General features: G+C 60.2%; 52 protein-coding genes and 1 pseudogene (1 of these 53 running past the window's edge). 41 read left to right on the plus strand and 12 right to left on the minus strand.

The genetic code is table 11. The features are described 5' to 3' along the window. Positions 1–1,034, plus strand: the 3' portion of a protein-coding gene (gene tal, locus DKK66_RS08690; protein WP_045845790.1) for a transaldolase. The gene continues 28 nt to the left of window position 1, outside the view; only the last 1,034 of its 1,062 coding nucleotides appear in the window; the start codon falls outside the window, past its left edge; its stop codon occupies positions 1,032–1,034. 259 nt (positions 1,035–1,293) lie between these two features. Here the strand turns inward: tal and DKK66_RS08695 are convergent, their stop codons facing one another. Further along, the gene (locus DKK66_RS08695; protein ID WP_131357178.1) at positions 1,294–1,824 is read right to left on the minus strand and encodes a hemerythrin domain-containing protein; all 531 of its coding nucleotides are present in this window, start codon (positions 1,822–1,824) and stop codon (positions 1,294–1,296) included. 350 nt (positions 1,825–2,174) lie between these two features. Here DKK66_RS08695 and DKK66_RS20460 point away from each other — a divergent pair. Both DKK66_RS20460 and ampD read left to right on the plus strand, forming a co-directional pair. Continuing rightward, positions 2,175–2,456 (plus strand): annotated as a pseudogene (locus DKK66_RS20460) (GNAT family N-acetyltransferase); the annotation flags it as partial. A gap of 9 nt (positions 2,457–2,465) precedes the next feature. Beyond that, a complete protein-coding gene (gene ampD, locus DKK66_RS20465) occupies positions 2,466–3,041 on the plus strand; it encodes a 1,6-anhydro-N-acetylmuramyl-L-alanine amidase AmpD (protein ID WP_239689623.1) in 576 nt (191 codons plus the stop codon). 246 nt (positions 3,042–3,287) lie between these two features. Here the strand turns inward: ampD and kup are convergent, their stop codons facing one another. After that, entirely contained in the window at positions 3,288–5,153 is a 1,866-nt protein-coding gene (gene kup, locus DKK66_RS08705) for a low affinity potassium transporter Kup (RefSeq protein WP_131357180.1), read from the minus strand. A gap of 297 nt (positions 5,154–5,450) precedes the next feature. On the opposite strand from kup, the gene DKK66_RS08710 reads away from it, so the two are divergent. The 3 genes from DKK66_RS08710 to DKK66_RS08720 are packed head-to-tail and all read left to right on the plus strand — an operon-like array spanning position 5,451 to position 9,157. Continuing rightward, positions 5,451–7,157, plus strand: a complete 1,707-nt coding sequence (locus DKK66_RS08710) for a proline--tRNA ligase (RefSeq protein ID WP_131357184.1) — start codon at positions 5,451–5,453, stop codon at positions 7,155–7,157. Continuing rightward, positions 7,157–7,795, plus strand: a complete 639-nt coding sequence (locus DKK66_RS08715) for a lytic transglycosylase domain-containing protein (protein WP_131357187.1) — start codon at positions 7,157–7,159, stop codon at positions 7,793–7,795. Before DKK66_RS08710 ends, DKK66_RS08715 begins: the two co-directional genes overlap by 1 nt. Before the next feature lie 54 nt (positions 7,796–7,849). Then, positions 7,850–9,157: an Nramp family divalent metal transporter gene (locus DKK66_RS08720; RefSeq protein WP_131357190.1), complete on the plus strand. Its 1,308-nt coding sequence runs from the start codon at positions 7,850–7,852 to the stop codon at positions 9,155–9,157. Positions 9,158–9,208: 51 nt separating this feature from the next. On the opposite strand, the gene DKK66_RS08725 is transcribed toward DKK66_RS08720, so the two are convergent. The 5 genes from DKK66_RS08725 to DKK66_RS08745 form a co-directional block, all read right to left on the minus strand. After that, complete coding sequence (locus DKK66_RS08725; protein ID WP_045845784.1) at positions 9,209–9,706, minus strand: MarR family winged helix-turn-helix transcriptional regulator; 498 nt, start codon at positions 9,704–9,706, stop codon at positions 9,209–9,211. Between the two features lie 226 nt (positions 9,707–9,932). Then, positions 9,933–10,472 carry an RDD family protein gene (locus DKK66_RS08730; protein ID WP_062790068.1) on the minus strand — a complete coding sequence of 180 codons (540 nt, stop codon included), beginning with the start codon at positions 10,470–10,472 and terminating at the stop codon, positions 9,933–9,935. 21 nt (positions 10,473–10,493) lie between these two features. After that, entirely contained in the window at positions 10,494–10,883 is a 390-nt protein-coding gene (locus tag DKK66_RS08735) for a DUF3106 domain-containing protein (RefSeq protein WP_165494136.1), read from the minus strand. Further along, positions 10,876–11,262 (minus strand): DUF3619 family protein, encoded by a 387-nt coding sequence (locus DKK66_RS08740; protein WP_131357196.1) that lies wholly within the window; start codon positions 11,260–11,262, stop codon positions 10,876–10,878. The genes DKK66_RS08735 and DKK66_RS08740 overlap by 8 nt, the downstream gene beginning before the upstream one ends. Next, positions 11,259–11,825, minus strand: coding sequence for an RNA polymerase sigma factor (locus tag DKK66_RS08745; RefSeq protein WP_062790077.1), 567 nt, complete (start codon positions 11,823–11,825; stop codon positions 11,259–11,261). Before DKK66_RS08745 ends, DKK66_RS08740 begins: the two co-directional genes overlap by 4 nt. Positions 11,826–12,050: 225 nt before the next feature. On the opposite strand from DKK66_RS08745, the gene ilvB reads away from it, so the two are divergent. The 6 genes from ilvB to bioD all read left to right on the plus strand — a co-directional run bounded on the left by ilvB (position 12,051) and on the right by bioD (position 19,440). Beyond that, positions 12,051–13,817, plus strand: a complete 1,767-nt coding sequence (gene ilvB / locus DKK66_RS08750; RefSeq protein WP_045845779.1) for a biosynthetic-type acetolactate synthase large subunit — start codon at positions 12,051–12,053, stop codon at positions 13,815–13,817. Positions 13,818–13,827: 10 nt separating this feature from the next. Next, on the plus strand, positions 13,828–14,319 hold the full coding sequence (gene ilvN, locus DKK66_RS08755; RefSeq protein WP_045845778.1) for an acetolactate synthase small subunit: 492 nt from the start codon (positions 13,828–13,830) through the stop codon (positions 14,317–14,319). Between the two features lie 64 nt (positions 14,320–14,383). After that, positions 14,384–15,400: a ketol-acid reductoisomerase gene (gene ilvC / locus DKK66_RS08760; RefSeq protein WP_045845777.1), complete on the plus strand. Its 1,017-nt coding sequence runs from the start codon at positions 14,384–14,386 to the stop codon at positions 15,398–15,400. Between the two features lie 231 nt (positions 15,401–15,631). Then, positions 15,632–16,381 (plus strand): CDP-diacylglycerol--serine O-phosphatidyltransferase, encoded by a 750-nt coding sequence (gene pssA, locus DKK66_RS08765; protein ID WP_370302999.1) that lies wholly within the window; start codon positions 15,632–15,634, stop codon positions 16,379–16,381. A 306-nt stretch (positions 16,382–16,687) separates the two neighbouring features. Then, positions 16,688–18,484 (plus strand): 2-isopropylmalate synthase, encoded by a 1,797-nt coding sequence (locus DKK66_RS08770; protein WP_131357201.1) that lies wholly within the window; start codon positions 16,688–16,690, stop codon positions 18,482–18,484. A gap of 314 nt (positions 18,485–18,798) precedes the next feature. After that, positions 18,799–19,440, plus strand: a complete 642-nt coding sequence (gene bioD / locus DKK66_RS08775; protein ID WP_131357204.1) for a dethiobiotin synthase — start codon at positions 18,799–18,801, stop codon at positions 19,438–19,440. Here the strand turns inward: bioD and DKK66_RS08780 are convergent. After that, positions 19,430–20,692 carry an HD-GYP domain-containing protein gene (locus DKK66_RS08780; RefSeq protein ID WP_131357207.1) on the minus strand — a complete coding sequence of 421 codons (1,263 nt, stop codon included), beginning with the start codon at positions 20,690–20,692 and terminating at the stop codon, positions 19,430–19,432. The genes bioD and DKK66_RS08780 overlap by 11 nt on opposite strands. Positions 20,693–20,935: 243 nt before the next feature. Between DKK66_RS08780 and coxB the strand changes: the two genes are divergently transcribed. The 5 genes from coxB to DKK66_RS08805 are packed head-to-tail and all read left to right on the plus strand — an operon-like array spanning position 20,936 to position 25,309. Beyond that, positions 20,936–22,069, plus strand: coding sequence for a cytochrome c oxidase subunit II (gene coxB, locus DKK66_RS08785; RefSeq protein WP_131357210.1), 1,134 nt, complete (start codon positions 20,936–20,938; stop codon positions 22,067–22,069). 9 nt (positions 22,070–22,078) lie between these two features. Then, positions 22,079–23,707, plus strand: a complete 1,629-nt coding sequence (gene ctaD / locus DKK66_RS08790) for a cytochrome c oxidase subunit I (RefSeq protein WP_131357213.1) — start codon at positions 22,079–22,081, stop codon at positions 23,705–23,707. Between the two features lie 12 nt (positions 23,708–23,719). Next, a complete protein-coding gene (locus DKK66_RS08795) occupies positions 23,720–24,262 on the plus strand; it encodes a cytochrome c oxidase assembly protein (protein WP_131357216.1) in 543 nt (180 codons plus the stop codon). Beyond that, on the plus strand, positions 24,259–24,435 hold the full coding sequence (locus DKK66_RS08800; RefSeq protein WP_082086336.1) for a DUF2970 domain-containing protein: 177 nt from the start codon (positions 24,259–24,261) through the stop codon (positions 24,433–24,435). The genes DKK66_RS08795 and DKK66_RS08800 overlap by 4 nt, the downstream gene beginning before the upstream one ends. Before the next feature lie 10 nt (positions 24,436–24,445). Continuing rightward, a complete protein-coding gene (locus tag DKK66_RS08805) occupies positions 24,446–25,309 on the plus strand; it encodes a cytochrome c oxidase subunit 3 (RefSeq protein ID WP_131357218.1) in 864 nt (287 codons plus the stop codon). 7 nt (positions 25,310–25,316) lie between these two features. On the opposite strand, the gene DKK66_RS08810 is transcribed toward DKK66_RS08805, so the two are convergent. After that, on the minus strand, positions 25,317–25,517 hold the full coding sequence (locus DKK66_RS08810) for a DUF2909 domain-containing protein (RefSeq protein ID WP_131357221.1): 201 nt from the start codon (positions 25,515–25,517) through the stop codon (positions 25,317–25,319). 88 nt (positions 25,518–25,605) lie between these two features. Here DKK66_RS08810 and DKK66_RS08815 point away from each other — a divergent pair, with 88 nt between their 5' ends. The 23 genes from DKK66_RS08815 to DKK66_RS08925 all read left to right on the plus strand — a co-directional run bounded on the left by DKK66_RS08815 (position 25,606) and on the right by DKK66_RS08925 (position 50,634). Further along, complete coding sequence (locus tag DKK66_RS08815; RefSeq protein WP_242673594.1) at positions 25,606–26,208, plus strand: SURF1 family cytochrome oxidase biogenesis protein; 603 nt, start codon at positions 25,606–25,608, stop codon at positions 26,206–26,208. Beyond that, positions 26,205–26,699, plus strand: coding sequence for a hypothetical protein (locus DKK66_RS08820; protein ID WP_131357227.1), 495 nt, complete (start codon positions 26,205–26,207; stop codon positions 26,697–26,699). Before DKK66_RS08815 ends, DKK66_RS08820 begins: the two co-directional genes overlap by 4 nt. Positions 26,700–26,748: 49 nt before the next feature. Beyond that, a complete protein-coding gene (locus DKK66_RS08825; RefSeq protein ID WP_242673595.1) occupies positions 26,749–27,780 on the plus strand; it encodes a heme A synthase in 1,032 nt (343 codons plus the stop codon). A 151-nt stretch (positions 27,781–27,931) separates the two neighbouring features. Next, positions 27,932–28,522: an SCO family protein gene (locus DKK66_RS08830; RefSeq protein ID WP_242673596.1), complete on the plus strand. Its 591-nt coding sequence runs from the start codon at positions 27,932–27,934 to the stop codon at positions 28,520–28,522. Between the two features lie 47 nt (positions 28,523–28,569). Further along, the gene (locus tag DKK66_RS08835; protein ID WP_231588817.1) at positions 28,570–29,334 is read left to right on the plus strand and encodes a flagellar brake protein; all 765 of its coding nucleotides are present in this window, start codon (positions 28,570–28,572) and stop codon (positions 29,332–29,334) included. A 40-nt stretch (positions 29,335–29,374) separates the two neighbouring features. Next, positions 29,375–30,016, plus strand: a complete 642-nt coding sequence (gene hisG, locus DKK66_RS08840; RefSeq protein WP_045845855.1) for an ATP phosphoribosyltransferase — start codon at positions 29,375–29,377, stop codon at positions 30,014–30,016. A 17-nt stretch (positions 30,017–30,033) separates the two neighbouring features. Beyond that, positions 30,034–31,326, plus strand: coding sequence for a histidinol dehydrogenase (gene hisD / locus DKK66_RS08845; RefSeq protein ID WP_131357230.1), 1,293 nt, complete (start codon positions 30,034–30,036; stop codon positions 31,324–31,326). Between the two features lie 251 nt (positions 31,327–31,577). After that, complete coding sequence (gene hisC / locus DKK66_RS08850) at positions 31,578–32,648, plus strand: histidinol-phosphate transaminase (RefSeq protein ID WP_131357233.1); 1,071 nt, start codon at positions 31,578–31,580, stop codon at positions 32,646–32,648. A gap of 4 nt (positions 32,649–32,652) precedes the next feature. Further along, on the plus strand, positions 32,653–33,246 hold the full coding sequence (hisB, locus tag DKK66_RS08855; protein WP_045845854.1) for an imidazoleglycerol-phosphate dehydratase HisB: 594 nt from the start codon (positions 32,653–32,655) through the stop codon (positions 33,244–33,246). A 37-nt stretch (positions 33,247–33,283) separates the two neighbouring features. Then, positions 33,284–33,925: an imidazole glycerol phosphate synthase subunit HisH gene (gene hisH / locus DKK66_RS08860; RefSeq protein ID WP_045845853.1), complete on the plus strand. Its 642-nt coding sequence runs from the start codon at positions 33,284–33,286 to the stop codon at positions 33,923–33,925. Positions 33,926–33,944: 19 nt separating this feature from the next. Then, entirely contained in the window at positions 33,945–34,688 is a 744-nt protein-coding gene (gene hisA, locus DKK66_RS08865; RefSeq protein ID WP_045845766.1) for a 1-(5-phosphoribosyl)-5-[(5-phosphoribosylamino)methylideneamino]imidazole-4-carboxamide isomerase, read from the plus strand. Between the two features lie 243 nt (positions 34,689–34,931). Beyond that, positions 34,932–35,699 carry an imidazole glycerol phosphate synthase subunit HisF gene (gene hisF, locus DKK66_RS08870; protein ID WP_045845852.1) on the plus strand — a complete coding sequence of 256 codons (768 nt, stop codon included), beginning with the start codon at positions 34,932–34,934 and terminating at the stop codon, positions 35,697–35,699. Beyond that, a complete protein-coding gene (hisI, locus tag DKK66_RS08875; protein ID WP_045845765.1) occupies positions 35,696–36,088 on the plus strand; it encodes a phosphoribosyl-AMP cyclohydrolase in 393 nt (130 codons plus the stop codon). The genes hisF and hisI overlap by 4 nt, the downstream gene beginning before the upstream one ends. 125 nt (positions 36,089–36,213) lie before the next feature. Then, positions 36,214–36,534, plus strand: a complete 321-nt coding sequence (locus DKK66_RS08880) for a phosphoribosyl-ATP diphosphatase (protein WP_082086335.1) — start codon at positions 36,214–36,216, stop codon at positions 36,532–36,534. A gap of 20 nt (positions 36,535–36,554) precedes the next feature. Further along, a complete protein-coding gene (locus DKK66_RS08885; RefSeq protein WP_045845763.1) occupies positions 36,555–36,878 on the plus strand; it encodes a histidine triad nucleotide-binding protein in 324 nt (107 codons plus the stop codon). Between the two features lie 58 nt (positions 36,879–36,936). Then, the gene (gene tatA, locus DKK66_RS08890; protein ID WP_045845762.1) at positions 36,937–37,140 is read left to right on the plus strand and encodes a Sec-independent protein translocase subunit TatA; all 204 of its coding nucleotides are present in this window, start codon (positions 36,937–36,939) and stop codon (positions 37,138–37,140) included. Between the two features lie 15 nt (positions 37,141–37,155). Beyond that, positions 37,156–37,665, plus strand: a complete 510-nt coding sequence (tatB, locus tag DKK66_RS20590; protein WP_045845761.1) for a Sec-independent protein translocase protein TatB — start codon at positions 37,156–37,158, stop codon at positions 37,663–37,665. Continuing rightward, complete coding sequence (gene tatC / locus DKK66_RS08900; protein WP_131357235.1) at positions 37,662–38,405, plus strand: twin-arginine translocase subunit TatC; 744 nt, start codon at positions 37,662–37,664, stop codon at positions 38,403–38,405. Before tatB ends, tatC begins: the two co-directional genes overlap by 4 nt. After that, entirely contained in the window at positions 38,402–38,749 is a 348-nt protein-coding gene (locus DKK66_RS08905) for a DUF2069 domain-containing protein (RefSeq protein WP_045845759.1), read from the plus strand. The genes tatC and DKK66_RS08905 overlap by 4 nt, the downstream gene beginning before the upstream one ends. Before the next feature lie 232 nt (positions 38,750–38,981). Beyond that, a complete protein-coding gene (locus DKK66_RS08910) occupies positions 38,982–41,150 on the plus strand; it encodes a type I secretion system permease/ATPase (protein WP_131357238.1) in 2,169 nt (722 codons plus the stop codon). Next, complete coding sequence (locus DKK66_RS08915) at positions 41,150–42,559, plus strand: HlyD family type I secretion periplasmic adaptor subunit (RefSeq protein ID WP_131357241.1); 1,410 nt, start codon at positions 41,150–41,152, stop codon at positions 42,557–42,559. The genes DKK66_RS08910 and DKK66_RS08915 overlap by 1 nt, the downstream gene beginning before the upstream one ends. After that, positions 42,556–43,164 carry a response regulator transcription factor gene (locus tag DKK66_RS08920; protein ID WP_131357244.1) on the plus strand — a complete coding sequence of 203 codons (609 nt, stop codon included), beginning with the start codon at positions 42,556–42,558 and terminating at the stop codon, positions 43,162–43,164. The genes DKK66_RS08915 and DKK66_RS08920 overlap by 4 nt, the downstream gene beginning before the upstream one ends. Before the next feature lie 177 nt (positions 43,165–43,341). Further along, positions 43,342–50,634, plus strand: a complete 7,293-nt coding sequence (locus DKK66_RS08925; RefSeq protein ID WP_131357247.1) for a retention module-containing protein — start codon at positions 43,342–43,344, stop codon at positions 50,632–50,634. Between the two features lie 98 nt (positions 50,635–50,732). Here the strand turns inward: DKK66_RS08925 and DKK66_RS08930 are convergent, their stop codons facing one another. After that, complete coding sequence (locus DKK66_RS08930; protein WP_131357250.1) at positions 50,733–52,646, minus strand: LapD/MoxY N-terminal periplasmic domain-containing protein; 1,914 nt, start codon at positions 52,644–52,646, stop codon at positions 50,733–50,735. 11 nt (positions 52,647–52,657) lie between these two features. Next, on the minus strand, positions 52,658–53,362 hold the full coding sequence (locus tag DKK66_RS08935) for a transglutaminase-like cysteine peptidase (protein ID WP_239689640.1): 705 nt from the start codon (positions 53,360–53,362) through the stop codon (positions 52,658–52,660). A 116-nt stretch (positions 53,363–53,478) separates the two neighbouring features. On the opposite strand from DKK66_RS08935, the gene DKK66_RS08940 reads away from it, so the two are divergent. Next, the gene (locus DKK66_RS08940) at positions 53,479–55,017 is read left to right on the plus strand and encodes a TolC family outer membrane protein (RefSeq protein WP_082696178.1); all 1,539 of its coding nucleotides are present in this window, start codon (positions 53,479–53,481) and stop codon (positions 55,015–55,017) included. An 86-nt stretch (positions 55,018–55,103) separates the two neighbouring features. Here the strand turns inward: DKK66_RS08940 and DKK66_RS08945 are convergent, their stop codons facing one another. After that, on the minus strand, positions 55,104–56,753 hold the full coding sequence (locus DKK66_RS08945; protein ID WP_131357253.1) for a methyl-accepting chemotaxis protein: 1,650 nt from the start codon (positions 56,751–56,753) through the stop codon (positions 55,104–55,106). Positions 56,754–56,841: the final 88 nt, after the last annotated feature.

Consider the following 56,841-nt stretch of genomic DNA (forward strand, 5'->3'; position numbering starts at 1 on the left):
TCGGCCAGCGCATCTGGCTGGACAATCTGTCCCGCGAGCTGCTGGCTTCGGGAGAACTGGCCCGTCTGCTGCAAGAAGACGGCATTGCCGGTGTGACTTCCAATCCGGCCATTTTCTACAAGGCCATCAGTACCGATGCCAGCTACCAGGCCGACCTGACCCGCTTGAAGGCCGAGCCGGGACTGGATGCCGAACAACGCTATGAAGCACTGGTGGTGCCTGACATCCAGGCCGCTTGCGATCTGCTGCAGGACCAATACCGCAGCAGTGCCGGCAACGACGGCTATGTCAGCCTGGAAGTGTCTCCGGCCCTGTCGCATGACGAAGCGGGCACGCTGGACGCGGCACGCCGCCTGTGGGCCGCCATCGACCGGCCCAATGCCATGATCAAGATTCCGGCTACCGCAGCGGGTATTCGCGCTTTCCAGACGCTGACCGCCGAGGGCATCAACGTCAACATCACCCTGCTGTTCAGCCTGCCGCAAGTGGAAGCCGTGTGGGATGCCTATATCGACGGCCTGAGTGCACGCCTGGCTGCGGGCAAGCCGGTGAGCGGCATCAAGGCGGTGGCCAGCTTCTTCCTGTCGCGGGTGGACAGCCTGCTGGACCCGCAACTGCCTGCCGCCTTGCAAGGCAAGGCGGCCATTGCGCTGTCCAAGGTGGCTTATGCCCGCTATCAGCAGCGTTTCCATGGCAGCGAGTTTGCCGCGCTGAAGGCCGCGGGTGCCTGGCCGCAATTCCTGCTGTGGGCTTCCACCGGTACCAAGAATGCGGCTTATTCCGACGTGTTGTACGTGGAAAGCCTGATTGGCGACGAAACGGTCAACACCGTTCCGGATGCCACCCTGGCCGCCTTCCGCGACCACGGCGTTGCTGCGCTGACCCTGCCACAGGATGCACAGCAGGCCCAGATCACCCTGCTGGACGTGGCTGAGGCCGATATCGACCTGGTGGCCGTGGGTGACAAGCTGCAACAGGACGGGCTCAAGCTGTTTGAAGATGCTTTTGCTGCCTTGTTGAAGCTGACTGCCTGAAGCTGATGTGTTGAAAGCAAAAAAAGGATGCCTCGTGGCATCCTTTCAGGCTGCTGATAGCGTGATCTGGTAGGTTTTTACTGGACCCGGCAAAGCCGGGCCTTCCAGTTAACTTATGGGCTCCGCAGCCTTCCCATTTATTCCCAATCCCCCCGCCCTTGCCCTGCAAGGGAGCCTCGCTTTCCTGCCGGAAAGCGAGAAGGAGTTTTGAAAGGATGCCCTATGGCATCCTTTTTTGGTTTATGACACCGGCTGTTGTTCAGCAGGCTTGCTGGCGGCGCTGGGCCATGCGCAAGCCTGCATTGCGCAGCTCGTCTGCGTTCAGCGTGGCGGCGGCAGTGGGAATCAGCCAGGACTCTTCGGAAGCTGCATGTTCCCGATATTGCCGAACGAATTCGGCCACCGCGTTTTCGCTGATGCTGTCCAGTTCGCCATTGCGCAGGGCGCGCAAGTCGTCGCGGATGGCATTCCAGCACGAGTGCAGATAGCCGTGCTCGGCTTCCAGTTGCTCGATGCGCGGGGCGGCCGTGGGGACGCGTTCCAGCAGGATGGGGAACAGCTCCTCCTCCTCGTCGATGTGGTGGGCCGGGCCGGCGACGTCAAAGTAACGGATCACACCATCGATGGTGTTTTTCACCGCCTCATTGACGCCATGTTCGGTGATATAGCCAGGCAGTTGGTCCAGTTGATCGCAAAAGCGGCGGATCTTGTCATGACAGGCCAGTAGCATGTCCAGCGGTTGTTCGAAACTGGCGCTGCTGGTGTTGCCAATATCATTCAGGGTAAGCATGGTGGGTGGCCTCAAGCTGGGAGAATGGTTCGAGTGTGCCGTGCTGCAATGCAAAAAACCATGATTCTGCTCAAATGCATCACACAGAATGGGCTACCGGCGTTCAGGCTGGCACAATGCCATATTGTGCGCCTGGCCTGCCGCTGACGGAAACATTCATGCAGGCCACGCCGCCATTGGCAATTCGAAAGGTGGAAATGGATATTCCCTTTGTCGTCAAGGATGTAACGCTGAGTGACCCGGCCTTGGCCGCGGAGGTATTGCGCATCCAGCTGCAAGCGCATCAGGTGGAGGCGCAGTGGCTGGATTATCCGGCCTTGCCCGTGCTGTGGCGGGATATCGACCAGGTCATGGTCTGCACCGACCGGGTGATCGGTGCATTCGAGGGCGAAACCTTGCGCGGCGTGCTGGTGGCAAGCAAGCGTCAGCAAGGCGGCTGGCATATCGAGCGCACCGTGGTGGATCCGGCCTGCTTTGCCTGCGGCTGGGGTTATCGCCTGCTCAATCATCTGCTGGCCGGTGCTGACGAAGTCAGCGTGGATACGGCTGAAGTCAATCAGGCTGCCATTGCCCTGTACCACAAGGCCGGTTTCGTCCTGCAACAACGCTGGACAGTGCCGGATGGCCTGGTGCTGTGGCGCATGTTGTACTGCGCCAACCGCTTGCAACCGGTGCTGCATCTTGAACCCAGCGGCTGGGTGCGTGAAGCCAGGCAGATTCCTTCGCCCAATTGTGATGCCCGCGAACATGGCCAGCCGGAGCTGCTGGTCATTCATAACATCAGCCTGCCGCCCTACCGTTATGGCAGTCAGGCCGTGGAGCAGTTGTTCACCAACAGCCTGAATCCGGACGAAGACCCGTTTTTCGCCAGCATTCACCAGCTGCGGGTATCGGCCCATTTCTTTATCCGGCGCAGTGGCCAGCTGGTGCAGTTTGTGCCGGTGCAGTCCCGGGCCTGGCATGCCGGGGTCTCCAGCTGGCAGGGCCGCGAGCGCTGTAATGATTTTTCCATCGGTGTCGAGATGGAAGGCTGCGATTTCGAACCCTTTGCCGATGCCCAGTACCAGATGTTGCTGGCGCTGATCGAGGAACTGCGACTACACCTGCCGTTACGGGCAATGACCGGGCATGAGGACATTGCTCCGGGGCGCAAGACGGATCCTGGCCCCTTCTTTGACTGGGCCCGTGTCCGTGCCCGGATTGACCTGCCGGCGTAGTGTTGCCACTACATAGTAAAATTTCATCCGTTTTGCATCATTTGGCCGCCTGCTTCGCAGCGGCCATTTTTGTTGCAAGTGGCCGCATCAAAACCTGATTGCAACCTGATTTTTGATATAAATACCTGATAAATAAAGAAAAAGCTGAATGCCGGATTGGATTTGTAAACGATTACATCGGGTGATTTTGCTTGGGCAAATAAAAAAGGCAGGCTAAAAAGCCTGCCTTTTGATGTAGTGACTTGACTACAGCTCGACCTGGGCACCTAGTTCCACCACACGGTTGGTGGGAATCTGGAAGAAGTCGGTTGCACGCAGTGCGTTCTTGCTCATCCACACGAACAGGCGTTCGCGCCAGCGTGCCATACCCGGCCGCTCGGTGGAAATGATGGTTTCGCGCGACAGGAAGAAGGACGTATCCATCAGTTCGAAGGCCAGGCCATCGCGCTCGCACAGCGACAGCACGTTCAGCACGCTCGGGTCTTCCTTGAAGCCGTAACGTGCCACCACACGCCAGAACGAGGGCGACAGCTGCACCACTTCCAGACGCGAATCCTCATTGATGTAAGGCACGTCCTCGGTGCGGATCGTCATCAGCACGATGCGCTCGTGCAGCACCTTGTTGTGCTTGAGGTTATGCAGCAGGGCATGCGGCACGCCGTGCAGGGTGCTGGTGAGGAACACCGCCGTGCCCTGTACGCGGGTGGGCGGGAAAGCTTCCAGGTTTTCGATGAAGCTGTCCAGCGGCAGTGCCTGTTCGCGCAGACGGTCGAACAGCAGCTTGCGACCCTGCTTCCAGGTGGTCATCAGCATGAAGATGATCATGCCCAATACCAGTGGCAGCCAGCCGCCGGAGAACAGCTTGAGCAGGTTGGCACTGAAGAAGGCGGTATCGATGATGCCGAAGAAGATGGTAATGCCCAGTGCCAGCGGCAGCGGCCAGCGCCAGTTGACACGGGCCACCACGAAAAACAGCAAGGTGGTGATCAGCATGGTGCCGGTGACGGCAATGCCGTAAGCCGAGGCCAGATTATCCGAGCTCTTGAAAATCACCACCACCACCAGCACCGCTACCAGTAAGGCCCAGTTGACGAAGGGCAGGTAGATCTGGCCGATTTCCTTTTCCGAGGTATGGGAAATCTCCATGCGCGGGCTGTAGCCCAGCTGGATGGCCTGGCGGGTAAGCGAATAGGCACCGGAAATCACGGCCTGCGAGGCAATCACCGTGGCCAGGGTGGCCAGGATGATCAAAGGCAGCAGTGCCCATTGCGGTGCCAGCAGGAAGAAGGGGTTCTTGATGGTTTCGGGCTTGAGCATCAGCAATGCGCCCTGGCCAAAGTAATTGAGTACCAGTGCGGGCAATACCAGGCCGTACCAGGCACGACGGATCGGCGTTTTGCCGAAGTGCCCCATGTCTGCATACAGGGCTTCGGCACCGGTCAGCGCCAGCACGACCGAACCCAGTGTCAGGTAGGCCCCAACGCCATGGTGGGCGACAAAATTGTAGGCATACCACGGATTGACGGCGGCCAGGATGCCGGGTGCCTGGACGATCTGCAGGATGCCCAGCAGGCCGAGGATGGAGAACCAGGCCAGCATCACCGGACCAAACAGCATGCCCACGCTGGCCGTGCCAAAGCGTTGCAGGGCAAACAGGCCAACCAGCACGGTAATGGCGATGGGCATGACGTAAGGTTGCATGCTGGGGCTGAGTACCTCCAGCCCTTCTGCCGCCGACAGTACCGACATGGCCGGGGTAATGATGGCATCGCCATAAAACAGTGAGGCACCGAATAGCCCCAGCAATACCACCTTCCAGCGTGCCGCATGGGTGACATAATGCCGTGCCAGCGCCATCAGCGCCATGATGCCGCCTTCGCCGTGGTTGTCGGCGCGCAGCACGAACACCACGTACTTGATGGAAACCACGAAGATCAGGGACCAGAAGATCAGCGACAGGATGCCGAAAATATTGTCAGGCGTAGTGGCAATGCCATGCCCGGTAAAACATTCGCGCAAGGTATACAGCGGGCTGGTACCAATATCCCCGTACACCACGCCCAGCGCAGCCAGCGTCAGGCCGGTCATGGCCTGTTTATTGTGAGCCTGCATGATTTGTGTGTGACTTCTATTGTGGGTTGAGCATGCAACTGCCATTCCTTCCCGTCTTGTTGCGCTGCGGAATTCGGTATGGCCTGTGAGCGCGAAGGTTACTACTGAGTCAGGACAGCGCCAAGCTAATGCTGCAATGCCCGCTGCTTTCCCTGTGGGCTTGTCGGCGGAAAGCCACAATGTCGTCACGATTGATCCGGACAGCTACGCTGTGGGCTTGCTCTGTCAGGATGCTTTCCCGTCAGCGGTGCAAAACGCTACAATCAATCCTATTTAGCCGAATACCAAGGACGCATCATGCGCGCATCGCAGTTTTTCATTTCCACCCTGAAAGAAGCCCCCGCCGACGCCGACATCACCAGCCAGAAGCTGATGATTCGTGCCGGCTTCATCCGCAAGGTTGCTGCCGGTATCTATTCCTGGATGCCGATGGGCCTGCGCGTGGTGCGCAAGGTGGAAAACATCGTGCGCGAAGAAATGAACCGTGCCGGTGCCATCGAAGTCTCGCTGCCGGTAGTGCAGCCGGCCGGCCTGTGGCAGGAGTCGGGCCGCTGGGACACCATGGGCGAGGAAATGCTGCGCTTCAAGGACCGTCACGAACGTGACTTTGCCCTGCAGCCGACTGCCGAAGAAGTGATTACCGACATTGCCCGCAGCGAACTGCGCAGCTATCGCGCCTTGCCGAAAAACTTCTACCAGATCCAGACCAAGTTCCGCGACGAGCGCCGCCCGCGCTTTGGCGTGATGCGTGGCCGCGAGTTCACCATGAAGGACGCCTACTCCTTCGACCGCAGCGCCGAAGCCGCCGGTGTGAGCTACGACAATATGTATGCCGCCTACGGCCGCATTTTTGATCGTCTGGGCCTGACTTACCGTGCAGTGGCTGCCGATACCGGCGCCATTGGTGGGGACCGCTCGCATGAATTCCAGGTGATTGCCGATACCGGCGAAGATGCCATCATCTACTGCCCGGATTCCGACTACGCCGCCAATATCGAACTGGCCGAGGCCGTGGCACCGGCCGGTGAGCGCCCGGCCGCCAGCGCTGCGCTGACCAAGGTACATACCCCCAAGGTAAAAACCATTGCCGAGCTGGTGGATTTCCTGTCCATCGACATCAAGAGCACCGTCAAGGCGCTGGTGGTGGAAGGCAGCGAAGGCGAAGCCGTGCTGATGCTGGTACGTGGCGATCACGAACTGAACGAAGTGAAGGCCGAAAAAGTGGCGGGTATCAAGAAGCCGCTGACCATGGCCTCGCCGGCCATCATCCGTGAGGCGTTTGGTGCCAATCCGGGTTCGCTGGGCCCGGTCGGCTTCAAGGGCCGCATCATTGCCGACCGCACGGTGGCCAAGATGGCCGACTTTGTCATCGGTGCCAACGAAGACGACCAGCATTACACCGGTGCCAACTTCGGTCGAGACTGTGCCGAGCCGGAAGTGGCCGACATCCGCAATGTGGTGGCTGGCGACCCCAGCCCGGACGGCAAGGGTTTGCTGGCCATTCAGCGCGGCATCGAAGTGGGCCATGTGTTCTACCTGGGCACCAAATACTCCGCCGCCATGAACGCCACCTTCCTGGATGAAGACGGCAAACCGAAACCGTTCGAGATGGGCTGCTACGGCATCGGTGTTACCCGTATCCTGGGTGCCGCCATCGAACAGAATCACGACGACAAGGGCATGATCTGGCCGGACAATATCGCCCCGTTCGCCGTGGTCATCTGCCCGGTTGGCTACGATCGTTCCGCCGAAGTGAAGGCCGCTGCCGACAGCCTGTATGCCAGCCTGCTGGCCAAGGGTGTGGACGTGATTCTGGATGACCGTGGCGAACGCCCGGGCGCCATGTTTGCCGACTGGGAGCTGATTGGCGCGCCGCATCGCGTCACCATCGGCGATCGTGGCCTGAAGGAAGGCAAGGTCGAGTACCAGCAGCGTCGTGATGCTGCGGCAACGCCCGTCGCTGCAGATGCTATTCTGGAACATCTGCTCGCCAAACTGTCCTGATGAAAATCCTCCTGCCGCTGCTTGCCCTGTCCACCATGCTGGCCTATTCGCCAGCACGGGCGGGTGCGCAGCGCGAGGAGGCACTGGCTGCCAATGTGGCATCGGCAATGAGCCGTACCATTGCCGATGTCAACGCACCACGGCTGGTGTTTGATACCCCGCAGGAAGGCCAGGCCTGGCTGGCCGAGATGTCGCGCCGCCTGCAAAAGCGTATTCCGGACAGCTGGATGCGCGAACACCTGCTCACTGCCATTCAATACGAGGCCACCCGCGCCGGGCTGGACCCGCAAATGGTGCTGGGCCTGATCCAGGTGGAAAGCGGTTTCAACAAATACGCCATTTCCCCTGCCGGTGCCCGTGGCCTGATGCAGGTGATGCCCTTCTGGGTAAGGCAAATCGGCAACCCGCAGCACAATCTGTTCGAACTCACGCTCAACTTGCGCTATGGCTGCACCATCCTGCGCCATTATCTGGACATGGAGCGTGGCAATCTCTATCGCGCACTGGGCCGTTACAACGGCAGCCTGGGTCGGCCGGAATATCCCAATCTGGTGATTGGTGCCTGGAAAAAACAATGGTCCTGGACTGCGCCAGTACCAGTCAAAGTGGCTGGTAGTAACCTGCCTTTAGGTCAGTAGACTTTGCACGCAAATAGCGTGCATTTTTCTTTCCTCTTCGCTTGAGGATCTTGCATGTTTTCCCTTCCCCGCACGGCAACCGCTCCGTTTTGTCCCGCTGAAGTACAAGGCAGCATCCGTATTGATGCCCGCGCGCCCTGGTGGCAGCGGCTGCGCCGTTTTGCCGGCCCTGGTTTGCTGGTGGCGGTGGGGTATATGGACCCGGGCAACTGGGCGACCGATATCGAAGCCGGTTCTCGCTTTGGCTATGGCCTGTTGTGGATTGTGGTGCTGTCCAGCCTGGTGGCGATGGTATTGCAACTGATGGCCGCCCGGCTTGGCCTGGTCACCGGGCAGGATCTGGCCCAGGCCAGCAGCGCCTATTACGGGCCCACCGGCAGGGTGGTGCAGTGGCTGAGCGCAGAAGTGTCGATTATTGCCTGCGATGTGGCCGAGGTACTGGGCTGCGCCCTGGCATTCAAATTGTTGTTTGGTATCCCGCTGGCCTGGGGGGTGGTGCTGACGGCATTTGATACCGTCATCGTGCTGGGCATGAAGGGCAAGGGTTTCCGGCAGATCGAGGCCGTGGTGCTGGGGCTGATTGCCACCATCGCACTGTGTTTTGCCATCCAGGTGTTCATGGTGGGGCCGGATTGGCCGGCAGTAGCACGTGGCTTGTTGCCTTCCAATCCGGGAGGTGATTTGCACCAGGCCGTGGTATTGGGCCTGGGCATTGTCGGTGCCACCATCATGCCGCACAACCTGTACCTGCACTCCTCGGTGGTGCAAACCCGCAAGGTGGAAAGCGGCAAACACAGCCTGCGCGATACGCTGGCGCTGTGCCGGGTGGACACGGTGGTGTCGCTGCTGCTGGCCATGCTGGTGAACGGGGCCATTCTGGTGCTGGCGGGCAGCGCCTTCCATGCGGTGGGCCAGCCGGTGGTGGACGATATCGAACAGGCTTACCGCTTGATTACCCCGCTGGCTGGCGGTGCGGCGGCCTTGCTGTTTGGCCTGGCCTTGCTGGCGTCCGGGCAAAGCTCCACGCTGACCGGCACGGTGGCCGGACAGGTGATCATGGACGGTTTCCTGCATATCCGCATTCCATGTTATCAACGCCGGTTGATTACCCGTGGCCTGGCCTTGCTGCCCGCCTTGTTAGGTGTATTGCTGCTGGGTGAGGGGGCGGTGGGACGCATGCTGGTGTGGAGCCAGGTGGTACTCAGCCTGCAATTGCCACTGGCGATGTGGCCCTTGCTGCGTTTGACCTCCAGCCGGCAGCACATGGGTGCGTTTGCCTTGTCTCCGCTGATGCAACTGGTGGGCTGGTTGTTGTTCACATTGATCTGCGGCGCCAATCTGCTACTGATCATTGGCCTGTAAGCAATAAAAAAGCCGCCATACGGCGGCTCTTTTATTGAGTGGGCGTGGTGTTCAGTCTTCCTGCGTTTGCAGCAGTTTCTTCAACAGGCCTGCTAGCTGTACTTTTTCGGCCTCATCCAGGTTTTCCATCAGTTCGGCCTCGGCCGCCAGATGGTTGACCACGGCCTCTTCGATCACGGCAAAGCCCTTGGCGCTCAAGGTGACAATCACGCCGCGGCGGTCTTCCGGGTCGGGCGAGCGGGTGACCAGGCCGGCTTCTTCCAGGCGGTTGATACGGTTGGTCAGCGCGCCGGAGGAAATCAGCACCATGCCTTGCAGCTGATTGGGCGACAGCTGGTAGGGCTCGCCACGGCGGCGCAAGGCGGCCAGCACGTCAAATTCACCGACATTCAGGTTGTAGCGGGCCAGATCCTGCAGGACACGGCGGGTAATGAAATACTCCATCCGCACGATGCGGCCAATCACGTGGGTGGACGAAGCGTCCAGCTCGGGGCGTACTTCATTCCAGAGGGCGACGATGCGGTCGATCTGATCAGGCTGTTGATGCATTCTGCGATATTCCAGGTAAGGGAGGGGCGTGGCTTTCCGTTCCGGGCGCAAAGCGTATCATGAGTTGTCGGTGAAGTATCTTTTCTTGAAGATATTTGCGGGCGATTGAATGGCCTGCTGCAGGGGCTGCCCGGCTGTCATGTCAGGCCAGGCGGGCCATTCGCCCGTTCAGCCTGATCGGGTGTCCATCAACAGCCTGTGGGCAAACTTGCCACAGGCCGGTGACTCAGGCCGCTTGCTTGCCTTTGCCCGGGTGCGGCGCCTTGGGCAAGGTGATCTGGCGGGTGCGGGCCAGCCTGTCGTGCAGGAACAGGCGTTCCTTGTCGTAAAAGGCTGCCAGGTAGGGCAGGGCACACCAGGCCAGTGAAATCAGCAGGGCCTCGCGGCCATGGCCCAGATTGCGCGACCAAGCCAGGTAGGAGATGGCCGGCATGCCGACAAACAGCAACAGGGCGATGACATAACGGAAACCGGCCTGACGCCAGTCAATCAGTTGATTGTCGTCCTGGCGTACCAGCTTGAGGCGCCACGCCTTCATGGCAACGGTCTGGCCGGACTTGACCCAGCTGCTGCCGAAATAACCAAACAGACTGCCGGCCAGAGCCAGCTGGGTCAGCAGGTCCAGCAGCAGCGAGCGGCCCAGCCAAGCCTGCAGGCCGGTCATCACGGCAGAAACGGTAAGCAACAGGGCGGCAATCAGCAGCAGCTCGTAAAACTGGCTGCACAGTCGGCGGCCAAAACTGGCATCGGGAAACAATGAAGGCATGAAATGGAAGCGAGTAGGGGGTTAACCGGAAGCTTGTGGTCTGGATGCGGCCTGTTTCAGCCGTTGGATGGCTTTTTCCCGCTCGGCCAGTGACAGGCCTTGCAGGGTTTTCCAGTTGTTGCGGATTTGCTGGCGTTGTTCCAGCGTCAGGTCCGACCAGATCTTCAGCTTGCTTTGCAGCCGCAGTTTACCGGCAGCATCCAGACTGCGGTACTCCGGCACGATGGCCAGCAGGTTTTTCTTTTTTTCCGGTGCGTAACGGTCCCATTCGCTGGCCAGCGGTGCCATCACGGTTTGTTGTTCGCTATCCAGCTGGTCCCAGCGCGGGTTATTCAGCGGACTGGCGCTCACCGGCATGGCCAGCAGGCTGCCCAGCAAGACAATTGGCAGGACATGGCGTGGCTTAGTCATGGAGATTGCCTGTGAAGTGCGGGTCCATGAACGCTTCCAGCGGCAGTTCGTGCGACAGGATGGCGGCATCAACGGCTTCTTCTTCCATCAGCAAGCCTTCAGCCAGCCATACGCCGGTGCTGGCTACCATGGCAAAGCCCAGGGCCAGCGCACTGCGGCGAAGTGCCTGGGTATGGCGCAGCACCCACAAGCCAAGTTGTTCTCCCAGCGATGGTGGCTGGGCAATGCGCTGGTCAAAGCGCGCCATTGCCTGTTCACGCGCCTGTTGCAGGCCCTGTCTGATCTTGGGGTCCACGTCCTGCGCGGGATGATTCAGGATGCGGTTGACGGAGCGGGTCAGCTTTTCTTCCCCGCCAAGTGGGTGGTTCGAAGGTTTCATAACACCACTCCTTTTTGCTGCAGGATGGCGGCCAGGGTATGCGTGGCGCGCGAACAATGGGTTTTGACGCTGCCTTCCGAACAGCCCATTACCCTGGCCGTCTCGGCAACATCCAGTCCTTCCCAGTAACGCAGCAGAAAGGCCTCGCGTTGACGGGTGGGCAGCAGTTGCACCGCGCCGTCAATCAGCTGGGCCACTTCCTTGCGGGCATACCATTTTTCCGGATTGCTGCTGGCCTCATCCGCGGCGATGTTGAGCGTTTCCAGCGGGTCGGCGGTTTCGTCTTCCTCACGCACCGGCAGCAGGGACGACAGCAAGGTGCCAAAGAAATTCCTGACCTTGGCCCGGCGGAAATGGTCGCGAATGGTGTTTTGCAGGATGCGCTGGAAGATCAGCGGCAATTCGGCCGCCGGTGCGTGGGCGTAGCGGTCTGCCAGTTTCATCATGGCGTCCTGCACGATATCCAGCGCATTTTCGTCGTTGCGAACGGCGTAAAAGGCTTGCTTGAAGGCGCGGCGTTCCACCGACAGCAGAAAGTCGGCCATTTCCTTGCGGCTTGCCATGTGAGAAGGGGATTCAGGTTGATGCCAGCCGAAGATAGTAGCAGAGCCGGGCAGGCAAGACCACCCCGGGGATTTCCCTGTTTTTACCGTGGCTTAGCGCGTTTTTGCACCTGCACAAAAGCCTTGACCATTATTTGAGGGATACGCTAAGGTCTTTCATCACAACGGGATGAAACACAAGTCAATTGCCAAGATTGACTGCAAGACAAGACAAAGAGGCACAAGATGCAGATATCGGGCGCGGAAATCCTGGTCCGTTGCCTGCAGGAAGAAGGGGTCGAATTTCTGTTCGGCTACCCCGGCGGCGCAGTTCTGGAAATTTATGATGCCATCTTCCGGCAGGACAAATTCAAGCACGTTCTGGTACGTCATGAGCAGGCTGCCGTGCACGCGGCTGATGCGTACTCGCGTTCCAGCGACAAGGTGGGCGTTGCACTGGTGACCTCCGGTCCGGGTGCCACCAATGCCGTTACCGGCATTGCCACGGCCTATATGGACTCCATTCCGATGGTGGTGATTTCCGGTCAGGTGGCCACTCCGGCCATTGGTCTGGACGCCTTCCAGGAAGTGGACATGGTGGGCATTACCCGTCCGTGCGTGAAGCACAACTTCCTGGTCAAGGACATCAACGACCTGGCAGCCACCATCAAGAAAGCCTTTTACATTGCCAAGAGTGGCCGTCCCGGCCCCGTGGTAGTGGATATTCCCAAGGATGTCACCCAGCAAAGTGCCGAATTCCACTACCCGGAAAACGTGCACATCCGTTCCTATGTGCCTGCCACCCGCGGCCATCCGGGACAGATCAAGAAGGCCATCAACCTTCTGCTGGAAGCCAAGCGTCCGTACATTTATGTCGGTGGCGGTGCCGTACAGGGCAATGCCGCGGCCGAAGTCACCGAGCTGGTGAAATCGCTGGGCCTGCCGTGTACCAACACCCTGATGGGCCTGGGTGCCTATCCGGGTTCCGATCCGCAATTCCTCGGCATGCTGGGCATGCACGGTACTTACGAAGCCAATATGGCGATGCAGTACTGTGACGTGCTGATTGCCATCGGTGCGCGCTTTGACGACCGCGTGATCAGTGTGCCCTCGCACTTCCTGTCGCAGCCGAAGAAGATCATCCACATCGATGTGGACCCGTCTTCCATTTCCAAGCGCGTGAAGGTGGACGTACCCATCGTGGGCGACGTCAAGCACGTGCTGCGTGAAATGCTGGACATCCTGCGTCAGTCCGGCCAGAAACCGGATGCAGGCCATCTGGCTGGCTGGTGGAAGCAGATCGAAGAATGGCGTGGCCACAACTGTCTGCTGTACACCCCGTCCACCGAGCTGATCAAGCCGCAATACGTGGTCGAAAAGCTGTACGAGATCACCGGCGGCAAGGCCATCATCGCCTCTGATGTGGGACAACATCAGATGTGGGCAGCGCAGTATTACAAGTTCGACAATCCAAAGCAGTGGCTCAATTCCGGCGGCTTGGGTACCATGGGCTTCGGTTTGCCGGCAGCCATGGGCGCGCAACTGGCCAATCCGGATGCAACCGTCGCCTGTATCACCGGCGAAGGCTCCATCCAGATGAACATCCAGGAGCTGTCCACCTGCAAGCAATACCATACCCCGGTCAAGGTGGTGGCGCTGAACAACCGCTACCTGGGCATGGTGCGCCAGTGGCAGGAATTCTTCTACGGAACCCGGTACTCCGAGTCCTACATGGACGCGTTGCCGGACTTCGTGAAGGTAGCCGAGGCCTATGGCCACGTTGGCTTCAAGATTGAAAACCCGTCCGATGTAGAACCGGTGTTGCGCGAGGCGTTTGGCCCTGCGTTGAAGGAGCGCCTGGTATTCCTCGACTTCCGTACTGATCAGTCCGAGAACGTGTTCCCGATGATCCAGAACGGCAAGGGCCTGGACCAGATGGACTTGCCGCCGCACATGCGCGATGTCCAGCAGCTTCCTTTCGAGAACAACCGTGACTACGGCAATATGTGCTGAGGCGGACGGTATGAGACATATTCTTTCGATCTTGCTGGAAAACGAAGCGGGCGCATTGTCCCGCGTGGTGGGCCTGTTTTCGGCCCGGGCTTACAACATTGACTCTCTGACGGTGTCGACAACCGAGGACGCGACACTGTCACGGATGACGATCGTCACGCATGGTTCTGACGAAGTCATCGAGCAGATCACCAAGCAGCTCAACAAGCTGATCGAGGTGGTCAAGGTGATAGACCTCAATGAATCCGAGCACATCGAACGCGAGATGATGCTGATCAAGGTGCGCGCTACCGGCAAGGACCGGGAAGAAATGAAGCGCATGGCGGATATTTTCCGCGGTCGCATCATCGATGTTACGGAAAAGACATACACCATCGAGCTGACTGGTACGAGCGACAAGCTGGGGGCCTTTATCGAGGCCATTGACCGCGCAGTGATCCTGGAAACGGTCCGTACTGGCGCATCCGGCATTGGCCGTGGTGAACGGGTTCTGAAAATCTGATATATCTATACATCTGGCGGCGGGCCACAGCAGGTGGCCGCCCGGATAACAAGGGACGAAGCAAATGAAAGTGTATTACGACAAGGACGCGGATCTTTCCATCATCAAGGGTAAAAAAGTAGCCATCATCGGTTACGGCTCGCAAGGCCATGCCCACGCCCAGAACCTGAAAGAGTCTGGCGTTGATGTGATTGTTGGTCTGCGCAAGGACGGTGCGTCCTGGAAAAAGGCCGAAGCCGCTGGTCACAAGGTCAAGGAAGTGGCCGAAGCAGTGAAGAAGGCTGATGTCGTGATGATTCTGCTGCCGGACGAATCGCAGCCGGACGTATACCGCAACGAAATCGCCCCGAACATCAAGAAGGGCGCTGCCCTGGCATTCGCCCACGGCTTCAACGTGCATTACAACCAGATCGTTCCGCGTGAAGACCTGGACGTGATCATGGTAGCCCCGAAAGGCCCGGGCCACACCGTGCGTTCCGAGTACGTGAAGGGTGGCGGCGTGCCGACCCTGATCGCCGTTTACCAGGACAAGTCCGGCAAGGCCCGTGACGTGGCCCTGTCCTATGCTGCTGCCAACGGCGGCACCAAGGGTGGCGTGATCGAAACCAACTTCCGCGAAGAAACCGAAACCGACCTGTTCGGTGAACAGGCTGTGCTGTGTGGCGGCGCGGTTGAACTGGTGAAAGCCGGTTTCGAAACCCTGACCGAAGCCGGTTACGCTCCGGAAATGGCTTACTTCGAATGCCTGCACGAACTGAAGCTGATCGTCGACCTGATGTACGAAGGCGGCATCGCCAACATGAACTACTCCATCTCCAATAACGCGGAGTATGGCGAGTACGTGACCGGCCCGGAAGTGGTGACCTCCGCCACCAAGGAAGCGATGAAGAAAGCCCTGTATCGCATCCAGTCCGGCGAATACGCCAAGATGTTCATCCTGGAAGGCAAGACCAACTATCCGAGCATGACTGCCCGTCGTCGCCTGACCGCCGATCACCCGATCGAGAAGGTTGGTGCCGAACTGCGCGCCATGATGCCCTGGATCTCCAAGAACAAACTGGTCGACCAGTCCAAGAACTGATTTCGAGGTCGGTCAGTGTGCAAAGCCGGGGCAACCCGGCTTTTTTCATTGTCACGGCCCTGCCGGGTATGGGTTCTGGCCCGGTTTTGCTGCTGGCAGCGGCTTGGATTAAACTAGACGGTTCTGCGCCACGGCGCCCGATTTATCCAGATCGTCGACGCATTGACCATCGGCTTGTATTCCTGCCGGTTCAGCGCCGTATCGACTGTTTCGCTTACGGATAACTTCATGATGCATGACCCCGTTCCGGGCAAGCCATCCCTGCGCCGTCAGGGTATTTACCTGTTGCCCAACTCCTTTACCCTGGCCGCACTGTTTGCCGGTTTCTACGCCATCGTGCAGGCGATGAACCAGAACTTCCAGATTGCCGCTGTCGCCATTTTTGTCGCCATGATCCTGGACGGGATGGACGGCCGCGTTGCCCGTCTGACGCACAGTCAGAGTGCCTTTGGTGCCGAGTTCGACAGCCTGTCGGACATGGTGAGCTTTGGTGTGGCACCGGCACTGGTGGCCTATGAATGGCTGCTCAAGGACATGGGCAAGCTGGGCTGGATGGTGGCTTTCATCCATTGCGCCGGCGCTGCGCTGCGACTGGCCCGTTTCAACACCATGATAGGCAGCACTGACAAACGCTGGTTTACCGGCCTGCCCAGCCCGGCTGCAGCGGCGCTGGTGGCTGGCCTGGTGTGGATCTGCCATGCCTATGACTACACTGGCCTGCCGGGTTTGAAGTGGATTCTGCTGGGTTTTACCGCCTTTTCCGGCATTACCATGGTGACCAATGTGAAGTTCTGGAGTTTCAAGGAAATCCACCTGCGCCGTCGCGTACCGTTTGTGATGCTGCTGGCGCTGGTGGTGGCTTTGCTGCTGCTGATGTCCGAGCCGCCGCTGGTGCTGTTCGGCTTCTTTGTCTGCTATGCGCTGTCCGGCTATGTGATGGCGGCCTGGCGCTGGTGCAAGCCGAAGCCCGTGATGCTTTGAAGCTGCTGTTGGCTGTACAGATCACCCCGTTGGCGCTTGGCGCAACGGGGTTTTTTATTGCCCGGTGTGATGTAGGTATTGGACAGAATTGTCCAATTTTTGTCTGAATTGTTCTGATGGATCAATCTGGACACTGACGGCTTTTGGTGTCTGCGACAGCTATTTTTTATGAGTTATTGGACTTAATGTCTAATATTTGCATATTTGACACAGGAATTTTGATTTTCCAGCCCATGTTGCACTGCGTGTTTGACGAAATATTGTCCAATCGATACATTGGTTAAAACTTTGCTGCAGGAGCACAACATGCAATTGGACATTGAACGACTGATCGAAGACCTGGGTGGCCCCGGTGCGGTGGCTGAAGGCCTGAGTCAGCTGTTTCCCGATGAGCCGGTCAGCCGTGCAGCAATCTACAAATGGAGAGAACGTGGCAGCCTGCCGCTGTCACAGTTGAACAAACTGGCACAACTAGCCGCCAGCCAGGGCAAGAGATTCGATTTCAACGATTACCTGAACGCCGCCGGGACAGCAGCACAGGGACAAGGGAGAGCATTCGACATGGGCGACCGTCTTTACATTTTTGATACCACCTTGCGTGATGGCGAGCAGTCGCCGGGCGCTTCCATGACCAAGGAAGAAAAGATCCGTATCGCCCGTCAGCTGGAACGTCTGGGTGTGGATGTGATCGAGGCCGGTTTTGCCGCTGCCAGCCCGGGTGATGCCGACGCCATCCGCGCCATTGCCGAGGTGATCAAGGATTCCACCGTCTGTAGCCTGGCCCGCGCCAACGAGCGCGATGTGCGTGCCGCCGGTGAAGCCATCAAGCCTGCTGCGCGTGGTCGCATCCACACTTTCATTGCCACCAGCCCCATCCACATGGAAAAGAAGCTGCGCATGAGCCCGGATGAAGTGGTGGCTGCAGCGGTAAAGGCAGTACAGATTGCGCGTGAATATACCGACGATGTCGAATTTTCCGCCGAAGACGCCTTGCGTTCGGACATCGACTTCCTCGCCCGCATCTTTGGCGAAGTGATCAAGGCCGGTGCCACCACGCTGAACGTGCCGGATACCGTGGGCTACGCCGTGCCGCGTGCCACCGAGGCCTTCTTCCGCGAGCTGATCAGCAAGACGCCGGGTGGCGACAAGGTGATCTGGTCCGCCCATTGCCACAACGACCTGGGCATGGCGGTGGCCAACAGCCTGGCGGCAGTTCTGGGCGGTGCCCGTCAGGTGGAATGCACCATCAACGGTCTGGGCGAACGTGCCGGTAATGCCGCGCTGGAAGAAATCGTCATGGCCGTGCGTACCCGCAAGGATATCTTTGCCGTGGAAACCCGTGTCGATGCCACCCAGATCGTGCCGGCGTCCAAGCTGGTGTCCACCGTTACCGGCTATCCGGTGCAACCGAACAAGGCCATTGTCGGTGCCAACGCCTTTGCCCATGAATCCGGCATCCATCAGGATGGCGTGCTCAAGCATCGCGAAACCTACGAAATCATGTCCGCCGAAAGCGTGGGCTGGAGTGCCAATCGCCTGACGCTGGGCAAATTGTCCGGGCGCAATGCCTTCAAGACCAAGCTGACCGATCTTGGCATCGTGCTGGACAGCGAAGAGGCACTGAACGCCGCTTTCGCCCGCTTCAAGGACCTGGCCGACCGCAAGCGCGAAATTTTCGACGAAGACCTGCACGCGCTGGTGTCCGACGAAATGGTGTCCACCCTGCAGGAGGACTACAAGTTCGTGTCGCTGAAGATCAACACCGAAACCGGTGAAGCCCCGCAAGCTGCCATCGTGTTTGTCGAACACGGCGTGGAAAAACGTTGCGAATCCAGCGGCTCCGGCCCGGTGGATGCCGCCTTCAAGGCCATCGAAAGCACGGTCAACAGCGCTGCCGAACTGGAACTGTACTCGGTAAACGCCATCACCAAGGGCACCGAATCGCAGGGCGAAGTCACCGTGCGTCTGGCCAAGGACGGCCGTGTGGTGAATGGCCAGGGTGCTGATACCGACGTGATTGTGGCCAGTGCCAAGGCTTATCTGTCCGCACTGAACAAGCTGAGCAACCGTCAGGAGCGTGTGAAGGCACAAGGCGACGTTTAAGAATCCGATTTTGTTTTCAGCCGGGCTAACTGCCACAGCCCGGGACTGGTCTGACGGATTTTCCCCATCCCGTTCCCGTCAGGCCGGACCCGCCCGGTGGCAGCCATCCGGCAACAGGTTTCAGTTCACCCTTTGATTGAAACCACAGGCTCACAAGGCCGCTTCCCATTCAGCCCCGGCTCACAAGGCCAGTGCGGCAGACAGCCGACCCAGGAGGTCGGCGTTGTCGCGCTGGCGGGCTGACACCCGTCTTACTCTCCCGGCTGTCCCGCGTTATCATCGCGCCTGCTTCATTCATGCAAGGCACCCACATCATGTCCCAGGGATTTTTCATTACCGGCACCGATACCGAAATCGGCAAAACCCATTCCGCCGTCGCGCTGATCCGTCATTGGCAGGCGCAGGGCCAGCGGGTGGTGGCGATGAAGCCGGTGGCTTCCGGTTGCGAGATTCTGCCCGACGGCAGCTGGCAGAATGACGACGTGACCCGGCTGGTGGCGGCAACCGGACAGCAGGATCTGGACCTGATGAACCCCTACCGCTTTTTGCCGCCGGTATCACCGCATATCGCCGCGCGCGAAGCTGGGGTGGAAATTTCACTGGAGCGTATTGTCAGCCACTACCGGCAACTGGCGGGGCAGGCGGATACCGTGCTGGTGGAAGCCGCCGGTGGCTGGCTAGCCCCATTGGCCGATGGGGTGTACATGGAAGACATGGCACGGGCGCTGCAACTGCCGGTGATTCTGGTGGTGGGCATGCGGCTGGGCTGCATCAACCATGCCTTGCTCACGGTAAGGGCGATTGAGGCTTCCGGCCTGACGCTGGCCGGCTGGGTGGCCAACCGGGTAGTGCCGCAACAGCTGGCCTATGCCGACAATCTGGCTACCCTCAAGGCAGCCATCAACGTACCGCTGCTGCTGGAACTTCCCTATGAAGGTGCGCCGGTCAATGGCTGACCGGGCTGGTCAGCAGCGTGCTGCTCAAATCCTGGAACAGCATGCTGTCATCCGGCCCCAGCTTGTCCTGTAACAGGCTGACATCCCGTCCCAGATTGCGAAGTCGCCAGGCAACTTCCTGGCAGACCAGCATGATTTCCAGTTGCAGGTCGTCTTCCTGCGCCAGTGGGTGGCCGCCCTGCATGCCGGTGCTGAACAGCGAACGCTGAATGCCATCAAACTGGCCCAGGCAGCGCTGCAGTACCGCGGCACCGCTGCTGCCCAGTTTTTCTTCCTGCAAATTCAGCAGCAAATGCGTGATTTCGCCGATGTGCTTGAGCAAGTCATGCAGCATGGCCGTGGCATTGCCTGCTTTGTCCCCCACCGGCGTGGCCTGCTGTTGCCGTAGCAGACGGCTGAGCAAGGACACCGACGGGCGATGAAATTCCCCCGGGATGATGCGTAGCGCGATATCCAGCCGCTGGTGGGCATGGGTTTGATGCAGCAGCATCTGGGTGGCCATGTCCGCCACGGCAATGATCTGGCCGGCCACACCCAATTGTTTTTCCTTCTCCCGGCGCGGGTAGCCACTGCCATCCAGCCGCTCGTGGTGCTGCAAGATGGCCAGGGCGATGGCTTCCAGCTGCGCATGCTGGCCCAGCTGCAACATCTGGCGATAGCCGATCAAGGGATGCGTCAGGCGCACCCGCCATTGGCTGTCGTCGGTGGTTTTGCTCTGGCGAGGTGTCTGATAAAGCTCCCCGATGTCATGAAACAGGGCGGCCAGCGCAATTTGCTCCAGCAGGGCGCTGGATTGACCTGTACGCATTGCTAGTCCCAGGCTGATCAGGCAGCACAGCAGGCTGTGCCCCAGTTGCTGTTTTTCTTCCAGCATGGCCAGCAGCACCAGCAGCGCGTGATTGAGCGGCAAGTCTTCCAGTACGGCAAGGCAGGCATGGCGATGTGCCGGCTTTTCCAGCAGTGTCTGTAACAGCCAGTGTTGTTCCAGTAGCTGGCGAAAGCGCTCGTGCAACACGTGATGGGCAGCGAACTGCGGCAAGGCCAGGCTGGCTTCCAGCGGAGTGCGCAACGGGTGCTGCGGCAGGGCTTGAACGTGTTTTTCCTGCAAGGTCATGCCGCTGCGCAGCAGGATGCTGCCGTCCTGTGCTGCCAGGGTGTGTTCCACCACAATCGGCTGACGGGCCATCAAGCCGGTCAGGGAGGCAAGAAAATGCGGGTTGGCGCTGAACTGATCACGACTGGCATTGGGCATGATGGATGTCTGCGATGTGGGCTGACAGGTTTTAGCAGTAAATGATGCGGACTAATCATCATTATTTGCCATCGTAACCCAATTACAAGTTCATGCATTTTGAATTTACATCACTGCCGCAGTGCGACATGAAAGATTCTTGTTTTTATTTTCATCTGACCTAGCATTGCAAACAGCTGTTGAATTTTGTTGTCAGTGTTTGAACAGGCCGCCAGCCATCCTGCGGCCGGAAAAGGGGGACGCATGTCCTGCCTTCGCCTCTGCGGCATCAGCGCCATATGGTTTGCCCTCCACAGCACCGCCGTGCAAGGGGAAACTGCGGCTTTCAATCTGCAGCCCCCCGCCACTTCTCTGGCCAGACTGGAATACGACCTGCACAGCATGCTGCTGTGGGTGACCGGGCTTATCTTCCTGCTGGTGTCGGGCGTGATGCTGTTTGCCATCGTGCGACACCGCAAATCACGCGCTTACCGCGCCAGAACCTTTCACGAAAACACCACGGTGGAAATCATCTGGACAGTGATTCCACTGCTGATCCTGCTGGCCATTGCCTGGCCGGCCACCCGTGCCGTGCTCAGCCAGAAAAGCACGCATGGCGAGGACATGACCATCCGCATCACCGGCTATCAGTGGAAATGGCGTTACGACTATCTGGATGACAATTTCGGTTTTGTCAGCCATTTGTCCACCCCGCGCACCGCCACTGCGGCCGGTGCTGCACGGCCGGAACATTATCTGCTGGAGGTGGACGAGCCATTGGTGCTGCCTACCGGGCGCAAGGTAAGGCTGCTGCTGACTGCCAACGATGTCATCCATTCCTGGTGGGTGCCGCAGCTGGGGGTGAAGCAGGATGCGATTCCCGGCTTTCTGCGTGATGCCTGGTTCATGGTGGACAAGCCCGGCATTTATCGCGGGCAGTGTTCCGAGCTGTGCGGCAAGGACCACGGTTTCATGCCCATCGTGGTGGATGCGCGCAGCCCGGAGGACTATGCACGCTGGCGCGATGCCAGACTGAAACAGGCGGCGGCTGCGGCGGATGACCCGGCCAGGGTATGGACGCTGGCGGCGCTGCGCCAGCGGGGCGAAACGGTGTACGGCCAGAACTGCCTGCCCTGTCATCAGGCCAGCGGCAAGGGCATTCCCGGTAATTTCCCGGCGCTGGACGGCTCGCCGGTAGTCAATGGCGACAAGGCCGCGCATCTGCACATCGTGTTTTATGGCAGCCAGCGCAATCCGGCCATGCAGGCCTGGGGCAAGCAGTTGTCGGATACCGATATCGCTGCCGTCATTACTTACGAGCGCAATGCCTGGGGCAATCATAGCGGGCAGGTGATACAGCCTGCGGAAATCCACGCGCTGCGCGGCAGTAGCGGTTAGGAGGCGGTCATGGCTCTGGCAGGCAATACGGCGCATGGCATGGTATCGGCACACAAGCCGCAAGGGCTGGCACGCTGGCTGTTTGCCACCAATCACAAGGACATCGGCTCCATGTACCTGTGGTTTGCCTTCTGCATGTTTCTGGTGGGCGGTGCGCTGGCGCTGTGCATCCGTGCCGAGCTGTTCAGTCCCGGCCTGCAATTCTTCCAGCCGGAGCTGTTCAACCAGCTGACTACCCTGCACGGGCTGATCATGGTGTTCGGCGCCATCATGCCGGCCTTCACCGGGCTGGCCAACTGGATGCTGCCCTTGATGATAGGCGCGCCGGACATGGCCTTTGCCCGCATGAACAACTGGAGCTTCTGGCTGCTGCCCCCGGCCATGACCCTGCTGCTGCTGTCCTTCATCGTGCCAGGCGGCGCGGCGGCGGCGGGCTGGACGCTCTATGCGCCGCTGTCGGTACAGCTGGGCATGGGCATGGATCTCACCATTTTTGCCATTCACATCCTGGGCATCAGCTCCATCATGGGGGCCATCAACATTGTGGTCACCATCATCAATCTGCGTGCGCCGGGCATGCGCATGATGAACATGCCGATGTTTGCCTGGGCCAGCCTGATTACCGCTTATCTCATCATCGCGGTGATGCCGGTGCTGGCCGGTGCCGTCACCATGGTGCTGACCGACCGTCACTTCGGCAGCCACTTCTTCAATGCTGCCGGCGGGGGCGACCCCATCCTGTACCAGCACGTGTTCTGGTTTTTCGGTCATCCGGAGGTGTACATCATGGCCTTGCCGGCCTTTGGCATTGTCAGCCAGGTGATTCCCACCTTCGCGCGCAAGCCCTTGTTTGGTTACAGCTCCATGGTCTATGCCACCAGCTCCATCGGCGTGCTGTCCTTCATGGTGTGGGCGCACCACATGTTTGTCACCGGCATGCCCGCCACGGCACAGCTGTTCTTCATGTACGCCACCATGCTGATTGCCGTGCCTACCGGCGTGAAGGTGTTCAACTGGATTGCCACCATGTGGCAAGGGAGCATGAGTTTTGAAACGCCGATGCTGTTTGCCATCGGCTTCATCCTGTTGTTCACCATCGGCGGCCTGTCCGGGGTGACGCTGAGTGTGGCGGCGGTGGATGTCCAGCTGCATGGCAGCTATTACGTGGTGGCGCATTTTCACTATGTGCTGGTGGCCGGGGCGCTGTTCAGCCTGTTTTCCGCCGTGTATTACTGGTTTCCCAAGATGACCGGGCGCATGTATGTGGAGCGTCTGGGCCAGCTGCATTTCTGGTGGTCCTTGCTGTGGTTCAACGTCACCTTCTTTCCCATGCACTTTCTCGGTCTGGCCGGCATGCCGCGCCGCATTCCGGATTACGCGCTGCAATTTACCGATTTCAACCGCATTGCCAGTATTGGCGCCTTCATGTTTGGCCTGGGCCAGCTGATTTTCCTGGTCAATATCCTGTACTCGCTGCGCCATGGCAAAGCCGCGCCGCAACAGCCATGGGAAGGGGCCAACACCCTGGAATGGCAAATACCCACGCCCGCGCCTTACCACAGCTTCAACCCTCCGCCACAGCTGGAAACCGCTGAAAACGGCGTGGTGCTGAGCATGCGGGAAGGCGGGCAGGGCTAGCGGGAGCCGGGCATGGACAGGGTGCGGATGGCCAATACGGTATTGCTGCGCAAGCTGCTGCTGGCGGTGCTGCTGATGTTCGGCTTTGCCTGGTTGCTGGTGCCCTTGTACCGGGTGCTGTGCGAGGTGAGCGGCCTGAACCGCGTGGTGGCTGCCGATGTCTTGCCGGAAGCCAGCACCAGCCAGCCGCCAGTCCGCCCGGTGACCCTGCAGCTGGACACCATGGTGCAGCCCGGCCTGCCCTGGCAGGTGCGGCCGCTGCAATCCCGGTTGCAAGTGCAAACCGGCCAGCTCGTCCAGTTGCAGTACGAAATGCGCAATAACAGCGGCCAAAGCGTGGTGGGGCAGGCTATTCCGCGCTATCTGCCAGCCGAAGCGGCGGCTTATGTGAAGAAGCTGGAATGTTTCTGTTTTCGCCAGCAAGCCTTCCGGCCGGGCGAGGTAAGGCGTTTCCCAGTGGTGTTGCTGATCGACCGGGAACTGCCCGCCGCCATCGACAGCATCACGCTGGCCTACAGCGTGTTTGATGTACCGGGGCAGGGGCGTACGCCATGAGTGGCTGGCGCGGCGTGCTGGCCGTGTTGTCGGCTTTTTGCGGTATCCGCCCGCGCAAGGCGGTACAGCAGGACAGCCAGTTGCGACCGTGGCAGCTGATCATCACCGCACTGTTGCTGGTACTGATGCTGATTGGCTTGCTGCTGGCGCTGGCGCGCTGGATAGGTGCTTGAGGAGAGGGCAATGGAGCATCCCGAACAACCGCTGGCCGGGCCGTATTTCGTGCCGGCCCCGTCGCGCTGGCCGGCGCTGGGCGCGCTGGCATTGTTTTGTCTCGGGCTGGGTGCTGCGCTGGCTGTCAATGCCATGGCGTGGGGTGGCGGGCTGTTGCTGCTCGGCGCGCTATGCCTGTTGCGGATGCTGGTCGGCTGGTTTGGTGACGTGATAGGCGAAAACCAGCAAGGCTGTTACCAGCAGCAGGAGGACCTGTCGTTCCGCTGGGGCATGGGCTGGTTCATTTTTTCCGAAGTCATGCTGTTTGCCGCGTGTTTTGGCGTGCTGTTCTGGCTGCGGCTGGTGGCGCTGCCCACGCTGGGCGGCCTGGATTACAAATGGCTGTACCCGGATTTTTCCCCCAGCTGGCCTTTGCAGACCGCACCGCAGGCCACGCAAGCTTACCGGGCGATGGAGGCCTGGGGCTTGCCCGCGTTCAATACCCTGATTCTGCTGACATCGGGTGCCACGCTGACCTGGGCGCACTGGGGCCTGCTGCAAGGGAGGCGTCGGCAGTTACAAGCCGGTTTGCTTTGTACTTTCAGCCTGGGTGGCTTGTTCCTGTTGTTGCAGGCCTTCGAATACCACCACGCCTGGACGGCCTGGCGGCTTACCTTGTCGGCCGGGGCCTACGGCATGACCTTCTATCTGCTCACCGGCCTGCATGGCCTGCATGTGCTGCTGGGCAGCCTGATCTTGCTGGTGGTATGGCGGCGGGTACGACGTGGACATTTTGACCACCAGCACCATTTCGCCTTCGAAGCGGCGGCCTGGTACTGGCATTTTGTCGATGTGGTGTGGCTGTTGCTGTTTGTGCTGGTGTATTGCCTATGAGCCGGACTCAACCCGCCTGCTGCGGCCGCCACCAGCCGAACAGCGCGCCCAGCAGCAACAGCATGAACAGGCCGATGGACAGGCCGACCCGCAAGGTCAGCGAGCGGATCAGCCGTTGCGACCCCGATTCCGCCTTCAGCAGGCCGGACAGCCCCCAGAACAGCGCCAGCACGATACAAGCCAGCAAGAACACGAAGATGATTTTCATGGCGGAATCCCCCGGTACTGCCCGGACAGCGAATACATGTATTCAGTCTAGTGGCAAAAATCGCGGTCGTGGGTTTCTGTTGTTATGCGTGTTGTTACCTTTTGTACTGGCGCTGTGGCAATGGCAGCGCGGCATGGACAAATTGGCGCTGGAACAGGCACTGGCCACGCGGCAGGCAGCGCCGCCGGCCCGCATCCTGCCGTCGACCGGGATGGCAGATCTGGCGCGCTACCGGTTGCAGGGCGTCCGTGCCGCCGGGCTGCCCATCCTGCTGGCCAACAGTCTCTTGGAGGGCATGCCGGGCCAGCGTGTGCTGCAGCCCATCAGGCTGGCCGATGGCAGCCTGATTCTGGCTGATCTTGGCTGGCGTGCAGTTAACAGCCCCTTGCCGGATCTGACCTTGCCGGCGCAGTTGCCCGGCCAGTGGTGGCCCTGGCATGGGCGCTGGACCTTGCCGGCTGCCCGGCTGGGTACGGCAGGTGAAGTCGATGCGGTGGACATGGCTGGCCTGATGCGGCGCTATCCGGGCCACTGGCATGCCGGTGTCTTCATCGCCCAGCCGTCCTTGTCCGGCCTGCAGCCATGGCCGTTACTGCCACCGCTATCTGCCCAGCGCCATTTCGCCTATGCCGTGCAGTGGCTGTTGCTGGGGCTTTGCCTGCTGTGGCGCTGGCGGCGGAGTGGGGCATGACAGCGCGTCGCGTCCTGTTGCTGATGCTGCTGTTATGTCTGCTGCCACCGCTGGCCGCATGGTTCAGTTATCACTGGTGGCAGCCTGAGGCAGGCAAAAGCTATGGCCGCTTGCTGCCCTTGCAAGCCTTGGCAATTGCCGGGCATGCCGCCTGGCCGCAGGGAAGGTGGGTACTGGTGACGCAGCAGGGTGCCCGTGCTTGTGAACAGGCTTGCCAGCAGCGTTTGCATGCCATGCGGCAGATTCATCTGGCGCTGGGCGAGGCGGCACCGCGCTTGCGCCGGGTGGTGTTGTATCAGCCACCGGCCAGTCCGGCACAGGGTAATGGTCTGTTGGCTCTGCCCGGAGACATAGCCGGCGCGCAGGAGCCCGGCTTTTACCTGATCGACCCGCAAGGACGGCAACTGCTGTTTTATGCCGACACACTCAGCCCGCCCGCCATCATCCGCGAGCTGACCATGCTGTTGCGGGTGAATAACGGACTGGGGTGAGCCTGGCCCGGCAGCATCTTGCCGACGGCAGGACAATAAGGAGACTGCAATGCGAAAGCTGCTCTGGCTGGCGGTGGTGCTGGCCTGCATCCTGTTGCCGCTGGGTGCTTATGTCCGCTTGTCGCAGGCGGGGCTGGGCTGCCCGGATTGGCCCGGCTGCTTTGGCCAGCTATCGCCGGCACAGGCGGCGCAGGACATTGCCCATGCCATGCGCTTGCAGGCGGACGGCCCGGTGAGCACGGACAAGGCTTGGAAGGAAATGGCGCATCGCTATCTGGCCGGCGGGCTGGGCCTGTTGCTGCTGGCGTATTGCTGGCAGGCCTGGCGCACCCGTCAGCAGCTGTTTGCGGCCAGCGGACTGTTGGTCTTGCTGCTGTTGCAGGCCATGCTGGGCATGTTGACCGTGACCCTGCAATTGCGCCCGCTGATTGTCGCCAGCCATCTGTTGCTGGGCATGTGCCTGTTTGCCTTGCTGTGCAGCACGGCCAGTGCGCGTTACTGGCCGTCACAGGCGGTGGCACCGTCTCACTGGCGGCTGGTGGCCTTGCTGCTGCTGGTGCTGGCCGGGCAGATAGCCCTCGGCGGCTGGATGGCGGCCAATCAGGCCGCGCTGGCCTGCCAGGGGTTTCCACGCTGCAACGGTGAATGGTGGCCCGCCATGCAGTTGTCGGCAGCCTGGCCGGGCTGGCAGGGTGCGGGTCCGGACGGTGCGGCGCTGCCCCTGGCTGCGCTGGTGGCGGTGCACTGGTTGCATCGCGTGGGCGCTGCGTTGTTGTCTGGCCTGCTGCTGCTGACGCTATGGCGCTTGTGGTCTTACCCGTCCTTGCGTCGTCAGCTGTGTCTGCTCGGTTTGCTGGCTGGTTTGCAACTATTGCTGGGCATGGCCAATGTCCTGTTGCAACGCCCGCTGCCCATTGCGCTGGCCCATCATGTGCTGGCGATGTTGCTGCTGGCTACGGGGTGGACCTTGCTGTGCCGCCTGCACGCCCGCGCCGCGCGGCACGTGTCTGCCATGGTGCAACAGGCAGGCCGTCGGCCATCCGCCTGGCTGGGGAAGTGCATTGGTCCGCATCCGCACTGAATGGCGCTGGCATGCAGCAGCAGCCAGCGGTGGCATTGCTGTGGCGAGTTTCTTGCTGTACCGGTGCATCGCCAGTATCCTGACAGGCTGTTACATGGCCGGGCCTGCCGCCCTGCCGACTCAATTCCATCTGTCTGCTAGTGGTTACCTGATGCGTTTTCTGTTGCGATTTTTCATGCTTGCCAGCCTGTTGCTGGCCATGGCGGCCTGCGCTCCCAAGGCGGAAGTGAAGCTGGACCTCAAGGGTACCGACATGAGTGGCACCCAGCTGGGTGGCGACTTCAGTCTGACCGATCATCAAGGCAAGCCGCGCAAGCTGTCCGACTATGCCGGCAAGGTGGTTGCCTTGTTCTTTGGCTATACCCATTGCCCCGATGTCTGCCCCACCACCATGCTGGAATACGCAACGGTGATGAAGAAGCTGGGCGCGGATGCCGACAAGGTGCAGGTGCTGTTTGTCACGGTTGACCCGGAGCGTGATACCGGTGCGGTGCTGGCGGGCTATGTGCCGCATTTTGACCCGCGCTTTGTCGGCCTGAGCGGCACGCCGGCGCAGATCGACGCCGTCAAGTCGGCTTACAAGGTAGTGGCGCAAAAGGTGGCCGGAGCCGATGGCTCTTATACCGTGGATCACAGCGCCGGCTCCTATCTGTTCGACAAGAGCGGCAAATTGCGTGTTTATGAGGCCTACGGAACGCCGGCAGACAGCCTGACCCATGATATTCGTCAGCTGTTACGCTAGAATTCAGCCAATGATTCAACTTTAAATCGCGGAAAGAAGCATCCATCGTGAGCCAAGACAATACCGCCGGCATGCCGCATGGCGACCACGCCCAACCCGATCTGTCCAGGTACACACTGGCCACGCCGGTTGAGGTGGTCCACCATCTGGCGTCCATTGCCAAGTCGGGTCATATGGTCACGGTGTTTTCCAACAAGGGCAAAACCTTCATCCTCACCCGCTTTCTGGAGGTAGACGCCAAGCGTGGCGTGCTGCTGCTGGACTGGGGCGCGGACCCGGTCACCAACGATCAGCTGCTGGCCAGCGAGCGCAATGTCTTTGTCTGCTCGCCCGAGGGGGTGAAAACCCAGTTTGTCACCACGGCTGCCCGCAAGGTGATGCTCGATAGCGGCCCGGCCTTCGAGGTGGACCTGCCGGAGCAGGTCATCAAATTGCAGCGCCGCGAATTTTTCCGCATCCAGACGCCGGTGAGCAATCCGGTCAGCTGCCATATTGCCGATTACCCCAACCGCCCACTCGACCTGGTGCTGTTCGACATCAGCCTGGGGGGATGCAGCCTGTGGTTGCCGGCGGCGCAAACGCCGGGTTTCGAGCTGGGGCAGCAATATCTGGATTGCAGTTTTGAACTGAGGCCGATTGGCAGCCTGCGGGCTGGCATCGAAGTGCGACACCACCTGACCACCCGTTTGCGTAACGGCAACGACGCAGTCCGTGTCGGCTGTGCTTTCCTGAAAATGACTCCGTCGTCGGAAACGCTGGTGCAGCGTTATGTCGGCCATCTGGAACGCGAACGCCGCGCGCTGGTTGGCTGATGGTCATCCCATTTTTCATTTCCATTGTCTGTTTATCATCATGACCCTGACCATTGCCCTGTCCAAGGGGCGCATCTTTGAAGAAACCCTGCCCCTGCTGGCCGCTGCCGGCATTGTTCCGGCGGAAGATCCGGAATCCTCGCGCAAGCTCATCATCGGCACCAATCATGCCGATGTACGGCTGGTGATTGTAAGAGCGTCGGACGTCCCCACCTATGTCCAGTACGGCGCAGCCGATCTGGGCATTGCCGGTCGCGACGTGCTGATCGAACACGGCGGCGACGGCCTGTATCAGCCGCTGGACCTGAACATTGCCAAGTGCAAGATGATGGTGGCGGTGGAAAACGGCTTTGACTACCAGAATGCCGTGCGCCAGGGCGCACGCCTGAAAGTGGCCACCAAGTATCCGAAAATCGCCCGTGAACACTTTGCCGCCAAGGGTGTGCATGTGGACATCATCAAGCTGTACGGCTCGATGGAACTGGCTCCGCTGGTAGGGCTGGCCGACGCCATCGTCGATCTGGTATCCACTGGCGGTACGCTGCGCGCCAACAATCTGGTGGCGGTGGAACACATCATCGACATCAGCTCGCGCATGGTGGTGAACCAGGCCGCGCTCAAGCTCAAATACGACCGCATCCAGCCGGTGCTGGATGCCTTTGCCTCTGCCGTGCCGGCATAAGGCAGAAACGGAATCCCATGCTGAAACTGTCTTCGACCCAAGCTGATTTCCAGCAGCAACTGCAAGCACTGCTGGCCTTTGAAACCGCGCAGGACCCGGCAGTGGACAGCGCCGTGGCGGCCATCTGTGATGATGTCAAGGCACGCGGTGATGCAGCGGTACTGGAATACACCAACCGCTTCGACCGCATGCAGGCCGCTTCCATGGCCGAGCTCACCCTGTCGCGTGAGCAGCTGGAAGCTGCCTGGCAGCGTCTGCCCGCCGAAGTGCAACAGGCCCTGAGCGCCGCTGCCGAACGCGTACGCCGCTACCACGAGAAACAGCTGGCCCATTCCTGGAGCTACGAGGACGAAGACGGCACCCTGCTGGGCCAGCAAGTCACCGCACTGGACCGCGTGGGCATTTACGTGCCCGGTGGCAAGGCGGCGTATCCCAGCTCGGTACTGATGAACGCGATGCCGGCCAAGGTGGCCGGTGTGGGCGAAATCATCATGGTGGTGCCTACCCCGCAAGGCGAGCGCAACGACCTGGTGCTGGCTGCTGCCTTCATCGCCGGTGTGGACAAGGTATTCACCTGTGGCGGTGCCCAGGCCGTGGCCGCGCTGGCCTATGGCACGGAAACCATCCCGCAGGTGGACAAGATTACCGGGCCGGGTAATGCCTATGTGGCCGCTGCCAAACGCCGCGTGTTCGGCGTGGTGGGCATCGACATGGTGGCCGGTCCGTCCGAAATCCTGGTGATCTGCGATGGCAACACCCCGGCCGACTGGATTGCCATGGACCTGTTCAGCCAGGCCGAGCACGACGAAATCGCCCAGGCCATCCTGCTGTGCCCGTCGGCGGAATACATTGCCGAAGTGGAAGCCAGCATTGCAAAGCTGCTGCCCACCATGCCGCGCCGCGCCATCATCGAAGCCAGCCTGGGCAACCGTGGCGCGCTGATCCAGGTGCGCGACCTGGCCGAAGCCTGCGAGATTGCCAATTACATCGCGCCGGAACATCTGGAGCTGTCGGTGGCTGACCCGGACGCCAGCCTGCCGCTGCTGCGTCATGCCGGTGCCATCTTCATGGGCCGTTTCACCTCGGAAAGCCTGGGCGACTACTGTGCAGGCCCCAACCACGTGCTGCCCACCAGCCGCACCGCACGCTTTGCCAGCCCGCTGGGCGTGTACGACTTCCAGAAACGCTCCAGCCTGATTCGCGTGTCTGCCGCCGGCGCGCAGAAACTGGGCAAGATCGCCAGCGTGCTGGCGCATGGCGAAGGCCTCACCGCTCACGCCCGTGCTGCCGAGCTGCGGCTGGAATCCTGAGAAAATCCTTCAGCTGAAGACAGGGCCGGCTCGATACCGGCCCTGTTTTTTCGTGCGCTGAAAATGTCGTCAAATGTCGGTTTCCCGTGCCATCATTCGGGCTGGCCACGGCGCGCAACTAGCCCAAAACAGCCGAACACGGTAGGATAGCCAGCCTGTGCGTTGTTCCGGCAGCGCCCCTTGCATACCTGAAACAGCTACACCTGAAACAGCCGGTCGCTTGTGATGACAACTGATCCGGCTCCATCATCATGACATTGACTGCCAAGCAACTGGTCCGTCCGGAAATTGCCGGAATCAAGGCCTACCACGTGGCTGATGCCAGCGGCCTCATCAAGCTGGACGCCATGGAAAACCCCTACGCGCTGCCATCTGCACTGCGCGCCGAACTGGGGCAATGCCTGGCCGACGTCGCCATCAACCGTTATCCCGATCCGCATGGCGGCGGGCTGAAGGACGAACTGAAGGCAGCGTTTGACATACCGGCAGCCGCCAGTGTGCTGCTGGGTAATGGTTCGGACGAAATCATCACCCTGATCGCCCAGGCACTGGCGCGCCCCGGCGCGGTGATGCTGGCGCTGGAGCCGTCTTTCGTCATGTACCGCATGAATGCGCTGTTCTCCGGCCTGCAGTATGTCGGGGTGCCGCTCAATGCCGATTTCAGCCTGGATCTGCCGGCCCTGCTGGCGGCCATTGCCACCCATCAGCCGGCGATGGTGTTCCTGTCCTATCCCAATAATCCCACCGGCCCGCAGTTTGGCCGCGAGCAGGTACTGGCCGTGCTGGATGCCGCACCGGGACTGGTGGTAGTGGATGAGGCCTACCAGGCCTTTGCCAGCGACAGCCTGATGGATCTGGCCGGTAGCCGCCCCAATCTGCTGGTGATGCGCACCCTGTCCAAGCTGGGCCTGGCCGGTTTGCGCCTGGGCTATGCCGCAGGCTGTGCCGAATGGATAGACGAGCTGGACAAGGTACGCCCGCCGTACAACATCAATGTGCTGACCCAGGCGGCCGCCCGCTTTGCGCTGCGCCATCTGGCGGTGTTCATGCAGCAGGCACAGACCCTGCGCGACGAACGCCAGCGCCTGTTGCAGGCCTTGCGTCAGTACAGCGCGTTGACTGCATTTGATTCACAGGCCAATTTTGTCACCATCCGCGTGCCGGATGCCGCAGAACTGTTTGCCTTCCTGAAGAAAAATGGCATCCTGATCAAGAACTTGCATGGCAGCCACCCGCTGCTCGACAACTGTCTGCGCCTCACCGTGGGCAGTCCGGATGAAAACACGGCCGTGCTTGCTGCACTGGCCGGCTACTTTGCCTGAAATCATGAGAACAGCCTCCGTTACCCGCAATACCCTGGAAACCCAGATCACCGTCACCCTGAACCTGGATGGTACTGGCCGCAGCCATTTCGATACCGGCGTGCCCTTTCTCGACCACATGATGGACCAGATTGCCCGCCACGGCCTGATCGACCTGGACATCGTGGCCAAGGGCGATTTGCACATTGATGCCCACCACACGGTGGAAGACATTGGCATCACGCTGGGCCAGGCCTTTGCCAAGGCCATTGGCGACAAGAAGGGCATCCGCCGTTACGGCCATGCCTACGTGCCGCTGGACGAAGCGCTCAGCCGCGTGGTGATCGACCTCTCCGGCCGTCCCGGTCTGGTGTACAACGTGGAATACACCCGTGCCAGCATCGGCCAGTTCGATGTCGACCTGTTCTCCGAGTTTTTCCATGGCTTCGTCAACCACAGCATGGTGACCCTGCATATCGACAATCTGCGCGGGGTAAACAGCCACCATCAGGCCGAAACCATTTTCAAGGCCTTTGGCCGCGCGCTGCGCATGGCCTGTGAAGTGGACGAACGCATGGGCGGTGCCACGCCGTCCACCAAGGGCACGCTGACGGCCTGAGCCGCAGCCCACCTTCATCCGAACAGTTAGGGGCATGATGAAAGTCGCAGTAATCGACTATGGCATGGGCAATCTGCACTCGGTGCTCAAGTCCATCCAGGCAGTCAACGACCAGGGCGCGGACATTTTCCTCAGCCGCGACCCGGAAGCCATCGTCAAGGCAGACAAGGTAGTGTTTCCCGGCCAGGGTGCCATGCCGGACTGCATGCGCGAGCTCAATAGCTACGGCCTAGCCGAGGCAGTACGTGAAACCACGCAAACCAAGCCGTTTTTTGGCATTTGCGTGGGTGCACAGTTGCTTTTCCAGCACAGTGAAGAAGGCGATACGCCCGGACTTGGCCTGTTTCCGGGCAATGTGGTCCGTTTTTCGGCTAACCTGACGGACGCCGCTGGCGAGCGCCTCAAGGTGCCGCACATGGGCTGGAACCGTGTTTACCAGACAACATCCCATCCGCTGTTTGCCGGGATAGAAGATGGCGAGCGTTTCTATTTTGTCCACAGCTACCATTTCGCCCCGGCCGATGCAGCGCTGACGCTGGCGGAAAGTGAGTACCCGGACAGATTTTCCTGTATCGTCGGGCGTGGCAATATCTTTGCGACGCAGTTTCATACCGAAAAGAGCCACCGTGCCGGTCTTCAGATGATGAAGAACTTCCTGGCATGGGATGGCAGTGTTTAACTTACGTTGATCTAGCACCATGCTGCTTATACCCGCTATCGACCTCAAAGATGGTCAATGCGTACGCCTGAAACAGGGCGTCATGGACGATGCCACCGTCTTTTCCGATGACCCGGTCCAGGTGGCCGCTCACTGGCGAGACCAGGGCGCACGACGCCTGCATCTGGTGGACCTGAACGGTGCCTTTGCCGGCAAACCCAAGAACCTGAATGTCATCCGCTCCATCCTGCAGGAAGTGGGCGACGACATGCCGGTGCAACTGGGTGGCGGCATCCGCGACCTGGACACCATCGAAAAATACCTCGACATGGGCCTGTCCTACGTCATCATCGGTACTGCCGCGGTGAAAACCCCCGGCTTCCTGCATGATGCCTGCGATGCCTTCCCCGGTCAGGTGATTGTCGGTCTGGATGCCAAGGATGGCATGGTGGCCATTGATGGCTGGGCCAAGATCACCAATCACAATGTGATCGACCTGGCCAAGCGCTTCCAGGACTACGGCGTCAATTCGGTGATCTACACCGACATCGGCCGTGACGGCATGATGAACGGCGTCAATATCGAAGCCACCGTCAAGCTGGCCCAGGCACTGACCATTCCGGTGATTGCCTCCGGCGGCCTGACCAACCTCGACGACGTACGCAATCTGTGCGCCGTGGAAGACGAGGGCATCGAAGGTGCCATCACCGGCCGTGCCATCTACGAAGGCAGCATCGACTTTGCTGCTGCGCAGACACTGGCCGACGAATTGTCCGAGGCCTGATCCGGCTTTAACCCCCGGTTTGGCAAGGCTGTTGCCAAACCGGATCTCGCCTTCTGCCAAGAAGGCGAGGCACCCTTCCCAATCGGGGAAGGGCGGGGGGATGGGAATCGACAGGAAGGCTGTGGAATCAGCTACCGCGGTGGAGCGGCCCGGCTTGGCCGGGGCCGGTAACATCGGATCCAATTACTTTGTCAACAGCCTGTGGCCGAAGACGCTTCGGCCAAATTTTTTTGTGTTGCGAACATGACTCTGGCCAAACGCATTATCCCCTGCCTGGACGTGACTGCCGGTCGCGTCGTCAAGGGCGTCAACTTTGTCGGCCTGCGCGATGCCGGCGACCCGGTGGAAATCGCCCGGCGCTACAACGAGCAAGGTGCCGACGAGCTTACCTTTCTGGACATTACCGCCAGCTCTGACGACCGTGACCTGATCCTGCATGTGATCGAATCGGTGGCCGAACAGGTATTCATCCCGCTGACCGTGGGTGGTGGCGTGCGCAAGGTGGAAGACATCCGTCGTCTGCTCAACGCCGGTGCCGACAAGGTCAGCATCAATACCGCTGCGGTGACCAACCCCGAACTGGTGCGCGAAGCCGCCGCCAAGTTTGGCAGCCAGTGCATCGTGGTGGCAGTGGACGCCAAGGCCGTCACCCCGGAAAACGACCGCTGGGAAGTGTTTACCCATGGCGGGCGAAACCGTACCGGCATCGACGCTGTGGAATGGGCGCAAAAGATGCAGGAATACGGTGCCGGTGAAATCCTGCTCACCAGCATGGACCGCGACGGCACCAAGATCGGCTTCAACCTGCCGCTGACCCGTGCCGTGTCCGAAGGCGTCGGCATTCCGGTGATTGCCTCCGGTGGCGTGGGCAATCTGCAGCATCTGGTGGATGGCGTGAAGCTGGGCAAGGCCGATGCCGTGCTGGCTGCCAGCATCTTCCACTTCAGCGAATACACGGTGCGCGAGGCCAAGGAAGCCATGCGTGACGCAGGCATCGAGGTGCGGCTATGAGCAACTGGCTGGACGAAGTGAAGTGGGACGCCCAGGGCCTGGTGACCGCCATTGCCCAGGACAGTGCTACCGGCCGCGTGCTGATGGTGGCCTGGATGAACCGCGAAAGCCTGCAACTGACGGCCGACACTGGCATTGCCCACTACTGGAGCCGCTCGCGCCAGAAGCTGTGGAAAAAGGGTGAGGAATCCGGCCATCTGCAAACCGTCGACGAGCTGCGGCTGGACTGCGACGGCGACGTCATCGTGATGCAGATCCGCCAGGCCGGTGGCATTGCCTGCCATACCGGTCGCGAAAGCTGTTTCTACCGCCGTTTTGAAAACGGTGGCTGGACCATCGTGGACGCCGTGCTCAAAGACCCGGACGCCATTTACCAGCACAAGCATTGAGTTGCGTCGTGTCAAACGGCTGCCATCCGCAGCCGTTACAATGACAAGCCGCCTCCGGGCGCTAACGGCCGATGCGTGAATCGGCCTATACTTGCCGAATTCCCAGTATGCAAAGGTGAAGCATCATGACCTTCGATGTGCTCAAGACTGTAGCCGACACCCTGGAAGCCCGCCGCGAGGCGAGCCCCCAGTCCTCCTATGTGGCCTCCCTGTTTCACAAGGGTGAAGACGCCATTCTGAAAAAAGTGGCAGAAGAGGCGGCAGAAACCATCATGGCCTCCAAGGACAAGGACAAGCTGCATCTGGTGCGTGAAGTAGCCGACCTGTGGTTCCACTCCATGGTGCTGCTGGCTTATCATGGCCTGCGTCCGGAAGACGTGCTGATGGAGCTGCATCGTCGTGAAGGCATTTCCGGCATCGACGAAAAAGCCTCCCGTCCCTCCTGAACCGCTGACAGGACCATGCTATGAGTGACTGCATTTTCTGCAAGATTGCCGCAGGGGAGATTCCCTGCAACAAGGTATATGAAGACGACGAAGTGCTGGCTTTCCATGACATCCGTCCGCTGGCTCCGGTTCATTTCCTGATCATTCCCAAGCTGCACGTGGCCTCGCTGGCCGAGTGCGGCCCGGAACACGAAGCCCTGCTGGGCCGCATCATGGGCCTGGTGCCGCGTCTGGCTGCCGAGCAGGGCCTGGCGGCCGGCTTCAAGACCGGCATCAATACCGGTCATGGTGGCGGCCAGGAAGTGTTCCACCTGCATGTGCATGTATTCGGCCACAAGGGCTGATGGTGTAAACGGCGTACCCGTCCAAGGGTGCGCCTGATCATTTTGAAAGGAAGTTGCAATGGGTTCTTTCAGTATCTGGCACTGGCTGATTGTGCTGTTGATCGTGGTGCTGGTGTTCGGCACCAAAAAACTGAAAAACGTGGGTGAAGACCTGGGCGGCGCCGTGCGTGGCTTCAAGGAAGGCATGAAGGGCGAGAACGAAAAGGCTGACAAGCCTGCCGAAACCGGCCGCATCATCGACAACGAATCCGACAAGAAATAAACCACAGGCCGCATCGTGTTCGATATCAGCTTTGGTGAAATCCTCCTGATCGGCATCGTGGCACTGGTGGTGCTGGGGCCGGAGCGCCTGCCCACCGTTGCCCGCACCCTGGGTGCGCTGGTGGCGCGTGCCCAGCGCTTTGTTGCCAGCGTCAAGGCCGACATCCATCAGCAGGCCAATCTGAGCGGCCTGGATGGCCTGCGCAACGATATCCAGGATGCGGCCAGCAGTTTCAAGGCGCAGATGGAAGCGGAAGTGCAGGGCGTACGGCAGGAAATGGCCGCCCAGTCCGCCCAGCTGCAGCAACTGTCCAGTGAGGCCAAGGCCCCGCTGGAAGAAGCCGCCCGCACCATTCATGGCGGGCTGGATTTGCAGGCATCGGCACCTGCCGCCGTGGTATCCACCGTGGTGGAGGAAAAGTCCGCGCCGGAAGCCCCGCCACGCGACGAAAACCAGCTGGACCTGTTTGATGACATGCCGCCAGCGTCCGGCCAGACTTCCACCCCATCCCATCCTCACGCATGAACGAACAACCTTTGCTTGTCCATCTGCTGGAATTGCGCACGCGGCTGGTACGCGCAATTCTGGGCCTGATGCTGGTGTTTCTCGGCCTGTTCCACTGGTCTGGCGATATCTATCATTTGCTGGCCAAACCCTTGCTGGACGCGCTGCCCAATGGCGGCAGCATGATTGCCACCGAGGTGACGGCCACCTTCTTCGTGCCGATGAAGCTCACCATGCTGGTGGCCTTCCTCATTTCGCTGCCCAACACCCTGTACCAGGTGTGGGCCTTTGTCGCGCCGGGGCTGTACAGCCACGAGAAAAAACTGATCCTGCCGCTGGTTGTGGCCAGCGTGCTGCTGTTCTTGCTGGGGATGGCGTTTGCCTATTTCCTGGTGTTCCCGGTGGCCTTTCACTTTTTCTCCATGATGACGCCCAGCGGGGTGAGCATGATGACCGACATCGACAAGTACCTGTCGTTTGTCATGGGCATGTTCATCGCCTTTGGTGTCACCTTTGAAGTGCCCATCATCGTGATCGTGCTGGTGCGCATGGGGGTGATTTCCATTGCGCAGCTGCGCGAAGCACGGCCTTATGTGATTGTCGGTGCTTTCGTGGTGGCAGCGGTGGTCACGCCGCCGGATGTGTTGTCGCAAACCATGCTGGCCGTACCGCTGTGGTTGCTGTACGAAGTAGGCATCATCATGGCGGTATTCATGGCGCGCCCCGGGCGTGCGGTGAGCGTTGGAACTCAGGAAAAATGAACCGAAAACTGTTTCACTATGGTGCGGCCGCCAGTCTGGTCGCCCTGATTCTGCTGACCCTGGCCTGGGAGCTGTGGCTGGCCCCGGTACGACCGGGCGGCTCGTTTCTGGCGCTCAAGGCTGTCATCCTGCTGGCACCGCTGATGGGCATTCTCAAGGAGCGCCTGTATACCTACCAGTGGTCCAGCATGTTCATTCTGGCCTTCTTTACCGAGGGCATCATGCGCAGCTGGGGAGATAGCGGCCTGTCGCAAACCCTGGCCTTGTGGGAAGTGGCAATCAGCGTGGTGTTCTTTGGCTGCGTGCTGGGTTTTGCCCGCACTTTCAAGCGCAAACCGGCCTGAATTGTCATCCGGGAAGTTGCTATACAAAACCTGCCATTGGCAGGTTTTGTTTTTTCTTTGGTAATCCCAAGCAAACGCGCAAAATCCCGCACAAATTCTGCTTGTATTTTAAAGTAAAAATTTTAACTGATCTTAACATCTTGTCGCCTTTGAAGCTTCGATTAGAATATCGTCATTAATGAAGAGTCGCGTATTTCAGACTCATCACATTCAAGCTTCTGAAGGGTCGCGCATGCACTCTCCGTCCTCTGCCGGACAACATGGTTTCATTCCTCCGCAGGCTACACATCTGGACCCCTTGCTGGATTGTCTTTTTGCCCTGGCGCGTTCGTATGGCATCAATGCCACCCGCGAATCGCTGGTGGCAGGCATTCCACTCACCAATAACCGTTTGAATCCGTCCATGTTTTCACGGTCGGCGCGGCGCATCGGCCTGACCTCCCGCGTGGTGCGCCAACCGCTGGACAAGCTGCGCGACGCGCTGCTGCCCGCCGTGTTGCTGCTGGATGGCGAAGAAGCCTGCATTCTGCGCGCCATCGACCCGGAAAGCGGCATGGCACGGGTGAGCTTCTCCGAGCTGACCGAATCCGAAGTGAGCATTTCGCTGGATGAACTGGCCGGCAAATACCTGGGGCTGGCCATCTTTGTCCGCCCCCGCTTCAATTTTGAACGCCGTGCGCCGGAGCTGGGTGAAATCCGCTCGCGCCACTGGTTCTGGCAAACCGTTTACGGCGGCCTGCCGTTGTATCGCGACGCCATGATTGCCGCCTTGCTGATCAACCTGTTTGCGCTGGTGATTCCGCTGGTGTCGATGAATGTGTACGACCGGGTGGTGCCCAATATGGCAACCGAGACACTGTGGGTGCTGGCCATTGGCGGCTTGCTGGCCCTGGTGTTCGACTTTTTGCTGAAGATGACGCGCGCCTATCTGATCGACCTGGCCAGCAAACGGGTGGATGTGACGCTGTCCAGCCTGATCATGGAGCGGGTGCTGGGCATCCGCATGGAAGCCCGGCCAGCCTCGGTGGGGGCGTTTTCCTCCAATCTGCGGGCTTTTGAGACCGTGCGCGACTTCATTGCCTCGGCTTCCATCACCGCGCTGATCGACCTGCCGTTCGTGCTGATCTTCCTGCTGGTGATCCTGTGGATTTCCCCGCTCTTGACCGTGCCGGTGCTGGTGGGTGGCTTGCTGATGATCGTGTTTGCCCTGCTCATCCAGGAAAAGATGAAAGAGCTGACCGAGGCCACCTTGCGTGCCTCGGCCCAGCGTAATGCCCAGCTGGTGGAAAACCTGGCCGCGCTGGAAACCATCAAGATCCTGGCGGCTGAAGGCCAGCAGCAGGGGCGCTGGGAGCAGGGCACGCTGTTTCTGGCCCAGGTAGGGGCGCGGCTGAAGTTGCTGGCCACTTCGGCCAACACCTTTGCCGGTTTCATCACCCAGCTGGTATCCATCGTGATGCTGGTTGTCGGGGTGTACCAGATCATGGATGGCAATACCTCGCAGGGTGGGGTGATTGCCGCGGTGATGCTGTCCGGCCGTGCCATGGCACCGCTAGGCCAGCTGGTGGGCTTGCTCACCCAGTATCACAACGCCAAGACGTCGCTGTCCTCGCTGGATGGCTTCATGAACATGCCGGTGGAGCGGCCGCAGGATGCCAACTTCTTCCACCGCACTAGCTTCCAGGGTGAGATCGAGTTCCGCAATGTCTCGTTCAGCTATCCGGATAATCCGCAGCAGGCGCTGCGCAATGTCTCGTTCAAGATCAAGGCTGGCGAACGGGTGGCCATCATCGGCCGGGTGGGTTCCGGCAAGTCCACCTTGCAAAAGCTGATCCTGGGCCTGTTCCAGCCAACCGAGGGTTCGGTGCGGGTGGATGGCATCGACATCAACCAGATTGACCCGGCCGAGCTGCGCCGCCATATCGGCTATGTGCCGCAGGATGCGGTGCTGTTCTACGGCACGCTGCGGCAGAACATTGCCATGGGTGCGCCACATGCTTACGACGCCAGCGTGGCTGCCGCGGCCGAACTGGCTGGCCTGTCCGACTTCATCAACGGTCATCCGCAAGGCTTTGACATGGTGATCGGCGAGCGCGGTGATTCGCTCTCCGGCGGCCAGCGCAAGGCGGTGACCATTGCCCGTGCGCTGCTCAATGCACCGCCCATTCTGCTGATGGACGAACCCACCAGCAATATGGATCACACCACCGAAGGCCAGATCAAGCAAACCCTTGCCAAGGTGATGGCGGGCAAGACCATGATCATGGTGACCCATCACAATGCCCTGCTGGATCTGGCCGACCGCCTGATCGTGATCGACAACGGTGCCATTGTGGCTGACGGACCCAAGGCCGCCGTGATTCAGGCCTTGCAACAAGGCCAGGTGGGGAGGGCAGGCTGATGAAAAAAACATGGAAACAACGCCTGCAAGGCTGGATTCGAGGCGGACAGGGACGAACCTCGCCGTACTGGGACAAGCTGATGGACTGGGCGGCGGCGCGCGATTTGCAGGACCGCCAGGATTTTGCCACCGACGGAGACTGGGCCATTCTGGAACAGAATCCGGGCCGGCCGCGTATTTTTGTCTGGAGCATGCTGGCCTTGCTGCTGGTGGCACTGCTGTGGGCAGCCCTGTCGCAGATTGACGAAGTGGCACGTGGTGAAGGCAAGGTGGTGCCGGTATCGCAAAACCAGCATATCCAGAGCCTGGATGGTGGCGTGGTATCCAAGATTCTGGTCAAGGAAGGCCAGATCGTGCAAAAAGGCCAGCTGCTGCTGAATATCGACAACACCCGTTTTGTTTCTTCGCTGAACGAGAACCAGGCCCAGTATCTGTCCTTGCTGGCCAAGGCGGCGCGGCTGCGTGCCATTGCCAACAACGTACCGTTCGAATTGCCCAAGGAAGTGGAGCAGCAGGCGGCCGATATTGCCCGGCAGGAAACCGACCTTTACCAGACCAAGCGCCGCGAACTGGATGCCAATGTATCCATCGCCCGGCAGGAGCTGACCCAGCGCTCGCAAGAGCTGAACGAAGTGCGTGCCAAGCTGGCCCAGGCGCAGCAAGGCTACCAGCTGACGCAGCGCGAGCTGGCGGTTACCAAGCCTTTGAAAGAGTCCGGTGCGGTATCGGACGTCGACCTGCTGCGCTTGCAGCGTGATGTATCGCGTTATCAGGGTGAACGCGACATGGCCAGTGCGCAGATTCCCAAACTGCAAGCCGCCATCAGCGAAGCCAACCACAAGATCCAGGAAGTGGAGCTGAACTTCCGCAATCAGGCCAGCGCCGAATTGTCCGACACCATGGGCAAGATCAACAGTCTGTCCGCCGGTAGTTCCGGCCTGGCCGACAAGGTCAAGCTGTCCGAGGTACGCTCGCCGGTGAAGGGTGAAGTCAAGCGCCTGTTCGTCAACACCATTGGCGGCGTGGTGCAGCCGGGCAAGGACATTCTGGAAATCGTGCCGCTGGAAGATTCGCTGATGATCGAAACCCGCGTGTCGCCGCGTGACATCGCCTTCCTGCGCCCCGGCCAGCGCGCCATGGTGCGGTTTACCGCCTACGACTACACCGTGTATGGCGGCATGGAAGGCAGCCTGCAGGAAATCGGCGCCGATACCGTGACCGACGACAAGGGCAATGCCTTTTACATTGTCAAGGTGCGCACCAGCCAGGGCGCACTGGGCGAGAAACACCTGCCCATCATTCCCGGCATGGTGGCGCAGGTGGACATCATGACAGGCAAGAAGAGCATTCTTTCCTATCTGTTGAAACCGGTGTTGCGTGCCAAGGCAGAGGCCTTTACCGAACGATGAACGCTCCCGTCATCCTGATTACCGCCAGCAGCGCCCTGGCCGATGGCTGGGCCGACAGTCTGGGACTGCAAGACGCCCTGCGTCTGCCGGACCTGGCTGCGCTCAACCGTGCCAACGTGGCGGCCGACAGTCTGGTTCTGCTGGATCTGGCGGCCACCGCCCCCAGCGAGCAGGACATGCAACAGGCCTGCCAGCACTGTCGGGTATTGGCGCTGTCCTCCTTGCCGCGCGACGAAGAAGGCATGATGTGGCTGCAATATGGCGCAGCGGCCTATGCCCACGCCATGAGTACCCCCGACCTGCTGCAACAGGTATTCGATACTGTGCAGTCCGGTGGCACCTGGGTGGGGCGCAGCATCATGCAGCAACTGTGCGCCCGCTTTGGTCGCCAGCTGCCGGCCAGGACCGAAACCGACTGGCGCAGTCGCCTGTCTGCGCGTGAGCAGGACGTGGTGGCGGCGCTGCGTGAAGGCCGCTCCAACAAGGATATTGCCCGCCAGCTGGATATTTCCGAACGCACGGTCAAGGCGCATCTGACTTCGGTGTTCCAGAAGTTCGGGGTGGAAGACCGCCTGCAATTGCTGCTGAAACTGACTGGCCGCTAGTGCTGCCCCGGCCTTGCCGATCAAGCCGCTCTGTCAATTTGATAGAGCGGCTTTGTTCTTTTATGACAATACGAAATTTCTGAAAATAAGCAGGACTTTGCCCTTCGGTACAATATATTTTCTCGTCATGACTGACTAAGCTGGCCGAACTGCATATTGCGTTTTCAGGAGTCAGACATGAGCACCACTGCTGTCCAAGGTCAGGTTGTTGCCGTTAACGGCGTTGCCAAAGCGATTGATGCCCAGGGGCATGAACGTATCCTCAAGGCCGGCGACATCATCCAGCCGGGTGAGCGCGTGGTGCTGCTGGATGGCGCTACCCTGTCGGTGGCCCGTGCCGACGGTGAGCTGCTGAATGTGGATGGCCCGCGCGAAATGGCGCTGACTACCGAAACCATGCAGCCGCAAACCACAGACAAGACCGAAGCTGCCGTGGCCAAGCTGGCGCCGGAAGCGCAGCAAGTGCTGGCAGCCCTGGAAAACGGTCAGGACCCCTTGGCCCAGCTTGATCCTGCAGCGGCCGGCCTGAACGGTGCCGGTGGTGCCGACGAAGGCAGCCACGGCTTTGTCCGCCTGATGCGGGTGAGCGAAGCACTGGGCGGTGCGCTGGGTGACGGTGCCGGTGGTGCCGCCTTCAACCTGCCGACCGAACAAAACCTGACAACCAGCAATACCGCAGTACCGGTCAATGTCAGCATCGACAACATCAGTGCCACCAACGACGCCACACCTACCATTCACGGTACCGGCATTCCGGGCCTCACCGTCATCGTCACCAATACCTCCGGTGCGGTAATTGGCAGCGCAGTCGTGGGCAGCGATGGTAACTGGTTCATCACCCCCACTTCCCCGCTGCCGGATGGCACCGACACCCTGATTGCCACCAGCACCAATACCGCCGGTGTCACGGCCACGGCAACAGCTACCGCCATCATCGACACCACCCCGCCGGCCACGCCGACAGTCACCATCAGCGAGCACGGCACACCGGATGGCGTGATCAACGCCAGTGAGCTGGTGAATGGCAAGGTGGAAGCCACCGTCAAGCTGGATGCAGCCGATCTGGCCAAGAACGGTAGCGCCACCATCGTGGTCAACGATGGCGGCCATACCACCACCCTGGTAGTGCATGCCGATGGCAGCGTCACTGGCAGCGATGCCAATGTGAGCGCCAGCTACAGCAATGGCACCGTCACCCTGGACATTACCAAGCCTGCTGATGGCAGCACGGTGACCGTGAGTGCCTCCCAGTCCGACGCTGTGGGCAATACCTCGGGTACCGGGACGGACGAAGCCACCCTGCATGCCACCCTGCCGACCGCCACCATCACGGTGGACAACGTCACCGCCGACAACATCCTCAATATCCGTGAGTTCTCCGGCGACATGGTTACCATCACCGGCACGGTGGGTGGCGATGCGAAGCTGGGCGACAAGGTGACGCTGGATATTGGTGGTGCGCACTATGAAACCACCGTGATCGACATCAACGGTCAGCTGGGCTTCTCCAAGGTGGTAGGTACTGGCGATTTGTCCAGCGCCACCAATATCCACGCCACGGTAAGCGTGAGCGACAGCTACAACAACACCGCCACCGCCTCGACTGACCATGCCTACTCGGTAGACCTGAAGGCTCCGACCATTGCCATTGATGCCACTCTGGCTGGTGACAATGTGGTGAATGCAGCCGAGCAGAAGCAGCCGCTGACCATCAGTGGTACCACCAGTGGCGTGGAAGATGGTCAGAAGGTGGATGTCCTGCTCAACGGCGAGCACTACAGTGCCACCGTGAGCAATAACAGCTGGACGGTAGATGTGCCTGCTGTGAATGTTGCCAAGCTGGCAGATGGCCAGAGCTATACCATTACCGCCAATGTTCAAGATCTGGCCGGTAACAGTGCAGTGCCCGCGCAGCATGGCCTGGGTGTACATGTCACGGCACCGGAAGCCACCATCACGGTGGACAACGTCACCGCCGACAACATCCTCAATATCCGTGAGTTCTCCGGCGACATGGTCACCATCACCGGCACGGTGGGTGGCGATGCGAAGCTGGGCGACAAGGTGACGCTGGATATTGGCGGTGCGCACTACGAAACCACCGTGATCGACATCAACGGCCAACTGGGCTTCTCTGTTGATGTGGGTACCGGTGATCTGTCCAGTGCCACCAAAATCCACGCCACGGTAAGTGTGAGCGACAGCTACAACAATACCGCTACCGCTTCTACCGATCATGACTACCTGGTTGACCTGACATCGCCCAAGGCCAGCATCACGGTTGATCCGGTGACTGCCGACAATGTACTGAACATCCAGGAAACCAGCGGCAAGACCGTCACCGTCACCGGCACGGTAGGCGGGGACGTCAAGGTTGGCGACACGGTGACGCTGACCGTGAATGGCCACAACGCTTATGGCAATGTGCTGGATCTGGGTAATGGCAAGCTGGGTTACAGCATTGCTGTCAGCAGCGATGACCTGAAGAACGACAGCAATATCCACGCCAGCGTCACCACCAGCAGCATTGGTGGCAACAGCGGCGATGCCAGCACAGACCACAGCTATGGCCTGGACTTGCAGGCACCGACCATCAGCATTGATAGCGGCCTGGCTGGCGACGACATTGTCAATGCGGCCGAGCACAAGTTGCCGTTGACCATCAGTGGCAGCACCAGTGCCGAAGACGGCCAGACTGTTGATGTAGTGCTCAATGGTCAGCATTACAGCGCCACCGTGAGCAATGGCAGCTGGAGTACCGAAGTACCGGCTACCGATGTAGTCAAGCTGGCCGATGGCAGCAGCTACACCATCACTGCCGATGTCAGCGACAAGGCAGGTAATCCGGCAGTCGAAGCCAGCCACAAGCTGTCGGTCGATACCAGCGCCACCATCACCATCCTTGATGACGGCAGCGGTGGCGACCACATCTTCAACCAGAGCGAAGCCGGCACCGTGAATGTCAGCGGCACCACCAATGGTGTGGAACCGGGTCAGGCGGTGTACGTCACCTTCACCGATGGCACCAACTCGGTAACCAGCATTGTTCTCGTGCAGAAAGACGGCAGCTGGAGTACCTCCGGCGACCTGACGCTGGACCTGACCGGCCTGGAGCAGGGCAAGATCAGCGTGACCGCCAGTGTGGTTGACAAGGCGGGCAATACCGCCAGCGACAGCGTCAATAACGATGTGCTGGACACCCAGGCCACCATCACCATCGCCAATGATGGCAGTGGCAAGGATGGCGTGTTCAACAAGACCGAAGCGGCCGCAGCAGCAGTCAGCGGCAGCACCACGGGTGTGGAAGCCGGCCAGACCGTTACCGTCACCTTCACTGACAGCCAGAATCATGTTGTCAGCGTGAATACCAAGGTAGGCGCGGACGGCAGCTGGACGGTACCGGCGCAAAGCCTGAGCGGCCTGGTGGATGGCACGGTGACGGTGAAAGCAGCAGTCAGCGACGTGGCCGGTAACAAGGCCAGCGACAGCCACAACGACAGCCTGGATACCCAGGCCACCATCACCATCGCCAGTGATGGCAGTGGCAAGGATGGCGTGTTCAACAAGACCGAAGCGACTGCAGCAGCAGTCAGTGGCACCACCACGGGTGTGGAAGCAGGTCAGACCGTTACCGTTACCTTCACCGACAGCCAGAATCATGTTGTCAGCGTGAATACCACGGTAGGCGCTAACGGCAGCTGGACGGTACCGGCGCAAAGCCTGAGCAGCCTGAGCGATGGCAGCGTGACCGTGAAGGCGCAAGTCAGCGACCTGGCCGGCAACACTGCTACCGACAGCCACAAGGATGGTCTGGACACCCAGGCCACCATCACCATCACCAACGACGGCAGCGGCGGCGACCACATCTTCAACCAGAGCGAAGCCGGTACCGTGAATGTCACCGGCACCACCAATGGTGTGGAACCGGGCCAGGCGGTGTACGTCACCTTCACCGACGGTGCCAATTCGGTATCCAGCATTGTGTACGTGCAGAAAGACGGCAGCTGGAGCACTTCCGGCGACCTGACGCTGGACCTGACCAGCCTGGAGCAGGGCAAGATCAGCGTGACCGCCAGTGTGGTGGACAAGGCGGGCAATACCGCCAGCGACAGTCTGACCAAGGAAACGCTGGATACGGTAGCGCCGACCCTTACCATCGGCACGCTGGCTGGTGATGACATCATCAATGCCAAGGAGCACGCTCAGCCGCTTACCATCAGTGGTACCACCAGTGCCGAAGATGGCCAGAAAGTGGACGTGGTGCTCAACGGTACGCACTACAGCGCTACGGTGAGTGGTGGCAACTGGAGCACGGTAGTGTCCGCGGGCGATGTGGCCAAGCTGGAAGACGGCAAGAGCTACACCGTGACCGCCGATGTGCGTGATGTGGCCGGCAATGCCGCACCGGAAGCCAGCCATGCGCTGGCGGTGGATACCACTGCACCGGATGCGCCGAAGGTCAGCTTTGTTGCCAGCGGCACTTACAGCTACAGCAACTACTTTGGCATCGACGATGCCCATATCAGCACCCCGGTGAGTGGCCAGAATGCACTGAGCACCGTACTGGGCGATCTGGTTAACCTGAACCCCACGGCCACCTTCATTGCCCAGTCGATCAACTTCGGCACCAGCAGCGGGGCCTGGCAGGACAGCTCGCTGGCGGTGAACAGCAATCTGGGCAGCTCCGGCGCCTTGCAGGACTTCATCACCAACAGCCATGGCAGTACCGGCACCGACCTGCAACTGGCCGGTAACTATGGCACCACCTCGCGCGCCATCGTGGAAACCGGCGGCGTATTCACTGCTGCTGCCGGTAACTACACCATTGCCGTGCGTGCGGATGATGGCTACCTGCTGATGATTGACGGCAAGGTTGTGGCACAGGAAGTAGATAACCAGTCCCCGGCAACGGCCTGGTACACGGTTCATCTGGATGCTACGGCCAACAACCAGCACACCATGCAGATCGTGTACTGGGATCAGGGCGGGCTGGCCACGCTGCAAGTCAGCCTGGAACAGAATGGCAACAACATCGTCAACCTGCTGCAACCGGATAGCACGGTTACCGCACAGGTCACCCTCAACGCCAATGACCAGGCGGTTCTGGTGAATGGTGGTTCGGTACACCTTACTGGTAGTGGCAATACCGACCTGACCTTGCATCTGGAAAGTGGCAAGCTGGTAGACGGCAGCCACAACAGCTACAGCTACCAGAACGGGGTGATTTCACTGAGCATGGCCGCACCGGCTGCCGGTGCCTCCATCGCACTGGCGGCAACGGTTTCCGACAAGAACGGCAATATCTCGCCGTCGGCATCTGCAAGCTACAGCCAGCCGGTCATCCCCACCGGCCATCTGCAGCATGATGCTGTCAACGATACCGGCAGCAATAGCGCCGACAGCATCACGGCAGACAAGACCCCGGTCATCACCGGCACGGCAGATGCCAACAGCCAGATCACGGTGACCCTGAACGGCCACAGCTACACCACCAGCGCTGACAACACCGGCCACTGGTCGGTAAGCGTGAGTGATGCACTGCCGGATGGTGTTTATATTCCGCTGGTCAAGGCTGTGGATGCCAATGGCGCCACTGCCACCGGCTTTGGCACCGCCTTTGCAGTGGATGGCACGGCCACCATCACCATCGCCAATGACGGTAGCGGCAGCGACAGCGTATTCAACAAGAGCGAAGCCGCTGCAGCAGCAGTCAGCGGCAGCACCACGGGCGTGGAAGCAGGCCAGACGGTTACCGTCACCTTCACCGACAGCCAGAACCATGTTGTCAGCGTGAATACCACGGTAGGTGCGGACGGCAGCTGGAAAGTACCGGCGCAAAGCCTGAGCAGCCTGAGCGACGGCAAGGTGACCGTGAAGGCTCAAGTCAGCGACCTGGCCGGCAATACCGCTACCGACAGCCACAAGGACGGTCTGGACACCCAGGCCACCATCACCATCACCAACGACGGCAGCGGTGGCGACCACATCTTCAACCAGACCGAAGCCGGTACGGTGAATGTCACCGGCACCACCAGTGGTGTGGAACCGGGCCAGGCGGTGTACGTCACCTTCACCGACGGTGCCAATTCGGTATCCAGCATTGTGTATGTGCAAAAAGATGGCAGCTGGAGCACTTCCGGCGACCTGACGCTGGACCTGACCAGCCTGGAGCAGGGCAAGATCAATGTCACTGCCAGTGTGGTGGACAAGGCGGGCAATACCGCCAGCGACAGCGTCAATAACGACATCCTGGATACCCAGGCCCCGTTGGCGGCACAGCTGTCGTCCACCACCACTACTACCGCCATCACCGGCCTGTTCAACACCGGTCTGGATGCCAATGGTCATGCCGTGGCAGCAGGCCAGGTTGATGCAAACTACAAGCTGGTGTCCAAGCCTGCTGATGCCAGCCTGAGTGGCACCACGGTGGTAAGCGAGACCGATGCTGGCGGCAAGCATTGGGTGACCAATGACTACAGCAAGTCGCAGTGGATTGGCGACATGTCCGACAGCTATGGCCGCTATACCTACCAGACCACCTTCAAGATTGCGTCCACGGCCGATCTGGCAACGGTGCTGATCAGCTTCGATCTGTCGGCGGATGACAATGTGCACATTCTGGTCAATGGCAAGGATACCGGCCTGTCCTACAACACGTTGTGGACGCAGATCCAGCATGTCGACCTGAGCAATGACAGCGGGGCAGGCAGCCTGTTTGTGGTGGGCGACAACACCCTGACCTTCGAGGTGGACAACTCCGGTGGCGGCGCAACCGGCCTGAAGGTGGACAATATGGTGGCCACTGTCCAGGGGCAGTCGCTGGAGCTGGATGTTTCGCTAGCGGGTACCGGTGCGGTTGCCAACGACACGCTGACTATCACTGCGGTGGAACACGGCGCGACGACCAGCACCACCCATGTGCTGACCAGCAACGACATCAGCAATGGCATGGTCAGCCAGTCGCAGCATCAGCCGGATGCCCACACGGTATCCACTTATACCGCCACCCTGACCGACAAGGCCGGCAATGTGTCCACCGTGGCGACGGAAACCGTGTTCGGTTCCGGTAACCATGTGGCGAACGATGGCGTAGGTGTGGATACCTTCAAGTGGACGCTGGCTTCCAATGGCAGCAGCAGTGCCGCGGCCACCACCACCATCAACAACTTCGATCTGGCTGACCATGCCAGCGGTGGCTCGGCGCTGGACCTGAAAGACCTGCTGCAAGGGGAAAACCACACCTCTGGCATCGGCAACCTCACCAGCTACCTGCACTTCACCCAGAGTGGCAGCGATACCACGGTGCACGTCAGTGCCTCGGGCAGTTTTGCCAACACCACGGCTGGCGATACCGTGGATATCGTGCTCAAGGGCGTGTCGCTGGCAGATCTGGGTGGCGGCCTGGGGCACACCTCGGATACGCAGATCATCCAGAACCTGCTGAACCACGGCAAGCTGATCACCGACTGAAACCGGCTCAGCCAATAAAAAAACCGACAGTCAGACACTGTCGGTTTTTTTTATTGCATCCGGCTTGTCAGGCCGCTTGCCGGGGCCAGGATGTCGTATCAGTGAATGGCCGGGCCGGTCAGGCAGTGTACGCCCATTTCCACCAGTGCCGTGGCATCTTCGACGTTGCTGATGCCCTTGGCTTCCAGTTGCACACCCATCAGGGCGGCCATGCGCAGCAGGCCGCGCAGGAGTGCGGCACGGCCTTCATCGGCGTGAATACCCTGGGTGAGGGTGCTGTCGAGCACCAGATAGCTGATGCTGGCCTCGTGGGTGCGGGCCACCAGTGCCAGGTTGTGGCCCTGGATTTCCACCGCCAGCTGATGCCCGGCCGGGCGAATGGCACGGCTGAAGGCGACAAAGTGTTCCCAGTGCTCGTCCAGGCCGGTTTCATGGAATTCAAAGTTGATCTGACGTTCCGGAAAGCGCTGCAATAACTGCAGGATGGCTGGCAGGAAGTCCGGATACTGCAAGGAAGCCGGCGACATGTTCACCGCCAGGCAGCCGGCGGGGCCTTGCTGCAAGGCCAGTTGCAGGGTGTTGATGTCCAGCCGGTGCACCAGGCCCAGCCGGGCCGCCTGCGACACCAGGCGTAGCGCGCTCATGGCGGGCAGGCTATCCCGTGCCGGACGATACAGCATGCCTTCGTGCCACAGCACATGACGCTCCGGGTCACATACCGGATACCAGCGCAGCTGCAGCGAATCATCCTGGCAGGCAGCCTCCAGCAAGGGTTTCCAGTCCGGCTGCACCTGACTGGAGGCCTCGGCATGCTGCTGGTCCAGCACCCAGCTGTTCAGCGGCTGGGCTTCGGCCAGTGTCAGGCTGTCGCTGGCACGCGCCAGCACATCGCGCAGGGTGTCGCCGCTGTGGAATGCGGTAATGCCGATATGACCCAGGCCCGGCTGGTCGGAGAGCTCCATGGTCCAGTACACCGGCCACAGCAGGCAAAGCTCGTCCGCCAGCTTGCCGGCTTCATCCACCCCCAGCTCCGGGCAGAACAGCGCGAAGTCGGCACCGCGCAGGCGGGTGGCCATCCAGCCACGCTGTGACTGGCAACGGGTGGACAAATCATCCGCCACCCGCTTGAGCAGGGCATCGGTACGTTGCCCGCCCAGCCGCTGGTTCAGCTCGGCCAGGCCCGCTACCCGCACCAGCAGCAAATGCCCGCTTGCCGGGTCGGCCTGCGGGTCCAGCAAGCTGTTGAAACGTTGTTCGAAGGCCTCGCGGTTGGGCAGGCCGGTATTGCTGTCGGTCAGCACCTCGCGGCGCAGGCGGTCCACTTCGTCCCGCAGGCCCAGCAGGTAGTTTTGCAGCCGTTCCACCATGTGGTTCATCGCCATGGCTACTTCGGCCAGTTCCGGAATACCGGGAATGGCAATGCGCATGAAACGCTGTTCACTGATGGCGTGGGCCTGGGTCACCACGGTTTGCAGTTCGCGACGCAGCTTGCGGATGTCCAGCACTCCCAGCAGGCCGGCAGACAGCCCGATCACCACCAGCCAGAACACGGTTTGCAAGGCACCTTGCCACAGCGAACTGTAGGCATAGCCCAGATGAGCGCGCACCACGATACGCCCGGCCTGCAGCCAGCCATTGCTGACCTGGGCCTGGCCGTCCTGTGGCTTGAGCGGCAGCAGGTGGTGGAACCAGGCCGGGGTATCTTCCAGGCCGTTGCGGTTGCGCAGGTGGATGGTCATGTCGGCAGGCACGCCTTCCCAGCTGATTTCGGCGAAATGCCCTTGCTCGAAGGCCGCCCCCAGCAGGGTTTGCGCCATTACAGGGTCTGCCTTGTACTGGGTGACCATCAGCGCCAGCGCATTGGCCGTATCGGCGCTTTGTGCCGTCAGCTGTTGTTCCAGATAGCTGCGGGCATTGAGCAGGTTGGCAATCAGCGCCCCGCCGATGGACAGGGTGACCAGCAACAAGAGCAACAGCCACAGGCGCTGTACCAGCGAGAGTTTGCGCGACATCACGGGTGTACTCAAAAGGCAAAACCTTCCGTTTTCAGTTTATCCAGCAGCTGTTTCCAGCGGGTCAGCCGGTTGACATTGTTGTTCTGGGTGCCGCCCACCCAGATGCTTTCCATATTGAAGCTGAATACCGGGATCAGGTCGGGCCGCTGCGAAGCAGGCTGGATGCTGGTGATCAGGTTATCCAGAATCAGCGGCTCCACGGTCGGACTGGCATAGTATGCCAGCACCATATGCGCCTGGGTAACATTGCTGGAGGGGCCGCCAATGCGCGCCTTCACATAAGTCAGGCGGATTTTGTCCGGTGCCATGCCCAGCAAGCGTAGCGATACGTATTTAGCAATCACGAAGCCCTTGCAGTCGGCCATGCCCTTGCCAAAGGTTTCCAGCGGCGTGGCCCAGTAGTCCTCCTGCCGCCATACCTGGCTGTTTTCAGCATAGGTGATGCGCCGGTTGAAAAACTCGTTCACATCCTTCAGCCGTGCGCTGTCGCTACTGCCTGCATTGTTCAGCATGGCTTGCCAGTCGCGGTACAGGCGCTGTGCCTGCGGGCCATAGCGCGCCACGGTCTGTTCGCTGGGCAGGCTGCTGCCGGTCACCGCCAGACACAACAACCATCCCAGCAACACGGGCAGCAGGGCGCGCCAGCCGCTGCGTAGCAGGCTGAGGGGGGCAATGGCGCAGAATGGCGTCATGAAGGGGAATGAAACGCGCATGGCATTAATTGTGTAAAAAAAGGGCAGTGACAGTAAAATTCCGTGTGTATAATTGTTAGATAGTGTTTAAAAATGTTGTTTAAAATTAATCACACATTCGATATGGGGTAGTATCAATGAGAAATTTGCGCAAATCCATCAGTTTGTCTGTCGCCATCGGCCTGGCAGGCGTGGCCGCTTTGTTGCCGCAAGCCGCCAATGCCATCGAGGTGAATGCTGCCGTCCAGCAGGCCATCCTGAACAACCCGGAAGTGCTGGCCAAGCTGCACCAGTTCCGCGGTGCCGGCCAGGATGTGAATGTGGGCCGTTCCGGCTACATGCCCACTGTGGATTTGAGCTATGAATCCAACCGCCAGCGCTATGACTACCCCAGCACCGTGGCTGTTGCCGACCAGAATTACACCACCCGTGGCTGGAAGGTGACACTGAACCAGAACCTGTTCCAGGGCCTGCAAACCTATAACACCGTCAAGCAACTGGGTTATGACGAACAGGCACGTTACTTTGATTTCCTCGATACCAGCGAAAGCATTGCACTGCAAACCGTGCAGGCTTATCAGGATGTGCTGCGTTATCGCCAGCTGCTGGATACCGCGCAGGAAAATTATGCCATTCACAAAGGCATCTTCGAGCAGATCGGCCAGAAGGTACAAGCCGGTGTGGGCCGCCGTGTCGACCTGGAACAAGCTGCTGGCCGTCTGGCACTGGCCGAGACCAATCTGATCACAGATACCTCCAACCTGCATGATGTTTCGGCACGTTATGCCCGCCTGACCGGTACCCAGCCGCCGGCACAGCTGAGCGATGTACCGTCGATGAAAGACGCGCTGCCGGCCAACCCGGACCTCATCAAGAATGCCGTGGCCCATAACCCGGCTTACCTGAGCACGCTGGCCAGCGTGCGCTCGGCTACTGCCGAAGTGAATGTCCGCCGTGGCGCCTTCTCCCCGACGCTGGATTTGCAGGCCAGCAAGGCACCTACCGACAATTACAACGGTTACAACGGCCGCAGCAATATCAGCTCGGTGGCAGTCATCTTCAACATGAACCTGTTCCGTGGTGGTGCCGACCGTGCCCGCCTGGGTTCGGCTGCCGAAAAGCTGAATACCACCAAGGACCAGCGTGAAAAGGTATGCCGCGACATGCGCCAGACCTTGAGCATTGCCAACAACAACATCATCAAGCTCAAGGACCAGATGGAATCGCTGCGTCAGCACCAGCTGTCCACCGAGAAGGCGCGTGATGCCTACCGCAAGCAGTTCGACATCGGACAGCGTACCTTGCTGGACGTGCTGGACAGCGAAAACGAGCTGTTTGATGCCCAGCGTGCCTATATCAATGCCCAGTCCGATTACAAGGTGGCCGAAGCCACGGTACTGGCCAATTCCGGTCGTCTGCTGGAAACGCTGAAACTGAAGCCGGTTGAAGACTTCAAGACCGACAACAGCCTGAGCGAAGAAGAGCAGAACGCGTGTGATACCAGCTACACCCCGCCGCCGGTGATCGACGTGAAGTCGATTGCTGCACGTCAGTACACCGCTGCAACCGCCGAAGCCCAGGCTGCACCGCAAGCCGCACCGCTGGCTGCCCAGCCGGTGAAGGCCAGCAAGCCCAAGGCCAAGAAGAAAAAGCCGGTAGCCTCCGCCGCCAACTGATTGTTCGTTCCGGCTCATACGCAAAACGCCACCTTTCGGTGGCGTTTTTCATATCCGGCTGCGGCATCCTGTGCCGGGGATGCAAATCAGACCCGGAAGCGGTTCAGGCTGTCATCCAGTGCGGCAGATAAATCCTTCAGCTGCTGTGCCAGCTGGTTGGATTCCTGCACCGAGCGGTTGGTGCTGTCATTCATTTGCGCAATCTGCTCCACATTGCGTGCCACATCCTGGCTGGCCTGGCTCTGTTCCTTGATGGCATCGGCCACATCGCCAATCTTGTCCACCGAACGCTGCGACAAATCACGGATCAGCTGTAGCGAACTGGCCACCTGCTGCGTGCTGCCAACGCCGGTTTCGATACGGCTGTTGGCTTGCTGCATGCTGACAAAGGCTTGCTTGGTATCGGTTTGCACGCTGGAAATGCGCGAGGAGATTTCCGCCGTGGCCACGCTGGTGCGCTCGGCCAGCTTGCGGACTTCATCGGCCACCACGGCAAAGCCGCGGCCCATTTCGCCAGCCCGTGCCGCTTCGATGGCGGCATTGAGCGCCAGCAGATTGGTCTGGTCGGCAATGTCGCGAATCACCTGCACGATATTGCCGATTTCCCCGGAGCGCTGATTCAGCTGTTCGATCACCTTGGCGGTGGTGGTGATGCTGTCGGCAATCTGGCGGATTTCATCTGCCGCCTGGGCGGCCAGCTGGCTGCTGTGGGTGGCCTCTGCCGTGGCGTGGCGTGCCTGCTCCTCCACGCCCTGGGTATTGTCCGACACCATCTGGATGCTCACTGTCATCTGCTCGATGCTGGCAGCACAGGCCGAGGCCGCTTCGGACTGCTGATGCGAAGCCTTGGCCACGTAGCCGCTGACATCGCCCAGGCGGTCGGCCACGCCAACCAGTTGCGATGAATACCCGTGGGATTCCTGGATCAGCGTGCGCACCGTGCCCACCAGGTCGGAAACCGAACGGCCCATGCTGCCCAGTTCGTTACGGCCCAGGTCCGGCAGCTGCTGCGTCAGGTCGCGGCTTTGCGCCAGCTGCTGGCTGCTGTCACGCATGCTGTTGAGCGGGTGACGGATGGAATGGATGATGACCCAGGACAGGGCAATCCCCAGCAGCAGCGCAATCACCAGCAGCACCACCACGGCATTGCGTACCGAAGCCGAGGTACTGTTGATCTGATCGCCCAGTGCATTCACTGCTTCCACCGCAGCCTTGCTGATGGTTTGCAGCATGTCTTCCATCTGGTGCACGTTGGATTTGAATTTATTGATGGCAGCATTACCGTCGGCCGGGGTGGCAATGCTGCCGGCCTCCACCTGTGTGCTGACGCTATTGAAACCATCGGCATAGGCTTGCAGCAGCTCGCCCTGCTTTTGCACCGGGCCGCTCAGGCTGCCGCTCAGGCTGTTGCTGCCGTCGCTCAGCGACTGGGACAGCTTTTTCACCGTGTCCTGCGCCTTGCTGTAGGTGTCTTTCCATTTGCCCAGGTATTCGCCGCGCTTTTCGCGGTTGGCAATGTTCAGGAAATAGTCTTTCTCGTAGCGGCGCAAATTGCCCATGTGCACGCGCAGCTCGGAGACATCGCGAAAGAACATCAGTTCGTGGCTGGCAACTTCGTCGACCCGGTGGTCGATACGACCCAGCCCTTGCAGGGTAATGCTGCCGATGATGGCCAGCGCCACCAGCAGCAGGCCGAAGCCCGCTGTGATGCGTGCGGCAATGGATAAATTTTTCATTGTTTTCCCCACCCAGGTTGACAGGCAGTCCTGACGCCATCACCCGCGGGTGTGCGCTGCCTGATACATTCCGCCATCCAGATGACCG

The organism is Aquitalea sp. USM4, from assembly GCF_004328945.1.
Classification (GTDB): domain Bacteria; phylum Pseudomonadota; class Gammaproteobacteria; order Burkholderiales; family Chromobacteriaceae; genus Aquitalea; species Aquitalea pelogenes.

What these genes read in the sequence shown, in the direction of transcription:
- DKK66_RS08695 (WP_131357178.1), bottom strand. Translation starts at nt 1,824, where the DNA reads ATGCTTACCCTGAATGATATTGGCAACACCAGCAGCGCCAGTTTCGAA.
- ampD (WP_239689623.1), top strand. Translation starts at nt 2,466, where the DNA reads ATGTTGTACTGCGCCAACCGCTTGCAACCGGTGCTGCATCTTGAACCC.
- kup (WP_131357180.1), bottom strand. Translation starts at nt 5,153, where the DNA reads ATGCAGGCTCACAATAAACAGGCCATGACCGGCCTGACGCTGGCTGCG.
- DKK66_RS08710 (WP_131357184.1), top strand. Translation starts at nt 5,451, where the DNA reads ATGCGCGCATCGCAGTTTTTCATTTCCACCCTGAAAGAAGCCCCCGCC.
- DKK66_RS08715 (WP_131357187.1), top strand. Translation starts at nt 7,157, where the DNA reads ATGAAAATCCTCCTGCCGCTGCTTGCCCTGTCCACCATGCTGGCCTAT.
- DKK66_RS08720 (WP_131357190.1), top strand. Translation starts at nt 7,850, where the DNA reads ATGTTTTCCCTTCCCCGCACGGCAACCGCTCCGTTTTGTCCCGCTGAA.
- DKK66_RS08725 (WP_045845784.1), bottom strand. Translation starts at nt 9,706, where the DNA reads ATGCATCAACAGCCTGATCAGATCGACCGCATCGTCGCCCTCTGGAAT.
- DKK66_RS08730 (WP_062790068.1), bottom strand. Translation starts at nt 10,472, where the DNA reads ATGCCTTCATTGTTTCCCGATGCCAGTTTTGGCCGCCGACTGTGCAGC.
- DKK66_RS08735 (WP_165494136.1), bottom strand. Translation starts at nt 10,883, where the DNA reads ATGACTAAGCCACGCCATGTCCTGCCAATTGTCTTGCTGGGCAGCCTG.
- DKK66_RS08740 (WP_131357196.1), bottom strand. Translation starts at nt 11,262, where the DNA reads ATGAAACCTTCGAACCACCCACTTGGCGGGGAAGAAAAGCTGACCCGC.
- DKK66_RS08745 (WP_062790077.1), bottom strand. Translation starts at nt 11,825, where the DNA reads ATGGCAAGCCGCAAGGAAATGGCCGACTTTCTGCTGTCGGTGGAACGC.
- ilvB (WP_045845779.1), top strand. Translation starts at nt 12,051, where the DNA reads ATGCAGATATCGGGCGCGGAAATCCTGGTCCGTTGCCTGCAGGAAGAA.
- ilvN (WP_045845778.1), top strand. Translation starts at nt 13,828, where the DNA reads ATGAGACATATTCTTTCGATCTTGCTGGAAAACGAAGCGGGCGCATTG.
- ilvC (WP_045845777.1), top strand. Translation starts at nt 14,384, where the DNA reads ATGAAAGTGTATTACGACAAGGACGCGGATCTTTCCATCATCAAGGGT.
- pssA (WP_370302999.1), top strand. Translation starts at nt 15,632, where the DNA reads ATGCATGACCCCGTTCCGGGCAAGCCATCCCTGCGCCGTCAGGGTATT.
- DKK66_RS08770 (WP_131357201.1), top strand. Translation starts at nt 16,688, where the DNA reads ATGCAATTGGACATTGAACGACTGATCGAAGACCTGGGTGGCCCCGGT.
- bioD (WP_131357204.1), top strand. Translation starts at nt 18,799, where the DNA reads ATGTCCCAGGGATTTTTCATTACCGGCACCGATACCGAAATCGGCAAA.
- DKK66_RS08780 (WP_131357207.1), bottom strand. Translation starts at nt 20,692, where the DNA reads ATGCCCAATGCCAGTCGTGATCAGTTCAGCGCCAACCCGCATTTTCTT.
- coxB (WP_131357210.1), top strand. Translation starts at nt 20,936, where the DNA reads ATGTCCTGCCTTCGCCTCTGCGGCATCAGCGCCATATGGTTTGCCCTC.
- ctaD (WP_131357213.1), top strand. Translation starts at nt 22,079, where the DNA reads ATGGCTCTGGCAGGCAATACGGCGCATGGCATGGTATCGGCACACAAG.
- DKK66_RS08795 (WP_131357216.1), top strand. Translation starts at nt 23,720, where the DNA reads ATGGACAGGGTGCGGATGGCCAATACGGTATTGCTGCGCAAGCTGCTG.
- DKK66_RS08800 (WP_082086336.1), top strand. Translation starts at nt 24,259, where the DNA reads ATGAGTGGCTGGCGCGGCGTGCTGGCCGTGTTGTCGGCTTTTTGCGGT.
- DKK66_RS08805 (WP_131357218.1), top strand. Translation starts at nt 24,446, where the DNA reads ATGGAGCATCCCGAACAACCGCTGGCCGGGCCGTATTTCGTGCCGGCC.
- DKK66_RS08810 (WP_131357221.1), bottom strand. Translation starts at nt 25,517, where the DNA reads ATGAAAATCATCTTCGTGTTCTTGCTGGCTTGTATCGTGCTGGCGCTG.
- DKK66_RS08820 (WP_131357227.1), top strand. Translation starts at nt 26,205, where the DNA reads ATGACAGCGCGTCGCGTCCTGTTGCTGATGCTGCTGTTATGTCTGCTG.
- DKK66_RS08825 (WP_242673595.1), top strand. Translation starts at nt 26,749, where the DNA reads ATGCGAAAGCTGCTCTGGCTGGCGGTGGTGCTGGCCTGCATCCTGTTG.
- DKK66_RS08830 (WP_242673596.1), top strand. Translation starts at nt 27,932, where the DNA reads ATGCGTTTTCTGTTGCGATTTTTCATGCTTGCCAGCCTGTTGCTGGCC.
- hisG (WP_045845855.1), top strand. Translation starts at nt 29,375, where the DNA reads ATGACCCTGACCATTGCCCTGTCCAAGGGGCGCATCTTTGAAGAAACC.
- hisD (WP_131357230.1), top strand. Translation starts at nt 30,034, where the DNA reads ATGCTGAAACTGTCTTCGACCCAAGCTGATTTCCAGCAGCAACTGCAA.
- hisC (WP_131357233.1), top strand. Translation starts at nt 31,578, where the DNA reads ATGACATTGACTGCCAAGCAACTGGTCCGTCCGGAAATTGCCGGAATC.
- hisB (WP_045845854.1), top strand. Translation starts at nt 32,653, where the DNA reads ATGAGAACAGCCTCCGTTACCCGCAATACCCTGGAAACCCAGATCACC.
- hisH (WP_045845853.1), top strand. Translation starts at nt 33,284, where the DNA reads ATGAAAGTCGCAGTAATCGACTATGGCATGGGCAATCTGCACTCGGTG.
- hisA (WP_045845766.1), top strand. Translation starts at nt 33,945, where the DNA reads ATGCTGCTTATACCCGCTATCGACCTCAAAGATGGTCAATGCGTACGC.
- hisF (WP_045845852.1), top strand. Translation starts at nt 34,932, where the DNA reads ATGACTCTGGCCAAACGCATTATCCCCTGCCTGGACGTGACTGCCGGT.
- hisI (WP_045845765.1), top strand. Translation starts at nt 35,696, where the DNA reads ATGAGCAACTGGCTGGACGAAGTGAAGTGGGACGCCCAGGGCCTGGTG.
- DKK66_RS08880 (WP_082086335.1), top strand. Translation starts at nt 36,214, where the DNA reads ATGACCTTCGATGTGCTCAAGACTGTAGCCGACACCCTGGAAGCCCGC.
- DKK66_RS08885 (WP_045845763.1), top strand. Translation starts at nt 36,555, where the DNA reads ATGAGTGACTGCATTTTCTGCAAGATTGCCGCAGGGGAGATTCCCTGC.
- tatA (WP_045845762.1), top strand. Translation starts at nt 36,937, where the DNA reads ATGGGTTCTTTCAGTATCTGGCACTGGCTGATTGTGCTGTTGATCGTG.
- tatC (WP_131357235.1), top strand. Translation starts at nt 37,662, where the DNA reads ATGAACGAACAACCTTTGCTTGTCCATCTGCTGGAATTGCGCACGCGG.
- DKK66_RS08905 (WP_045845759.1), top strand. Translation starts at nt 38,402, where the DNA reads ATGAACCGAAAACTGTTTCACTATGGTGCGGCCGCCAGTCTGGTCGCC.
- DKK66_RS08910 (WP_131357238.1), top strand. Translation starts at nt 38,982, where the DNA reads ATGCACTCTCCGTCCTCTGCCGGACAACATGGTTTCATTCCTCCGCAG.
- DKK66_RS08915 (WP_131357241.1), top strand. Translation starts at nt 41,150, where the DNA reads ATGAAAAAAACATGGAAACAACGCCTGCAAGGCTGGATTCGAGGCGGA.
- DKK66_RS08920 (WP_131357244.1), top strand. Translation starts at nt 42,556, where the DNA reads ATGAACGCTCCCGTCATCCTGATTACCGCCAGCAGCGCCCTGGCCGAT.
- DKK66_RS08925 (WP_131357247.1), top strand. Translation starts at nt 43,342, where the DNA reads ATGAGCACCACTGCTGTCCAAGGTCAGGTTGTTGCCGTTAACGGCGTT.
- DKK66_RS08930 (WP_131357250.1), bottom strand. Translation starts at nt 52,646, where the DNA reads ATGTCGCGCAAACTCTCGCTGGTACAGCGCCTGTGGCTGTTGCTCTTG.
- DKK66_RS08935 (WP_239689640.1), bottom strand. Translation starts at nt 53,362, where the DNA reads ATGCGCGTTTCATTCCCCTTCATGACGCCATTCTGCGCCATTGCCCCC.
- DKK66_RS08940 (WP_082696178.1), top strand. Translation starts at nt 53,479, where the DNA reads ATGAGAAATTTGCGCAAATCCATCAGTTTGTCTGTCGCCATCGGCCTG.
- DKK66_RS08945 (WP_131357253.1), bottom strand. Translation starts at nt 56,753, where the DNA reads ATGAAAAATTTATCCATTGCCGCACGCATCACAGCGGGCTTCGGCCTG.